At 35.1% G+C, this 57671-nt stretch carries 55 protein-coding genes and 1 other annotated feature (1 of these 56 running past the window's edge); of the genes, 5 read left to right on the forward strand and 50 right to left on the reverse strand.

Translation table 11 applies throughout. The features are described 5' to 3' along the window. Positions 1–232 precede the first annotated feature (232 nt). The gene (locus tag ACTQ5K_RS04850; protein WP_235248021.1) at positions 233–1174 is read left to right on the forward strand and encodes a 4-hydroxy-3-methylbut-2-enyl diphosphate reductase; all 942 of its coding nucleotides are present in this window, start codon (positions 233–235) and stop codon (positions 1172–1174) included. A gap of 332 nt (positions 1175–1506) precedes the next feature. Here the strand turns inward: ACTQ5K_RS04850 and ACTQ5K_RS04855 are convergent, their stop codons facing one another. The 25 genes from ACTQ5K_RS04855 to rpsU form a co-directional block, all read right to left on the reverse strand. Then, positions 1507–2622, reverse strand: coding sequence for a Nif3-like dinuclear metal center hexameric protein (locus tag ACTQ5K_RS04855; protein WP_235248019.1), 1116 nt, complete (start codon positions 2620–2622; stop codon positions 1507–1509). Beyond that, positions 2609–3331, reverse strand: coding sequence for a tRNA (adenine(22)-N(1))-methyltransferase (locus ACTQ5K_RS04860; RefSeq protein ID WP_235248017.1), 723 nt, complete (start codon positions 3329–3331; stop codon positions 2609–2611). Before ACTQ5K_RS04860 ends, ACTQ5K_RS04855 begins: the two co-directional genes overlap by 14 nt. 26 nt (positions 3332–3357) lie before the next feature. Further along, the gene (locus ACTQ5K_RS04865) at positions 3358–3882 is read right to left on the reverse strand and encodes a hypothetical protein (protein ID WP_235248015.1); all 525 of its coding nucleotides are present in this window, start codon (positions 3880–3882) and stop codon (positions 3358–3360) included. A gap of 170 nt (positions 3883–4052) precedes the next feature. After that, positions 4053–5177 carry an RNA polymerase sigma factor RpoD gene (rpoD, locus tag ACTQ5K_RS04870; RefSeq protein WP_016202990.1) on the reverse strand — a complete coding sequence of 375 codons (1125 nt, stop codon included), beginning with the start codon at positions 5175–5177 and terminating at the stop codon, positions 4053–4055. A gap of 38 nt (positions 5178–5215) precedes the next feature. Next, a complete protein-coding gene (dnaG, locus tag ACTQ5K_RS04875) occupies positions 5216–7030 on the reverse strand; it encodes a DNA primase (protein ID WP_251627506.1) in 1815 nt (604 codons plus the stop codon). 39 nt (positions 7031–7069) lie between these two features. Further along, on the reverse strand, positions 7070–7531 hold the full coding sequence (locus ACTQ5K_RS04880; RefSeq protein ID WP_031536615.1) for a YaiI/YqxD family protein: 462 nt from the start codon (positions 7529–7531) through the stop codon (positions 7070–7072). A gap of 493 nt (positions 7532–8024) precedes the next feature. Further along, positions 8025–8855, reverse strand: coding sequence for a pyruvate, water dikinase regulatory protein (locus tag ACTQ5K_RS04885; RefSeq protein WP_031536614.1), 831 nt, complete (start codon positions 8853–8855; stop codon positions 8025–8027). Further along, positions 8848–9498: a helix-turn-helix transcriptional regulator gene (locus ACTQ5K_RS04890; protein WP_035416268.1), complete on the reverse strand. Its 651-nt coding sequence runs from the start codon at positions 9496–9498 to the stop codon at positions 8848–8850. The genes ACTQ5K_RS04885 and ACTQ5K_RS04890 overlap by 8 nt, the downstream gene beginning before the upstream one ends. A gap of 213 nt (positions 9499–9711) precedes the next feature. Then, on the reverse strand, positions 9712–11778 hold the full coding sequence (gene glyS, locus ACTQ5K_RS04895; RefSeq protein ID WP_031536612.1) for a glycine--tRNA ligase subunit beta: 2067 nt from the start codon (positions 11776–11778) through the stop codon (positions 9712–9714). Beyond that, on the reverse strand, positions 11771–12661 hold the full coding sequence (glyQ, locus tag ACTQ5K_RS04900) for a glycine--tRNA ligase subunit alpha (protein WP_031536611.1): 891 nt from the start codon (positions 12659–12661) through the stop codon (positions 11771–11773). Before glyQ ends, glyS begins: the two co-directional genes overlap by 8 nt. Before the next feature lie 113 nt (positions 12662–12774). Next, positions 12775–12949, reverse strand: a binding site (T-box leader). A gap of 74 nt (positions 12950–13023) precedes the next feature. Next, on the reverse strand, positions 13024–13779 hold the full coding sequence (recO, locus tag ACTQ5K_RS04905; RefSeq protein WP_251627503.1) for a DNA repair protein RecO: 756 nt from the start codon (positions 13777–13779) through the stop codon (positions 13024–13026). Between the two features lie 33 nt (positions 13780–13812). Further along, positions 13813–13956, reverse strand: a complete 144-nt coding sequence (locus tag ACTQ5K_RS04910) for a YqzL family protein (RefSeq protein ID WP_065429142.1) — start codon at positions 13954–13956, stop codon at positions 13813–13815. Between the two features lie 191 nt (positions 13957–14147). Continuing rightward, positions 14148–15062: a GTPase Era gene (era, locus tag ACTQ5K_RS04915; RefSeq protein ID WP_031536609.1), complete on the reverse strand. Its 915-nt coding sequence runs from the start codon at positions 15060–15062 to the stop codon at positions 14148–14150. After that, entirely contained in the window at positions 15052–15453 is a 402-nt protein-coding gene (gene cdd / locus ACTQ5K_RS04920; RefSeq protein ID WP_031536608.1) for a cytidine deaminase, read from the reverse strand. The genes era and cdd overlap by 11 nt, the downstream gene beginning before the upstream one ends. A 507-nt stretch (positions 15454–15960) precedes the next feature. Next, on the reverse strand, positions 15961–16359 hold the full coding sequence (locus ACTQ5K_RS04925) for a diacylglycerol kinase family protein (protein WP_031536607.1): 399 nt from the start codon (positions 16357–16359) through the stop codon (positions 15961–15963). Further along, positions 16337–16807 carry an rRNA maturation RNase YbeY gene (gene ybeY, locus ACTQ5K_RS04930; RefSeq protein WP_031536606.1) on the reverse strand — a complete coding sequence of 157 codons (471 nt, stop codon included), beginning with the start codon at positions 16805–16807 and terminating at the stop codon, positions 16337–16339. The genes ACTQ5K_RS04925 and ybeY overlap by 23 nt, the downstream gene beginning before the upstream one ends. A gap of 12 nt (positions 16808–16819) precedes the next feature. Next, positions 16820–18991 carry an HD family phosphohydrolase gene (locus ACTQ5K_RS04935; protein ID WP_235247998.1) on the reverse strand — a complete coding sequence of 724 codons (2172 nt, stop codon included), beginning with the start codon at positions 18989–18991 and terminating at the stop codon, positions 16820–16822. Positions 18992–19293: 302 nt separating this feature from the next. Then, positions 19294–20259: a PhoH family protein gene (locus ACTQ5K_RS04940; protein WP_031536604.1), complete on the reverse strand. Its 966-nt coding sequence runs from the start codon at positions 20257–20259 to the stop codon at positions 19294–19296. Further along, positions 20256–21449, reverse strand: a complete 1194-nt coding sequence (gene yqfD / locus ACTQ5K_RS04945) for a sporulation protein YqfD (protein ID WP_441993765.1) — start codon at positions 21447–21449, stop codon at positions 20256–20258. Before yqfD ends, ACTQ5K_RS04940 begins: the two co-directional genes overlap by 4 nt. A gap of 14 nt (positions 21450–21463) precedes the next feature. After that, positions 21464–21748 carry a sporulation protein YqfC gene (gene yqfC / locus ACTQ5K_RS04950; protein WP_016202973.1) on the reverse strand — a complete coding sequence of 95 codons (285 nt, stop codon included), beginning with the start codon at positions 21746–21748 and terminating at the stop codon, positions 21464–21466. Between the two features lie 225 nt (positions 21749–21973). Then, positions 21974–22426: a hypothetical protein gene (locus ACTQ5K_RS04955; RefSeq protein ID WP_441993766.1), complete on the reverse strand. Its 453-nt coding sequence runs from the start codon at positions 22424–22426 to the stop codon at positions 21974–21976. A gap of 24 nt (positions 22427–22450) precedes the next feature. Beyond that, positions 22451–23452: a flotillin-like protein FloA gene (gene floA, locus ACTQ5K_RS04960; RefSeq protein WP_441993767.1), complete on the reverse strand. Its 1002-nt coding sequence runs from the start codon at positions 23450–23452 to the stop codon at positions 22451–22453. Further along, positions 23452–24792, reverse strand: a complete 1341-nt coding sequence (locus ACTQ5K_RS04965) for an NfeD family protein (RefSeq protein ID WP_031536600.1) — start codon at positions 24790–24792, stop codon at positions 23452–23454. Before ACTQ5K_RS04965 ends, floA begins: the two co-directional genes overlap by 1 nt. Before the next feature lie 380 nt (positions 24793–25172). Next, positions 25173–25616 (reverse strand): GatB/YqeY domain-containing protein, encoded by a 444-nt coding sequence (locus ACTQ5K_RS04970; RefSeq protein WP_235247986.1) that lies wholly within the window; start codon positions 25614–25616, stop codon positions 25173–25175. Between the two features lie 17 nt (positions 25617–25633). Then, positions 25634–25807 (reverse strand): 30S ribosomal protein S21, encoded by a 174-nt coding sequence (gene rpsU / locus ACTQ5K_RS04975; RefSeq protein ID WP_003152957.1) that lies wholly within the window; start codon positions 25805–25807, stop codon positions 25634–25636. A gap of 343 nt (positions 25808–26150) precedes the next feature. Here rpsU and ACTQ5K_RS04980 point away from each other — a divergent pair, with 343 nt between their 5' ends. Then, entirely contained in the window at positions 26151–27068 is a 918-nt protein-coding gene (locus ACTQ5K_RS04980; protein WP_441993768.1) for a Na/Pi symporter, read from the forward strand. 395 nt (positions 27069–27463) lie between these two features. On the opposite strand, the gene ACTQ5K_RS04985 is transcribed toward ACTQ5K_RS04980, so the two are convergent. Together ACTQ5K_RS04985 and ACTQ5K_RS04990 are read right to left on the reverse strand one after the other, a co-directional pair. Further along, positions 27464–29245 carry an ABC transporter ATP-binding protein gene (locus ACTQ5K_RS04985; protein ID WP_441130464.1) on the reverse strand — a complete coding sequence of 594 codons (1782 nt, stop codon included), beginning with the start codon at positions 29243–29245 and terminating at the stop codon, positions 27464–27466. Further along, positions 29235–30995: an ABC transporter ATP-binding protein gene (locus ACTQ5K_RS04990; protein ID WP_441130462.1), complete on the reverse strand. Its 1761-nt coding sequence runs from the start codon at positions 30993–30995 to the stop codon at positions 29235–29237. Before ACTQ5K_RS04990 ends, ACTQ5K_RS04985 begins: the two co-directional genes overlap by 11 nt. 447 nt (positions 30996–31442) lie before the next feature. Here ACTQ5K_RS04990 and ACTQ5K_RS04995 point away from each other — a divergent pair, with 447 nt between their 5' ends. Next, positions 31443–32228 carry an AraC family transcriptional regulator gene (locus ACTQ5K_RS04995; RefSeq protein ID WP_441130460.1) on the forward strand — a complete coding sequence of 262 codons (786 nt, stop codon included), beginning with the start codon at positions 31443–31445 and terminating at the stop codon, positions 32226–32228. Between the two features lie 80 nt (positions 32229–32308). Here the strand turns inward: ACTQ5K_RS04995 and deoC are convergent, their stop codons facing one another. The 12 genes from deoC to gpr all read right to left on the reverse strand — a co-directional run bounded on the left by deoC (position 32309) and on the right by gpr (position 46336). Next, positions 32309–32974: a deoxyribose-phosphate aldolase gene (gene deoC / locus ACTQ5K_RS05000; RefSeq protein ID WP_441130458.1), complete on the reverse strand. Its 666-nt coding sequence runs from the start codon at positions 32972–32974 to the stop codon at positions 32309–32311. Positions 32975–33102: 128 nt separating this feature from the next. After that, positions 33103–34455 (reverse strand): tRNA (N(6)-L-threonylcarbamoyladenosine(37)-C(2))-methylthiotransferase MtaB, encoded by a 1353-nt coding sequence (mtaB, locus tag ACTQ5K_RS05005; RefSeq protein ID WP_441130457.1) that lies wholly within the window; start codon positions 34453–34455, stop codon positions 33103–33105. A gap of 5 nt (positions 34456–34460) precedes the next feature. After that, complete coding sequence (locus ACTQ5K_RS05010) at positions 34461–35204, reverse strand: 16S rRNA (uracil(1498)-N(3))-methyltransferase (protein WP_031536591.1); 744 nt, start codon at positions 35202–35204, stop codon at positions 34461–34463. A 124-nt stretch (positions 35205–35328) separates the two neighbouring features. Continuing rightward, the gene (gene prmA / locus ACTQ5K_RS05015) at positions 35329–36276 is read right to left on the reverse strand and encodes a 50S ribosomal protein L11 methyltransferase (protein WP_031536590.1); all 948 of its coding nucleotides are present in this window, start codon (positions 36274–36276) and stop codon (positions 35329–35331) included. Positions 36277–36296: 20 nt separating this feature from the next. Continuing rightward, positions 36297–37424: a molecular chaperone DnaJ gene (gene dnaJ / locus ACTQ5K_RS05020; protein ID WP_031536589.1), complete on the reverse strand. Its 1128-nt coding sequence runs from the start codon at positions 37422–37424 to the stop codon at positions 36297–36299. Between the two features lie 180 nt (positions 37425–37604). Then, positions 37605–39434, reverse strand: coding sequence for a molecular chaperone DnaK (gene dnaK / locus ACTQ5K_RS05025; protein WP_031536588.1), 1830 nt, complete (start codon positions 39432–39434; stop codon positions 37605–37607). 35 nt (positions 39435–39469) lie between these two features. Continuing rightward, positions 39470–40066 carry a nucleotide exchange factor GrpE gene (gene grpE, locus ACTQ5K_RS05030; RefSeq protein WP_031536587.1) on the reverse strand — a complete coding sequence of 199 codons (597 nt, stop codon included), beginning with the start codon at positions 40064–40066 and terminating at the stop codon, positions 39470–39472. 120 nt (positions 40067–40186) lie between these two features. Then, positions 40187–41215 (reverse strand): heat-inducible transcriptional repressor HrcA, encoded by a 1029-nt coding sequence (hrcA, locus tag ACTQ5K_RS05035; protein WP_031536586.1) that lies wholly within the window; start codon positions 41213–41215, stop codon positions 40187–40189. A gap of 203 nt (positions 41216–41418) precedes the next feature. After that, positions 41419–42558: a radical SAM family heme chaperone HemW gene (hemW, locus tag ACTQ5K_RS05040; RefSeq protein ID WP_031536585.1), complete on the reverse strand. Its 1140-nt coding sequence runs from the start codon at positions 42556–42558 to the stop codon at positions 41419–41421. A gap of 196 nt (positions 42559–42754) precedes the next feature. After that, on the reverse strand, positions 42755–44590 hold the full coding sequence (lepA, locus tag ACTQ5K_RS05045) for a translation elongation factor 4 (RefSeq protein WP_031536584.1): 1836 nt from the start codon (positions 44588–44590) through the stop codon (positions 42755–42757). Between the two features lie 102 nt (positions 44591–44692). Next, a complete protein-coding gene (locus ACTQ5K_RS05050) occupies positions 44693–45040 on the reverse strand; it encodes a YqxA family protein (RefSeq protein ID WP_349204329.1) in 348 nt (115 codons plus the stop codon). A gap of 174 nt (positions 45041–45214) precedes the next feature. Next, positions 45215–46336, reverse strand: coding sequence for a GPR endopeptidase (gpr, locus tag ACTQ5K_RS05055; RefSeq protein ID WP_031536582.1), 1122 nt, complete (start codon positions 46334–46336; stop codon positions 45215–45217). 207 nt (positions 46337–46543) lie between these two features. Between gpr and rpsT the strand changes: the two genes are divergently transcribed. Further along, the gene (rpsT, locus tag ACTQ5K_RS05060) at positions 46544–46810 is read left to right on the forward strand and encodes a 30S ribosomal protein S20 (RefSeq protein WP_031536581.1); all 267 of its coding nucleotides are present in this window, start codon (positions 46544–46546) and stop codon (positions 46808–46810) included. A 149-nt stretch (positions 46811–46959) separates the two neighbouring features. Here rpsT and holA read toward each other — a convergent pair whose 3' ends face one another. From holA to ACTQ5K_RS05080, 4 genes are all read right to left on the reverse strand, one after another. Further along, positions 46960–47982: a DNA polymerase III subunit delta gene (gene holA / locus ACTQ5K_RS05065; RefSeq protein WP_031536580.1), complete on the reverse strand. Its 1023-nt coding sequence runs from the start codon at positions 47980–47982 to the stop codon at positions 46960–46962. A 632-nt stretch (positions 47983–48614) separates the two neighbouring features. After that, positions 48615–50945 carry a DNA internalization-related competence protein ComEC/Rec2 gene (locus ACTQ5K_RS05070; protein ID WP_235247948.1) on the reverse strand — a complete coding sequence of 777 codons (2331 nt, stop codon included), beginning with the start codon at positions 50943–50945 and terminating at the stop codon, positions 48615–48617. Between the two features lie 46 nt (positions 50946–50991). Next, a complete protein-coding gene (locus ACTQ5K_RS05075) occupies positions 50992–51570 on the reverse strand; it encodes a ComE operon protein 2 (RefSeq protein WP_251627497.1) in 579 nt (192 codons plus the stop codon). Between the two features lie 152 nt (positions 51571–51722). Further along, a complete protein-coding gene (locus ACTQ5K_RS05080; RefSeq protein WP_031536577.1) occupies positions 51723–52361 on the reverse strand; it encodes a helix-hairpin-helix domain-containing protein in 639 nt (212 codons plus the stop codon). Between the two features lie 88 nt (positions 52362–52449). Here ACTQ5K_RS05080 and comER point away from each other — a divergent pair, with 88 nt between their 5' ends. Beyond that, on the forward strand, positions 52450–53283 hold the full coding sequence (gene comER, locus ACTQ5K_RS05085) for a late competence protein ComER (RefSeq protein ID WP_031536575.1): 834 nt from the start codon (positions 52450–52452) through the stop codon (positions 53281–53283). Between the two features lie 159 nt (positions 53284–53442). Here comER and ACTQ5K_RS05090 read toward each other — a convergent pair whose 3' ends face one another. The 7 genes in view from ACTQ5K_RS05090 to yqeH are tightly spaced (at most 36 nt apart) and all read right to left on the reverse strand, a layout consistent with a single transcriptional unit that may run on beyond the window. Then, positions 53443–54189: a class I SAM-dependent methyltransferase gene (locus ACTQ5K_RS05090; RefSeq protein WP_031536574.1), complete on the reverse strand. Its 747-nt coding sequence runs from the start codon at positions 54187–54189 to the stop codon at positions 53443–53445. After that, positions 54186–54542 (reverse strand): ribosome silencing factor, encoded by a 357-nt coding sequence (gene rsfS / locus ACTQ5K_RS05095; protein ID WP_031536573.1) that lies wholly within the window; start codon positions 54540–54542, stop codon positions 54186–54188. The genes ACTQ5K_RS05090 and rsfS overlap by 4 nt, the downstream gene beginning before the upstream one ends. 4 nt (positions 54543–54546) lie before the next feature. Further along, positions 54547–55113 carry a bis(5'-nucleosyl)-tetraphosphatase (symmetrical) YqeK gene (gene yqeK, locus ACTQ5K_RS05100; protein WP_031536572.1) on the reverse strand — a complete coding sequence of 189 codons (567 nt, stop codon included), beginning with the start codon at positions 55111–55113 and terminating at the stop codon, positions 54547–54549. Next, complete coding sequence (locus ACTQ5K_RS05105) at positions 55103–55672, reverse strand: nicotinate-nucleotide adenylyltransferase (RefSeq protein WP_251627496.1); 570 nt, start codon at positions 55670–55672, stop codon at positions 55103–55105. Before ACTQ5K_RS05105 ends, yqeK begins: the two co-directional genes overlap by 11 nt. A gap of 22 nt (positions 55673–55694) precedes the next feature. Next, positions 55695–55988, reverse strand: coding sequence for a ribosome assembly RNA-binding protein YhbY (gene yhbY / locus ACTQ5K_RS05110; protein ID WP_016202941.1), 294 nt, complete (start codon positions 55986–55988; stop codon positions 55695–55697). Beyond that, positions 55982–56821: a shikimate dehydrogenase gene (gene aroE, locus ACTQ5K_RS05115; RefSeq protein WP_031536570.1), complete on the reverse strand. Its 840-nt coding sequence runs from the start codon at positions 56819–56821 to the stop codon at positions 55982–55984. Before aroE ends, yhbY begins: the two co-directional genes overlap by 7 nt. Before the next feature lie 36 nt (positions 56822–56857). Continuing rightward, positions 56858–57671, reverse strand: partial view of a ribosome biogenesis GTPase YqeH gene (gene yqeH, locus ACTQ5K_RS05120; RefSeq protein WP_251627495.1) — the 3' portion only. 290 nt of this gene lie beyond the right edge of the window; only the last 814 of its 1104 coding nucleotides appear in the window; its start codon lies off the right edge, out of view; the stop codon is at positions 56858–56860.

A 57671-nucleotide genomic window follows, 5' to 3' on the forward strand; every position in this document is an offset into this window, starting at 1 on the left:
TCATAGGGAAGACCTCTTTTCTAGGATTGGTTGTGGTGACTTAATTCTACCAAGAGAAGGTCTTCCTTTTTACATGGAAATTTTCATTTACACAAAATATTTTATACTCTCTTATACTTTGTAAACAGCTCTTATGTTTTATATAATAAACATGTTATATTATTGGTGGAAATAATCGTACCTATTACTTAATATATTGTTAGTAGAAGTATCTTGCAGGAGGAATCGGAGAATGAAAGTCATAAAAATCGCACCTCGAGGTTATTGCTACGGTGTTGTTGATGCAATGGTAATTGCCAGAAATGCTGCTTTAGATAAAACACTGCCTCGTCCCATCTATATTCTTGGAATGATTGTTCACAATAAACATGTTACAGATGCATTTGAAGAAGAAGGCATTATCACATTAGATGGAAAAAATCGAAAAGAAATATTGGAAAAAGTAAACTCGGGTACAGTAATTTTTACTGCACATGGTGTATCACCAGAGGTACGTAAAATAGCGGAAGATAAGGGATTAGTTACATTGGATGCAACTTGTCCAGATGTAACTAAAACCCATGATTTAATTAGAGAAAAGGAAAAAGAAGGTTACTATATTATTTATATAGGAAAAAAAGGTCATCCTGAGCCAGAGGGAGCCGTTGGTGTGGCTCCACATGCTGTCTCATTAGTAGAAACGCAGGATGATATTAGCAGATTAGAGATTAATAGGGAGAAAATTCTTGTTACAAACCAGACAACGATGAGTCAATGGGATGTAGCTGATTTAATGGAAAGCATTAAAGATAAATTTCCACATGCTGAATTTCATAAAGAAATCTGCCTAGCTACACAAGTAAGACAAGAAGCAGTTGCTAAACAAGCTGGAGAAGCAGACGTATTAATTGTTGTAGGAGATCCCAAAAGCAATAACTCCAATCGTTTAGCCCAAGTTTCTGAAGAAATTGCCGATACAAAGTCATATCGTATATCAGACATTTCGGAACTAAAGCTTGAGTGGCTAAAAGATGCAAACAGTGTTGCCGTTACAGCAGGAGCATCGACACCAACCCCGATTACGAAAGAGGTTATTAATTTTCTAGATCAATATGATCCTGCAGATGAAAGCACATGGCAATTGGAAAAGAAAGTTCCTTTAAATAAAATCTTGCCAAAAGTAAAGGTGAAATAATATTGAAACAAGCGTTCACTATAAAGTGGGACGCTTGTTTTTCTAATTTTTGCTATTATTCCTTTGGTTGATGAACGCCATTTTTCTCTTCTTAATTACTGCTTTTGGTTTTCATTCCCTTGATGATGTCCACTTTTCTCATCCAAGCTTCTGCTTTTGGTTTTCATTTACTAGATAAACACAACTCTTCCCACAACATATTTCTTTGACTAAGTGTGTGAGCTTTTTCGGTTATTAAATTTTAAATTCATAATCATTCATTTTCCAATTGAACAAAGAAAGCAGACAAACTCCATTAAAGTTTGCCTGCTTTTATATCTCTAAAATCTTCCTTATATAAAAGTAAACGGATCTGTATGAATAACGGAAGGAAAAATCTCCACCTCATAGCCTTTGTCTTTACACATTTCCGTTAAAACCTTTGCCACTCCTGCCTTCATCACTTTTTCTACATTGTGTCCTGGATCAATAATATTTAATCCTAAAGCGTCAGCATCATGAGCAATATGATAATACATATCTCCTGTAATATAAACATCGGCGCCTTTCCTTAAAGCATGGGAATAATATTTATTACCGTCTCCGCCTAGGACTGCCACTTTTTTGACCTTCGCATCTAAATTTCCGACTACGCGTACCCGGTCAACTTCAAGAACTTCTTTGACATGATTAGCAAATTCTAATAATGTCATCTCATTCACTTTACCTATTCTACCTAAGCCTAATTGCTCCCCTTCTATTTGTAAATCATAGATATCATAAGCAACCTCTTCATAGGGATGGGCTTTAATCATCGCTTTTACTATATTCTTTTCTTTGGAAGCTAAGTAAACTGATTCTATTTTTGCTTCTTCTACATGCTCTAATTTATTTACCTTGCCAATGTATGGGTCTGCTCCTTCTAACGGTTGAAATTCACCAATACCGTCCGTCGAAAAAATACAATGACTATAATTTCCGAGTGTACCAGCACCTGCATCACCTATAGCTTTTTTCACCTGTTCAGCATAATTTTTAGGTACATAAACAGCTAATTTCTTTAATTTATCCTCATAGGTTGGAACTAATACTTCAGCATCTTGTAATCCTAAAGCCTCACTTAAAAGGTCATTTACCCCACCTTTTGCGACATCAAGATTTGTATGAGCAGCATAGACTGTAATATCATGTCTAATTAATTTATGCATTAATCTTCCAGATGGATTATCCATCGTTATTTTAGATAAAGAACGAAAAATGGGTGGATGATGAGCAATTATTAAATCCACTCCTTTTGAAATTGCTTCCTCCACTACCTCATCAAGAACATCCAATGCTACCATAACACGCTTAACAGGTCTGCTTAGATCTCCTACTTGTAACCCTATTTTATCGCCTTCCATTGCATATGCTTTAGGGGAGAATTGTTCAAACAATGAAATTATTTCATAACCATTAATTGTCTTCATTCGTTATCACCTCATCCACTAATTTAATCTTCCTCTCTAGCTCTTTACTTTTTTGCGTATTTTCTTCTGATTCAGGTGCAGACTTCAAATTTGTAAGTATTCTCTGCCAATTTTTTTTCTCATGTGTCCATTTTTTAACGAAGGCAGCATTTTTTTCTTTCATTAAAAATGGTCCAAATAATAATGCTTTCTCTTTATTTAATTCATACAATGGGCGGGAATCCCCTTTTTCAGCTACCAAAACCTCGTATATTTTTCCATCTTCCTCCAAAATTTCTTCATCTATTAAAATCCAATCATTTTTCAATAGCCACTCTCGAATGGAAGATGCACTAACATTAGGCTGTAAGATCAGTCTTTGAACAGAATCTTTTAGTTTATTCTTGCCGTTCTCTAAAATTGTTGCGATTAATGTTCCACCCATGCCAGCAATCGTTACACAATCCACTTCATTTGGTTCGATTACTTCTAAGCCATTTCCTTTTCTTACAGAAATATTTGAAGACAATCCTTCCTGTTTTACTTGTTTAACAGCAGATTGGTAAGGACCATCAACCACTTCTCCTGCAATGACAAAACGAACATTATTTCTTTTCACCATATAGCATGGCAAATACGCATGATCAGATCCAATATCTGCAAATTTTGCATTTTTAGGTATGTATTTTGCAACGGTTTCTAATCGTTTGGATAATTTATCTGTATTCATTACTAACACCACATTTCAAATTCTAGTTAAAGCAAATACTTTGATACAAGAAGTATCACCAGGAGAAAGGTCCCAATAAATGCGGAAATCGTAAAATATAATAATTTATATTTCTTTCCACATAAATACCAAAATAAGCAATTAAGGAATAAAATGATATATAAAAATATTATTTCATTAGAAAAAAATTTCAAACCAAAAACTACACTACACAAAAGAATGATAATTGCTGCAACAGTGGCTGGTATATCTACATTCCACTCATTTTTATTATACAAAAAAATACCGACAAAACAAAAAATCAGAAAAATTAGTGAAATAGCCATTTGCAAAATGAAAGACAATTCAGTAAAATATAATAAAAATATAGTTATTGGAATGAAAGAAAAGTATAAAAGGGAAAAAATGAATAAGATGCTTTTGCCTTCTTTCTTTACCTGACTTTCTTCCACACCATTTCCTTCTGTATACAATGTGAGTAAATAATCACAATAATGTTCTGGAAGCATTTTATTTTCTTTCCAATAAGCTATTTCCTTTACAATAATCATTTTTCTCTGGTCTTGCATCTTTAGCATCACTTCCTTTTATTTAAGTAATAACTAAGTGAAAAAAGCGCATTAACATTTCTAAAACTGAAAAAAAAGAAATAGCCACTTCATACAGGAAGTAAACTATTTCTTTATGGAATCATATTGAAGATTACTAAGCCGTAAGCTACTTACTCTAAGAAATCTTTCAATCGTTTGCTTCTGCTTGGATGTCTTAACTTTCTTAAAGCTTTTGCTTCAATTTGACGAATTCTTTCACGTGTTACACCAAATACTTTTCCTACTTCTTCAAGTGTACGTGTACGGCCATCGTCAAGCCCAAAGCGCAATCTTAAAACATTTTCTTCTCTATCTGTTAATGTATCTAATACGTCTTCTAATTGCTCTTTAAGTAATTCATAGGCAGCATGCTCTGAAGGAGAAGTAGCATCTTGGTCCTCAATAAAATCGCCTAAATGAGAATCATCTTCTTCACCAATCGGTGTTTCTAAAGAAACAGGCTCTTGCGCTATTTTTAAAATTTCTCTTACTTTGTCTGGTGATAAATCCATGTCTTCTCCAATTTCTTCAGGAGTTGGTTCGCGGCCAAGATCCTGTAGTAATTGACGTTGCACACGAATTAATTTATTTATGGTTTCAACCATATGAACAGGTATACGAATTGTTCTCGCTTGGTCCGCAATTGCACGAGTTATTGCTTGACGAATCCACCATGTTGCGTACGTACTAAATTTAAATCCCTTTTCATAATCAAACTTTTCAACAGCTTTAATTAAACCCATATTTCCTTCTTGGATTAAATCAAGGAACTGCATTCCACGTCCAACATAACGTTTAGCAATACTTACAACTAAGCGCAAGTTAGCTTCTGCAAGACGGCGTTTCGCTTCTTCATCGCCTTGTAATATACGTTTTGCTAAATTAATTTCTTCTTCTGCTGAAAGTAAATCTACTCTTCCAATTTCTTTTAAATACATACGAACTGGATCATTAATTTTTACACCTGGGGGAACACTTAGGTCATTTAAATCGAATTCTTCCTCCCCTTTTGCAAGCTCTTGGACATTCGGTGCTTCTTCTTCACCATCACCGATTAATTCGACTCCCTGATCACCTAAAAATTCATAAAACTCATCCATTTGGTGAGAATCTAATTCAAAACTGGATAACTTCTCAGCAATATCATCATATGCGAGCACACCCGTTTTTTTACCTACTTCTGTTAATTGTTCCTTTACCTGATCAAGGGTTAATTCCGTTTCAATCTCTTTTGAACGGGCAGACTTCTCAGCCATATGTCCCCCTCCTTCCAAAAAATCAAGACAATAATATACTATTTTAACGTTTTTTCTAATAAAAGGACTTCCATGCCAATTTGAGCAGCTTTTATATAGTCATTTTGACGTTCTGCATCTTTCAGCATTTGCTTCTTTTCCTTTATTTCAAGCAATTTCTCATAATTAATGATTTGTTTCATATAATCACTAATTTCTACTTCACTTACCTCTTCATTCACTTCCATCATTTCGATTTCAGCTACGATCCGTTGTAAGTCTGGATCGTCAATAAAATTCATAAATGAACTTGTATCGTTACCAAAACCCTTTTCATAATAAGCAAGAAGATAAGTAAAGATCGCTTGGTGTTCATCAATATTAAATGCTTTTCCCTGTAAAGAGTCTTGCACTTTGTAGGCAATATCCTCACTTTTAAACATATGTGCAAGCAGTCTTTTTTCCGCAGTATGATATGCTGGTAATAATCCAGTTGCCCGTTTTTTAACCGTGTATTGTTTGACAGGAACTACACTTTTTTCAACAGCATTTTCATTTGGAACTGATTGTTCCATCTGCATCTCTTGCTGCTTTAATGCCTCTAAAGAGAGAGAAAACTCATCTGCTATCTGTCGTAAATAAAGGTCTTTTTCTACCGCCTTCTCCAGTTTAGCAATTTCTCCTATTACTTCTTCTATATAAGCGAGTTTATCTCCTTCATTTTGAAGATTTTTCCCTCTTCGATAGTAAAGCATTTTAAATCCCATGAAAGGTATGCTTCCATGAAGTATTTCCTGTTGCAATTTATCTTCCCCAAATTTGTTCACATAATCATCTGGGTCCATTCCATCTGGTAACATCACTACTTTTACAACACAATTAGCCTTTGTAAGAAGCTGTCCTGCACGAAAGGCTGCTTCTATCCCAGCTGAATCAGAATCATAACAAATCGTTACATTTCGTGCGTTTCTTTTTAGAATTGTGATATGCTCCTCCGTTAAGGAGGTCCCCATTGTCGCAACACTGTTTTCAACTCCCGCTCTTGTTGCAGCTATAACATCTGCAAATCCTTCGAAAAGAACGGTATGTTGAAGCTTTCGTATTATAGGCCTTGCTTTATGAAAATTGTAAAGTGTATTGCTTTTATTAAAAATTGGAGTTTCTGGACTGTTAAGGTATTTGGGATTATTATCCCCTAAAGCACGTCCAGAAAACGCAATTGTGTTACCATTTCGATCATAGATAGGGAATATTATTCGATCGCGAAAACGATCAAAATATTTCTCATCCCTTTCACTTTTTACAATCAAACCAGCTTTTTCTAATAGCGAAACATCAAATTTACGTTTCCCTAAAAACTTCACAGCTAAATCCCAGGAATTAAGTGTATAGCCTATTTGGAACTTTTCAATGATAGGTAAAGTAAAGCCCCTATTAGACAAATATTCTAATGCATGCTGACCATCCTTTGTGTTTACGAGCAAATGATGGTAGAATTTAGATAATAAATCATGTGCATCAATCATTTGCTGTAAATTTTCTGGAATGGCTGGTTTTCTTTCCAGCTCAGACACTTCGATACCTAATTCAATATTCGCACGGTCAGCTAAACTTGATGCAACTTCTACAAAAGAAGAGCCTTCTAAGTCCATAAGGAAAGTAAATACATTTCCACCTGCATGACAGCCGAAGCAATGGAATATCTGTTTATCTGGCGATACAGTAAAAGAAGGTGTTTTTTCGCCGTGAAAAGGACAAAGACCGATAAAATTGCGCCCTTGTCTTGTAAGGGATACATGTTCTCCAATGATTTCAACAATGTCAGTAGCCTGTTTGATTTCATTGAGTTTATCTTCAGGAATGCGCGCCACCATTATCTACACATCTCCCTACTTATTGCCTACTTTAAAGAATTATTCGACGTAACCAATCGATTCTCCTTCAACTTTCGACAAAATCCTTATAAAATTTCTTCTGAATTTTTGGCGATCCTCTTCTGTATAAGGTTTTGGCCCTTTCCCATATACCCCTTTTCGTCTTGCCTTAGCAGATAAATATCGCATATCAAGTGCAGTATTTATAGTTTTCTCCTCAAATATTACGCCCCTAGGGGAGAGGACAGTAACTTGCTTTAACAATAACGTAGAGGCAAGGCCAATATCTTGAGTGACGACAATATCCTGTTTTTTGGTAGCATTCATAATAAATAAATCTACAGCTTCTTTATCGCTATCCACATACTTCCACTTTTGTTCGTCATTTTCTTTCATCATATGTGCATAGGATGCAACGAATAGCAATTCATAATGATAATAAGAAGCTATTTCGACAATATCTTCTTTTACAGGACAGGAATCAGCATCAACATATACCATATGTTTCCCTAATGTACTATTAATTCTACATCACTCCACATATTCCTTCTTCCTAAATAATTTTTTCACGAAAGAAGTAATGTCGAAAATTTTTTTATCCCTTTCCTTGACTTCTCACAATAAATAGTTTATTCGTAAAAAGCCAAGTCTAAACCTAAAACATGATACTTTTTTATCACAATTTTTTATTATAGTATAAATTCACTTGAAATTCCATCTTTTTTTATCTATAATTATTCCTTTTATGCCATACTAGAACCAAAATACATACAAAAAATAAATTAAGATAGGTCATTAAATTAATTTTATTAAATAGAAATTATCTTTGCTAATTTATTTTATGAACACAACCATTTTTAGAAACGGCCATTTAAATAGGACGAGAAATAGTTCACTTGAAAATTATTGAAACACAAGTTTTTCATAATTAAAAACTTGATTCTCCACTATGAGAATCAAGCTTTTACCAATTAATCTCACTAATATCAAGCAGTTATCTGTCTGTGCTATACTTAGATCTATAATACAAACTGTGAATAATATTTGCTGTTTCTTCCACTGCTTTATTTGTAACATCAATAACTGGACAGCCAAGTCGATTCACAATGTCCTCAAAATAAGTTAGCTCTTCTTTTATTCTTTCAATTTGCGCATAACTCGCTTTGTCACTTAATCCAAGAGAAATAAGGCGCTCTTTTCTAATATTGTTTAATTTTGTCGGACTTATTTTTAAACCAAAACATTTACTCGCCGGTACTTCAAATAACTCTTTTGGCGGGTCTACCTCTGGCACAATCGGTACATTTGCTACTTTGACTCTTTTATGGGCTAAAAATTGGGAAAGTGGTGTTTTAGAAGTCCTCGAAACACCAATTAATATGATATCAGCCTTCTCTAAACCTCTCGGATCCCTGCCATCATCATATTTCACAGCAAATTCTATTGCCTCCACTTTTTTAAAATAGTCTTCATCTAATTTCCGAACAAGTCCTGGTTCATAAAGTGGAGTCTTTCCCCATAACACTTGAAACTGATCAATAATTGGTCCAATTATATCGCATGCATATACTCCTTCTTGCCGAGCTAGCTCACTCATATAATTACGGATTTCTGGTTTAACAAGTGTATAGGCAATCATTCCATGCTCTTCTTTTGCTTGCATTACTACTTCATGAATGTTTGATTTATCCTCTACAAAAGGAAATCTTTTTATAAGCACATTAACATTGTGGCCGGAAAATTGGCTGATTGCTGCTTTTGTTACAAGTTCAGCTGTTTCACCAACCGAATCAGATACAACATATATAATTTGTCTTTCAGTCATTTTGTTCCTCCACAATTCCATCACGATTATTAGACAAGTCTACAAACGCTCTAGTAATATTAGTTTTCGAAACTCTTCCTATTACAAGAAGACCATTCTCCGTTTTTTCTACAACTGGGAGTGCATCAATTTCTCGATTCATTAATTTACAGCCAACATCTACTAATATTTCCTCTTCAAAACAATACGTGACATTCGGCATCCTTGTCATAATAATCGCAACTGGCAACGAATTTAACTCTTGTTTACCAATACTTGCTCGCAATAGATCTTTACGAGAAACAACTCCTGTTAATGTGGAGTTCTCATCAACGACAAAAATGGTTCCAACATCTTCTGTAAACATAATTACGATTGCATCATATACAGAGGAATTTTCATGAACCACAACTGGATGTGAATAATAATCCTTCACTAATATATTGCGTATATTATCGATTACTTGTCTTTCCGAGTTTTTTCCCGTATAGAAGTATCCTACTCGAGGTCTGGCATCTAAAAAGCCCGCCATTGTCAATATCGCTAAATCAGGTCGAAGGGTTGCCCTTGTCAAGTTTAATTTATCTGCAATATGCTCACCTGTAATTGGGCCACTCTCTTTTACTATTTCAATTATTCTTTCTTGCCGTTTGTTCAGTTCGATCTCCTATTCACCACCTTCATTTAGGTAACGATATCTACTAACTATTATATACGAAATAGGCGGAATCAAAAGAAAAAGAATCCAAAGTTATCTATTTTATCTATAATATTTAAAACATTTGCTCGTTCTTTTCCTTATCACGCCATTAAATTCTTACAAAACGAAACTAGGTAGGGGTGGCCCTGCCTAGCTCTTTTTAAAACAATTTAATTCTTACTTTACAATTATTTCGTTTACACTTGCAAATCCTTTAATATAGGAAGCTATTTCCACCATCAGATTTAATCGATTTTCTTTCACTTTTTCTTCATCAGCCATAACCATAGTATGATCAAAGTATGCTGAAATAGCATCTTTTAAGGAGAATAATAAATCAAAATATTCTTCTTCATTTACCTCTGAATTTATTTTTTCCATTACATCTTGAAAACGATTATAAAGTTCATGTTCATATTCGTTTTCAAATAAACTTGGATCAACCGGGGAAATTGTTGTTACCTTATTAGAAATATTGATGATTCTGCTTAGGGCTTCAATTCCTTCTTTAAAATCGGCAGCTCCCTTGCGAAGCTCAAGAACGCTTGCTTTTCTTAACACACTTGCTGCTCCACCAATTTTTTCTGCTAATATGGCATCAATCATATCATAACGAATGCCTTTTTCTTGTAAAATATGCTTCACACGCAATTTAAAGAATGAAAGAACGGAATCAACTAGTTCTTCACCAGCTACTTTTAAAGAATGTGACATTGCATTTATGGTGAGATCGACTAAGCTCTCAATGGATATACTCCAGTTTTTATCAATGAGCGTCTGCACAATTCCTGTTGCCTGTCTTCTTAAAGCGTAAGGGTCTTGTGATCCTGTCGGAACCATGCCAATACTAAAGAATGAGACAATCGTATCTAGTTTTTCAGCAAGTGCCAGGACTGCCCCTACATTACTCTTAGCTGTTTCATCCTCCGCATGGCGCGGCATATAATGTTCGTTTATCGCAGCAGCTACTACTTTTTTCTCTCCCTTTTGCAAAGCATACCGTTCTCCCATTAATCCTTGCAGTTCTGGGAATTCATAAACCATATTGGTAACAAGGTCAAACTTTGCAATTTGTGCTGCTCTATCAACATCCTGTTGTTCTTCTTTTGTTAAATTTAGCTTTTCAGATAAGGAAGCGGCAATTGCTCGCACTCGAGCAACTTTTTCTGCTAAAGTGCCGATTTCCTCGTGATAAACAATCGTTTCCAACTTTTTAAGAAGATCATCAATTACTAGTTTTTGATCTTCTTTATAGAAGAATGCTGCATCAGCAAGTCTTGCTCTAAGAACTTTCTCATTTCCTTTTGCAACTTTTTCTAAATGTTGATGATCACCGTTACGAACAGTGACAAAGTATGGCAACAGCTTTCCTTCCTTTGATTTCACTGGGAAATAGCGTTGGTGTTCCTTCATACTAGTGATTAATACCTCTGTAGGCAATTCTAAAAACGACTCTTCAAAAGTACCAAATAATGTAGTTGGATATTCAACTAAATTGGTTACTTCATCTAATAAATCTGCATCGATTGGAATCACCCAATTATTTTCTTCCTCTAATTTTTTAATTTGAGAAACAATAGCCTCTTTACGTTCGTCAGCATTAACCATTACATACTGAGCTAACATTTTTTTCTCATAATCAGATGGATTGTTGAAAACAATTTCTCCACCAAGGAAGCGATGACCGAGAGATTTATTGGAAGTTTCTACATTGGCGATAGAAAAAGGTATTACTTCCTCGCCGAATAATGCGATTAGCCATTTTATTGGGCGTATGTAACGTAAGTCATTATTTGCCCAACGCATATTTTTTGGAAAAGTTAAGCTTAAAATCAATTCTTTTAATTCAGGCAATAACATACTCGTTTGTTGTCCTTTTATGAACTTTTTAACGTGAGCATACTCTACACCATTTATTTCTTTAAAATATATATCTTCTACTGTTAAACCTTGTCCTCTAGTAAAACCAGCAGCTGCCTTAGACCATTCTCCGTTATCACTTTGCGCAATTCGTTTGGCAGGACCTTTTGCTTCTTCTTCCCTATCTTGCTGTGATTCATCTAAACCAGCAACAACTAGTGCCAATCTACGAGGAGAAGAAAATGCATAAACAGAAGTATAGCCTAATTGCTTTTCACTAAGCCATGACTCCATTTTTCCCTTCAATGCCTCTATGCTAGCAGGGATGAAGCGAGCGGGCATTTCTTCTAAACCAATTTCCAATAACAAGTCTCTTTTATTCATGACTTTCTCCCTCCTTGCTTTTTAAAATTGGGAATCCTAATTTTTCTCTTTCTTCGTAGAATGTTTTGGCAATCTTACGTGCTAAATTTCTACATCTTCCAATATATCCCGTTCTTTCCGTAACAGAAATAGCCCCTTTAGCATCCAATAGATTGAAAACATGAGAGCATTTTAATACATAATCATAAGCAGGATGTACTAGACCCTCGTCCATTTGTCTATGTGCTTCTTTTTCATAAATGGAAAATAAATTAAATAGCATTTCTGTATCAGATGTTTCAAATGTGTATTTACTATGTTCAAATTCTGGTTGATAAAAAATATCTTTGATTGTAAACCCATCTGTCCACTCTAAATCAAAAACATTCTCTTTATCCTGAATGTATGATGCCAATCGTTCAATCCCGTATGTTATCTCAACAGATACTGGCTTACATTCAATACCGCCAACTTGTTGAAAATAAGTAAATTGTGTGATTTCCATGCCATCAAGCCATACTTCCCATCCGAGACCAGCACAGCCTAGAGAAGGATTCTCCCAGTTATCCTCTACAAAACGGATATCATGCTCAAGTGGATTAATGCCTAGTGCCTTTAAAGAATCTAAGTATAGTTCTTGAATATTATCTGGCGATGGCTTCATGATAACTTGAAATTGATGATGCTGATATAGGCGATTGGGATTTTCACCATATCTTCCATCAGCAGGTCTTCTCGATGGCTCTACATAAGCCACATTCCAAGGCTCAGGACCTATCGCTCTTAAAAAAGTGTAAGGACTCATTGTTCCTGCACCTTTTTCCACATCATATGCCTGCATCAAAATACAACCATAATCTGACCAATGTTTCTGCAATGTTAAAATCATGTTTTGAATATTCATTGCTTAAATACACCTCCGAAATTGATAAATCATTATTTAGCATAGAAACTTTAGCCGAGACCTTTTAAATTTAGAAACACAAAAAAACTCTCGTCTCTATGCCAAATTTTTGACATAGGGACGAGAGTTAACCCGCGGTTCCACCCTATTTGCTGTATACATACAGCCACTTTCATACGCAGTTGCTCCAAGAACGCCTTCCTTAATACTCATGCACTTGGCTTTCACTATCCCAAGCTCGCTTTTCATGAGGAGAAATAAGTACTACTTTCTTTTCAACGCAACACTCTTATTTACATGAATAATAGCGAAATTTTTTTTGATTGTCAACCTTGCAACCAATTGGAATCAAAATTTAGTTATTATGTAAAAGCATCTCCCAAATTTTTCATGGATTGGATAAACTTTTTAGATTTCAAATATAACCCTGAATATTCTTCATAATAAGCATCAATAATCATACTAAGTTCTTTCTTTGTCGTATCTTTTACTGAAATACTTCCTAGTCGAGATATATCCATATAATAAAAAATCCGGAGAAGCTTCACAGTAGCCTGAGAAATTTTATAATGATATAGATCTTTTTCCAAGCATTGATGGCAGACCAATCCTCCTTCTCGTATGGAAAAAGAAAAATGGCCTTCTGTTGCTCCACAAAAAACACAACGATCTAATGTTGGATATAACCCCAAACCGTTTAACATTTTTAATTCATAAATGTTCACTAGAATTTCCGGGTCAAATTCTTCATTCATATAATTCAAAGTTTGAAATAATAATTCGAAATGAAAAGGATTTGGCTTTTTTTCATCTGTACATTTGTCAGTAAGCTCTACTATGTAGCTTGCATATGCGGTAAGAAAAATATCCTCTTTTAATCCACGCATGCTAGAAATAATATCGCCCTGCTGCAAAAGACCTAATCCACTACTACGCTGAACGAGAAAATAGCCATAGACAAAAGGTTGGGTTACAGCAGAAAGTCTGCTGTTTGGCTTTTTTGCACCTCTTGCCATAACCCCAACCTTTCCCCATTCTCTTGTAAAGAGAGTAACAATTTTATTTGATTCACCGTAGTCAATTGATCTAATAACAATTCCTTCACACTTTTCCAGCATCACCATTCACCATCCCTTACTATAAGGACAGCGCTATGAGATGGGATAATCAAGTTCTGCTAGTTCCTCTTCTTGCATTCCTGGTATTTCATGATTAGTCTTTTCTAATTCTTTAAAGAGTAGATAAGTATCAATGTTACCTGTTTTGGAAAAAACTTTCCAGGTAAAGTCTAACATGTAAAACCCCACCTTTCGATTTTAACTAGCTGTTTATAACTTTAATCTTATCATAGCCTGTCTTTATAAAATCATGAGACGAAAATATTGTTAATTGATCGCATGTATAATTTTTTAATACCTATGAATTCAAACCATGACGGTTTTTGCAGGTCGAGTAAAATATATCTATTCGCTAAAAAAACAACTAATTAATATTCGTCTTCTCTAAAGCCGAAGTCACGGAGCTGTGTCATTTTATTACGCCAATCTTTTTGCACCTTTACCCATAACTCTAAGTAAACCTTATTTCCGAGAAGATTTTCGATATCTGTTCTCGCTCTTTTTCCAATCTCTTTCAGCATGCTTCCTTGTTTACCAATAATAATCCCTTTTTGAGAATCACGCTCAACGATGATTGTTGCCATTACATTAATAACATCGTTTGGTTTTCTCTCCATTTTCTCAATGACGACTGCAAGGGAGTGAGGAATTTCCTCTCTTGTTAAATGAAGTGCTTTTTCTCTTATTAATTCTGAAACAATAAAGCGTTCTGGATGATCGGTTACTTGATCAGCCGGATAAAACTGTGGTCCTTCTGGCAAATATTTTTTTATTTGCGTTAATAATGTTTCCACATTATTTCCCTCTAAAGCAGAGATAGGAATAATCTCTTTAAATGGATATTTTTCTTTATATGATTCAATAATCGAAAATAATTGATCTGGATGAATTGTATCAATTTTATTAATCACTAAAAATATCGGCGTCTTAACTGTCTGGAATTTTTCAAGAATAAATTCTTCGCCTTTTCCAAATCCTTCTTCCGCATTAACCATGAAGAGGATTAGATCCACTTCTTTCAACGTATTTTGGGCTACCTTCATCATAAAATCACCAAGTCGATGCTTTGGCTTATGAATTCCAGGTGTATCAATAAATATGAGCTGGGAATCATCTGTTGTTAATACACCTTGAACTTTATTTCTCGTCGTTTGTGGCTTGTCGCTCATTATGGCAATCTTTTGGCCAATTACGCGATTTAAAAACGTAGATTTTCCTACATTTGGTCTTCCGATAATGGATATAAATCCTGATTTATGCTCTGATTGGTTATTAATGTTCATGTAAATCCTCCGGTGAAAATGCTCCTGGCAATAATTCTGCCACAGTTAATGTTTGTATGTCGCCTTTTAAATTTGTCAATACTACTTCCATGTCTTTAGGACACAGCTCAGAAATTACTTGTCTGCAAGCCCCACAAGGAGAAACAGGTCCCTCTGTATCAGCAATAACGACAAGCTTCTTAAAGCTAGTATCACCTTCTGATACCGCTTTAAACAAGGCTGTTCTTTCCGCACAGTTTGTCATACTATAGGCTGCATTTTCAATATTACAACCATGATAAACGGTTCCATTTTCGGAAAGAAGCGCCGCACCTACCTTGAATTTCGAGTAGGGAACGTATGCTTTCTCACGAGCAAGCTTAGCTTCTTCTATTAGAAGTTCTTTTTTCATGTAAACCCCTCTTTTCCTTTGCAGTTTTTTATTTCCATTTTGCAGTTAACATTTGGGTGTATAAATAGACGCTTAAATGGCGGCGAGTTGTCAATTGTCTCGACTCACTTACCATTTTTTTTAGTAAAGCTTTATCTTAAAATAATATCTTACATTTAGTTATCCCTTTGTAAGAAGGAATATATTAGCCTTCAAATTATTTTAAAGAAAAGTATCAACGTTTACAAACTTTCGTATCAATTGACCCTATTTACTATGTACTGTCTTAAAATTATATACTAATTTGTATTTACAATAAAGGGGCAGAAGTAAGGAGTTTGTCGCTTATTGTTTGTTTTGGCTAGATGGCCAAGTATTAGAATTTTACTGCCTGTATTTGTCTATAGCAATATCTTTATTAAAAGCCTAAAACAAAAAGGCTATCAAAAAAACTAGACCAAAAGCCAAATGCATTCTTTAGCTATTTTTCGTCTAGTTTTACTAGATAACCACTCTGTTTTTATTTTTTTAGCCGCCCGTAATAGCTTCCACTATTTTTGGAATAAAAATGATTCCACCGACTATAACAGAAAGAATCGCTGCTACAAATACAGCACCTGCAGCTATATCCTTAGCCTCTTTTGCCAATGGATGGTATTTATCGGTAACAAGATCTACCACGCGTTCAATGGCTGTATTTATTAGTTCTAAACTTATTACTAAGCCAATACAAAAAGCAATAAACAGCCACTCTTGTTTTGAGAGATCATTTATAATCCCTAATACAATGACAAAAATCGAAATAACCAAATGAATCTTTACATTTCTTTCTTGTTTAATAGCGGTTAATATTCCTGATATAGCTAAGCGAAAGGAGGATAATTGACTGTTTTTGCGAATTCTTTTATCTTTGTAATCCGAATTCATCTAAAATATCCTTTTGAAGAGTAAACATTACTTCTTCTTCTTCCTTTGTCATATGGTCATATCCCAATAAATGCAAAAATCCATGAACAGATAAAAATCCAAGTTCTCGCATATAAGAATGACCATATTCTTTTGCCTGCTCCTCCGCTTTATCAATGGAAATGACAATATCTCCTAACATTCTAGGAAGTCCTTCGCCAACTAATGGTGTCTCCCCTTCTCCTAATTCCTCAAGTGCAAAAGAAATAACATCTGTTGGTTGGTCTTTTTCTCTATATTCCTTATTTATTTCTTGAATTTGATCATTATGGACAAAAGTGATTGACAACTCAATCTCTCCCTGCAGATTTTGTTTTTTCGCTGCAAATTGAAGAAGTTCATGAATTTTGGTTATTTCACTTTCCTTTATTTTTTCCGTTTCATCAATAAAATCAATCTCTAAATTCATATTCTACTTCCTTTACTTTTTCATTTCAGGATATTCGATTCGTGAATGAAAAATCCCTTTTAGTGTTTCGCTCAATGTATTTCGAACAATATCTAATTCCTTCAATGTTAAATCACATTCGTCTAATTGTCCATCTTGCAAACGGTCAGAGATAATGTTTTTAATTAAAGAATCAATTTGGTCTGTTGTAGGAGCATTCATGCTTCTAACTGCGGCTTCCACACTATCTGCAATCCCAATAATGGCTACTTCTCTTGTCTGTGCCTTTGGGCCAGGGTAACGGTAATCACTTTCATTTACCTCTCCACCCTTTTCTTTTGCTTTAAAATAAAAATATTTTAATAACGAAGTTCCATGATGCTGTTCCGCAATATCGACTATTTCCTTCGGAAGCTTGTATTTTCTTAACAATTCAGCGCCATCTGTGGCATGGGCAATGATAATATTTTTACTTGCCTGTGGTGGAATACGATCATGGGGATTTCCCATATTCATTTGATTTTCAATAAAGAAGTGTGGTCTTTTTGTTTTACCTATATCATGATAATAACAGCCCACCCTCGCTAGTAAACCATTAGCTCCAATTGCTTCACAGGCAGATTCCGCTAAATTAGCAACCATAACACTGTGATGATAGGTGCCAGGCGCTTCTGTTAAAATTTTACGTAAAAGCGGATGATTTGGATTTGATAGCTCAATTAACTTGATTGTAGAAAGAACACCGAATCCTGTTTCAAGGAAAGGAAGAAATCCAATCGTTAAAACAGCGGAACTTATCCCTGAAATTATTGCCAGCAATATAAAAACACCATATTCCTTTGCACCATAATGACCATTTTGCAAATACAATATCGCTAATATGGTAACAATATTGATGAAAGAAATAAAGAATCCTGCATAAAGAATATTGGTACGTTGATTTCTTTTGTTTAGAAAGAGTATTCCTGCTAAACCACTTGCGATAATGTAAATACCCATGCCTACATTAAAAGTTCCAGCGACCCCTTCATTAAACATAATCATTCCACATATCGCAAGGATAATCGTTACCAAAATGGCTGATTTTTCTTCCATTAATATTTTTATTAGCATAACCGCCATCGCCGCCGGAAAAATATACCCGATTTCCGTATATTCAAACTGCTGAAATACACTTATTGTTTTCATCAGTACGATGGTTACACTTAATATGATAAAGAACATTAAATAGAATAGAATATTTTTCTCCGTTTCCTTTGTTGTTCTTTTAAATATATAAAAATATAACAACGAAAGTATTGCTAAAATAATGATACATAGACCGATAAATGGTTGAATCGAATTATCACTATCTAACAAACCAACAAGTTCAAGCTGTCTTTGAATTTCTCTGCTGATCAATTGTCCCTCTTCCACCAAAACCTGCCCTTGAAGGACCCTTATCGACTCTACATTATCCACTGCTTGTTGACGCATTTCCTCTGTTGCTGTCGGATCATAGAACTCATTTTGAATGATTGCAAACCTACCTAGATCAATACTTGCGCTCTTCAAATCAGATGTCAAACCATCATTGACTTTTAAAATATCCTCTACTCTTTTTTTAGCATTTTCTACTTCATCTGACGGAATCTTTCCGTTCATCACTGTATGTATTGCTGTAACTGTAATATCTTTTGCTATTTCTAATTGATCTTCTGAATAAGGAATAAGGGATTTTAAAGATCGATCCATAATTTCGTTCGTTACTTCATTTGTTAGCTTTCCTTTTAGCAACTCGAGCTTTTCATCAACAGTTGGTTCTTTTATTGACTCCTTATCTTTATCGTCTTCTTCCGCTTTTTTTCGTTTTTCTTCTAATTCTTTCTCTACTTCATTATTTACTTCTGTAACAGAATCAAATATGGAAGATATTAAATCGACACGATTTTGTGCAATTTCCTTATTTACAACATATACATCCTGTACCTGGTTTTTCGCTTCTTCTTTCTTTTTCTCCGTACTTTCCTTATCTTCTACCGTTATTGGTGAACGAATCGTTTGATCTGCTACAGAAAAAAGCTGCACATTTAATTTTTCTGGCTTTACGTTTCCATAGAGGGTAAAGAATAAAATGACACCAATAAGAACAAAAAGAGTTATTTTAAAAAAAGTGATATTCATTAGTTTGATTAAATTATTACTTATTCTCTGCCAAATGTTCATATTTACCTCCTATCGTTAAAAAATAGGTTGATTTGCTTTCATATTCTCATCTTGAACCTATTTCTTCATCCTTAACCTATCTAGTTGTAACTTCTTACTATGCAGTTGGTTTGAGGCTTAACCTGCACTTTCTATATAGATAAGTAAAGCCGCTATCGCATTAGAAAAAAACTTATGATATGTAAAATGATAACAGTTTTTTCGATTGTTTTCACCCTTTTTCGAAATAATTCATGTTTCTTAAAACTTAAACAAATAAAAAAAGAACAATCCCCTAAGTAATGAGATTGCCCCTTTGAATGTTAATTTTCCTGCTTTCCATATGCATTGATAATTTTTCCAACTAGCGGATGTCTTACAACATCGCTCTCTTCTAATTGTACTAAACCTATTCCGTTCACTTTTTGCAAAATTTGTTCTGCAACCACTAAACCTGATTTGACACCTTTTGGCAAATCTATTTGTGTTTTATCACCAGTAATCACCATCTTGGAACCAAATCCAAGTCTTGTTAGAAACATTTTCATTTGTGCATTGGTTGTATTCTGGGCTTCATCCAATATAACAAATGCATCATCCAATGTTCTACCACGCATATATGCGAGTGGGGCTACTTCAATCGTGTTTCGTTCAATTAAACGTGTTGTATGCTCCATACCAAGGACATCGTGCAGTGCATCATATAACGGACGTAAATACGGATCCACTTTTTCTTTAAGATCTCCCGGCAAGAACCCTAAGCTTTCGCCAGCCTCAACAGCAGGTCTGGTTAATATGATTCTATTCACTTTACCGCTCTTTAAAGCATTTACTGCCATTACAACGGCTAAATACGTCTTCCCAGTACCTGCAGGACCAATACCAAACACTAAATCATTTCGTCTAATAGATCGGATATACTCACTTTGACCAATCGTTTTTACTCTAATGGATTTTCCTTTAACCGTTTTGGCTATTTCTTCATCGTATAATGACCCGAAGTATTCGAGTGTCCCTTTCTTTGCCAAAGAAATCGCATATATCACGTCTCGTTGACTAATTGACACACCCTTTCGGATGACTTGTAAAAGTTTCTCAACAATTTCTCCAACAAGCTCTATCGAATCAGGACTTTCAGAAGAAACAAGCAGCGTTTCTCCTCTTGTTACGATGTTACAATCTAATTCTTTTTCAAGTACTTGCAGATTGCTATCTCCATTACCAAGTAAAGCAATAGCTTCGTTTGGATCTTTCAATTTAACATTCATCGTTTTTAAATCTTCTGTCATTCTGTATCTCCTTGAGTTAGAGGTTGTGCTTTCGCAATGTTTTCTATTGTTGTAAAAGCTATATTTAGTTTTACTTTACCATTCTTTATATCGCGTTGTAAAATTTTTTCTTCCTTAATTTTCCCATCTTCACCAATTCGTTTCAATATATCCTTCCTCGCATCTTCCTTTCCTTTCTTTACAGCTTCTTTCTCACTATATCCTCTTTTTACGATTTCCTTTTCTCGATACGTTTTATCGACAACCTTAATTGGTAACTCCCATTTAAAAAACTTAACGTTCGTTTCATTCTCCTCTTTTTCATACTCCTTATACTCCATTTTCCCAAAACCCCATATTGGGATATTCCACTTACCAAGCTTTATATAAAATTTTTGCTTTTCTTCTCCATTAAATACTTGGAACGTTGTTTCTAAAGGAACTGTTACTTCTGTCGTATACCATACTTCGCCCCATACTTTCCCTTTAGCAGAAACATTTTTGGTATGATCTTCCTTTCCTATTGTGCCAGCAACTAATAATTGTCCTTTTCTTACCACTTCATTAAGTGTATATTGTTTCGTACCAGATTCCACAAAATCTGTTACGATTGTCGCTTTTTTCGTTGCCACTAAGTTTTGTGGTCCCACTTCTTCTTTTTTCTCGGGTTCATTTTTTTCCACAACTTGGAAATGATAAGTTGTCCCTTTTAGCTCCACACCAATCCATGTAATTGCATCAATATTATTCGTTAATTCCGCTTGGATTTCATCTAATTCTTTTGCAAAAAATTGAGACTTCCCAATTTTAATATCCATCTTATCAAGCTGCTTACGTATCTGATATTCTGTTGCTGGATTCGCTCCTTTAATTTCGATTCCCCAAACCATATTTGATAAGGCAATAACTAATCCAAGAAAGAGGAAAATCCCAATAACAAACCCACTGTTCTTCCACAATCTTTTATATAGAAATGGAGCTCCAGCTCTGCGCTGAAACTCTATTTTTACTCCGCTTCCTCTCACTAAATGACGAAGTCGGTGAACTTTTTTCAAACTAATTTGAAAAGTTACAGCATGCGGTCCATGTTTCTTTACGTTCCAGACAGAAATATCATTTTTTAATAGCCTATTTAAAAAGCGTTCCAATCCTTTGCCATTAGCTTTCACTGTAATTATCCCTGTTATATATTCTATCCAATGATTTTTCATATTTTCCTCCCAAATCATTCATTTATGTATAAAACTTGATCAATTTTTCCTTCTAATAATATTTCTTCTGGTAATATTGTTTTAATAACAAATCCTTTTCCTTTAATAAGGAGTTGACCTTGTTTTAGAAGCAGACGCAATTCTTTATCTGAAAAGGTTATTAATCCACGGTGGTTCTCTACATAAATATGTATTTGTCCAATCATTGTGATTCTAGGTAAGTCCATCATGACATCTTGAGGAAGTTCTAAATTTTTAATCATCCAGTTCCGCAAGTTGTGTCCCCACTTTTTAGCCATAAAAAAAGAACCCCCCTTTCCTCTCTTTTATGAGATTCTCTAGGTAGACGGTACACTTTCTTACACTTACTATCATCATATTCAGGGAGATTTACATTATGCTAAGAAAAGCAGAGATACCTCTACGCTTTTTTAGAGGATAATTTCATCTCATCTATTTATTAAACTAAAAAAGAGTTATTACCACGCAGAAAAAAGACTGCATGGTAATAACTCTTCATTTTTTTAGACCCTATTCTTCCCTTTACGGTGCATGGATGCTCTATGCGGGTTTCTTGCTCTAGGAGCACTTAGAACTTCAGAAAACACTACCGCTTGAATAACATTATCCTTCGTAAACAGCCCTTCAGCATCAGCACTGTCTTCCTTTTTTGGGAGAGGTGATTGAACCCCTCTACTCCTTTGCTTTTCCATCATCTTAATCTTCTTCTGTAAGCTTGCATTTTCTCGATGTAGCCTTTCTAACTCAGAAAGGGGATTCTCTTTCTCCACTGCTTTCTCCACTGCTTTTTTCGCCTTTTCAGGGACCCTCAGAACGGTTGATTCTCTGTTCCTTTCCGTCTTTACAGGCTTAGGTATCTGTGGACTTTTTGGCTTAGGAGCCTGTTTTTTACTATTATCAAATAAAGAAGAGAAGAGAAAAGCTGCAACCGCTATGATTATTCCGATAAATTCCAAATTTTCTCCCTCCCTTTTTTAAAGTTACTCATTATCATCTTTATTTTTTTGATTATCTGACAATTTGCCAATGGAGCCTCTCATTTCCGTATCAGCAGTAATATTTTGTAAATTCATATAATCCATTACGCCGATATTTCCTGAACGCAATGCATCAGACATAGCCATTGGTACTTCTGCTTCTGCCTCCACAACCTTCGCACGCATTTCTTGTACTTTTGCTTTCATCTCTTGTTCTTGGGCAACAGCCATCGCTCTGCGCTCTTCCGCTTTTGCTTGCGCGATTTTCTTATCTGCTTCTGCTTGCTCTGTTTGTAATTCAGCTCCGATGTTTTTGCCGATATCCACATCCGCAATATCAATCGACAGAATTTCAAAGGCAGTCCCGGCATCTAGGCCTTTTGATAAAACAGTTTGAGAAATCATATCTGGATTTTCCAGAACTTTTTTATGATTACTTGAAGAACCGATCGTAGAAACAATACCTTCGCCAACTCTGGCTACAATTGTTTCTTCACCAGCTCCCCCTACTAGTCTTTCAATATTAGCACGAACTGTAATTCTTGCTTTTGCTTTTACCTCAATACCATCCATCGCTACACCAGCAATAAATGGTGTTTCAATTACTTTTGGATTAACACTCATTTGAACAGCTTCTAATACATCACGTCCTGCCAAATCAATAGCAGCACATCGTTCAAATGATAGTTCAATGTTCGCTCGATGTGCAGCGATTAATGCATTTACAACTCTATCTACATTCCCGCCAGCAAGATAGTGGCTTTCTAATTGATTAATCGTTACATTTAAGCCAGCTTTATGTGCTTTAATCAACGGATTAACAACTCGACTAGGAATAACCCTTCTTAAACGCATCCCTATTAACGTGAAAATGCTAATTCTCACTCCTGCTGCTAAAGCAGAAATCCATAGCATTACAGGCACAAATGTTAATAGCACCCCTAACAAAATAATTGCTAATACTACTACAATAATCCAAAAAATTTCAAATCCGCCTACTAACATTACTCATCCTCCTTAAGTATATCTATCGGTAGTATTTCTCTAACTACAATTCTTGAACCTTCTGCTTTTACAATTTTTACTTTCTTCTCTTTATCAATAAAACTTCCCTCACTTACTACATCGATTCTTTCATCGTCAACAAGGACCACTCCAGCAGGACGTAATGCAGTTAGGGTCGTACCTATTTTTCCAATCAATTCCTTGCGATTTTGATTGGAAACATACCCACTTTCCGTGTTGGTTGAGTCGGTTAATATAATTTTTCTAAAGAATTTCATTTTTCTACCAAACACCTTTACTAATAAGATAGACGCAATAATGGAAACTCCTATTGCGATTAAAAGACTTATCCCGATTACTGCAATATCTCCACTCGCAAGAAACATACTTGCAATTACAGCAATAATCCCTATCGCTCCTGCTATTCCTCCAACAACAAAGAATTCCAGTATTATCAAGAGTATACCTATAACAAAGAGAATAAGACTTTCATATCCAGCAAGGCCTGCAACTAGATGCCCATAGAAAAATAATAACAATGCAGAAAGCCCCGCAATTCCGGGTAAGCCAAAACCAGGTGAATATAACTCAATTATTAACCCTAGACTCCCAATTGACAATAAAATAGGAATAATAATTGGATTTGTTACAAATCTTGCAATTTTATCTGCAAAGCTTTCATCTACTCTTTCTACCTTCGCATTCTGTAAACCAAGTTCTTCAAGTAGTTTATCTAAATTATCGACTGTACCATCCGAATAGTTTACCTCTTCTGCTTCTGTTGAAGTTAAGGTTAAAAAGGTCCCTTCTTCTTTCATTCCAGGAATGGCTATAGATTTATCAGCCATCGCCATTGCATAAATTGGATCTCTTCCTTTCTTCTCTGCTGCTCCCTTCATTGCGGATATCCAGTAAGATTGCGCTTTTTCATCTGCTGCATTTCCTTGTCCGTCAATAACGCCAGACGATCCTATCCTGCTTCCCTCCACCATATAGATTTTATCGGTATTTAATGCAATATAGGAACCTGCTGAAATAGCATCTTGATTAATATAGGTTATGGTTTTAACATCCGTTTCAGAAATTCTTTTTCCTATTTCAATAGCAGCCGAAACATCTCCGCCAGGTGTATTCATATCAAAAATAATCGCACTAGCTTGATTTTCTTCAGCTTCCGTTATGGCTCGATCTATAAACTCACTTAAACCTTTTTCAACAGTGTTTTTAATCGGCACAACATACACGACTTCTTCGTTATTCGCACTGATTACACTAGGTATTATTGATAGTAAAAAGATAAAAAGAAGAGAAAGCAATAATCGTTTCTTATGTCTTCTCAGAATTCTCCCTCCTTCCCCAAACGTTTTAGTATTTAAAACACTATGGCTATGTATACGTTTCATTTTAAAAAAAGTTTCATTTTAATTTATATTTTTTTAAAGACTATCTTCATTATATGTTTTTTAGTTTAAGATAAAACAGTAATCTTCTAAAATTACTTCAACATTAAAAGAAAGCACTTCGTTCAAATAAATAAAAGGGGGTTTTTTCTTTGTCCTCCACTGAGTTAGATGAACTACTTTGCCTTAAGGGCTTTTGACACACCCATCTTCCGAGAATGTTCATCAGATTACAATTGATTCTTATTCTACTGAGAGCAGGGAAAGTAGATGTAAAAAGGCTGCAGACATAGTCTGCAGCCTTTAAAACATAAACTTATTTATGAAAGGTGTTGTTGTACAAGTTTATTTACTAGTGAACCGTCTGCTTTTCCTTTTACCTTAGGCATTAAAGCAGCCATCACTTTTCCCATTTCTTTCTTTGAAGAAGCACCTGTTTCATCAATTGCTTGTTTCACAATTTCAGATAGTTCCTCTTCTGAAAGTTGTTCAGGCATATATATTTCAACATGTTTTAACTCCGCACGTATTTTGTCAACAAGATCTTCACGACCTGCTTTCTCAAACTCATGGAGGGAGTCTTTGCGTTGTTTTACTTCGCGAGAAAGGACAGATAACTCGTCTTCTTCAGAAAGATCTCTACCAAGCTTAATGCTTTCATTCTGAATGGCAGCCTTAATCATTCGAATCACAACTAGTTTATCTTTTTCTTTGTTTTTCATCGCTTGCTTCATATCATTGTTTAAACGTTCGAGAAGACTCAATTTTGCTACACCCTCTCTTAGAACTTACGTTTTCTTGCTGCTTCTGATTTTTTCTTACGTTTCACACTTGGTTTCTCGTAGAATTCGCGCTTTCTAGCTTCCTGCAAAGTACCAGTTTTTGATACTGAACGTTTGAAGCGACGAAGAGCATCTTCAAGCGATTCGTTTTTACGAACGACGGTTTTAGACATTCTCTTTCCCTCCCTCCGAACACAACACACTAACATCAACATGGTTTCCATGTACCTTGACATTATAATATATCAAAGTGACAAGGTCAACCGTATTTGACCTAGTTAGACAAATTGTTTTAAAAAAAAACGTAAAAAAGGGTGTTTTATACAATAATCAGCCCTTTTCTCCCTCCATTCCTTTCTCGTCCTTTATTTTTCCCTCTATATATCATTATAAACATATGTCATGACAAGAACTTATATAAGTAACTTATGCTACCTTCTCCATCATTTATTTAGCCGCAGATGACATGTCCACAGCCTTTTCTTCATATAGTTTTCATAGAGGAGGAAATATATAATGATTTATCTTATACTGTTTATTGTTCTTATCCTATTATTTATTTTTGGGATGACCCTTTTACGGACAGGTTTATTTAATTTATCTTCCAAATCTCTTAAAGGCTTGCTCGAAAAATTAACAGATAAACCTTGGAAAGGGTTAATTATCTCGATATTAATTACAGCATTACTCCAAAGCAGTGCTGCCGTAATGGTGCTTACGATTGGGCTGATTTCCGCCAGAGTTTTATCCTTTCCTCAATCCATTGGCATTATTTTAGGAACCAATATTGGGACCACATTAACAACTGAATTCATCACTTTCGACATCAATGATTATTTACTTCCGCTTGCTATCATCGGTGTCCTATTTATGATTATTAACAAATCCCAGTTAAGAAGTATTGGATTCATATTATTCGGAATTTCTACCGTATTTACAACGATGCGTGGATTTAAATATTTTGCAGGGATGATTGAAAACCATCCCTTTTTAAACACTTTTTTTCTTCAATTAGCTGATCAACCTATTATCGCTCTTTTAGTTGGCATTGGCGTTACTGCCTTGATTCAATCAAGCACAGCAACAATTGGGATTATGATGGGTTTTTTAGAGGCCGGCATGCTTCCAATAGAAATTGCTATAGCCATTATGCTTGGCTCTAATATCGGCACATGTATTACTTCTTATTTAGCATCAATTGGAACAGAAAAAAGCTCAAAGCTATGTGCATATGCTCATATTTGGCTAAATATAGGAGGAGTTATTCTATTCTATCCTTTCATTGACATATTAGCAGCTACCGTTAAAAATATGACTGCTGACATCGATGTTCAACTTGCCCATGCAAGCCTTTTATTTAATGTCCTATCTTCCCTACTTGTTCTACCCTTTGCCGAGCGTTTTGGCAAATTAATAATGCGTATACATAGCTGAAGTTTTGCTTATTTTCTTGATAATAGAGGAGGCTTAGACAAAACTAAATTGTCTATCTGTAAATAATCAATCGGCGAAACCAATTCATTCCATTGCGATACGTCGCGCGATGAACGAGGCATTTTGACTTAACTAATGGAGGGTACTGAAACAGCAATTTAACCATAATTATTGGTAGCCCACTTTTAAATTGGGTATTTTCATATGTTTTCCGAGGAGATAGCACTCCTTTGGAAAGCGAAGTGTATTTTAGGCTGTTGATATTACTATCCCAACTTTACTGAAACAGCCTTTTATAAACTGATTAAAAACCCGACCCCCAACCATACGAAACGCTTGTATGGTTGGGGGTCGGGTTTATCTATGACCGAAATACTTATGTCCCAGTCTCTTTTTCACATAACTTTAAGTAAATCATATTGTGATTGATATAAATGATAATATAATCCTTTTAAAGCCATTAGCTCGTCATGGGTACCTTTTTCCGCAATTCTTCCTCCATCTATATAGAATATTTGACTGCTATTTTTAATGGTCGATAATCGATGAGCGATAATAAAAGAAGTTCTTCCCTTTAGTAATTCCGTTATCCCTTCTTGTAGAAGCTCCTCAGTTTTGGTATCAATACTACTAGTCGCTTCATCTAAGATCAATATTTTGGGATTTGCTAAAAGTGCCCTTGCAAAGGATATTAATTGTCTTTGTCCTGCTGATAAAGTACTGCCTCGTTCTTCAACAACCGTATGATATCCATCCTTTAGATCTTTAATGAAGTCATCTGCCCTGACAATTTTAGACGCTGTGATTATTTCATCTTCTGTTGCATCCAATTTTCCATAACGAATATTATCAAGGATTGTTCCTGAAAATACAAAAGTGTCTTGAAGCATTACCCCCATTTGAGAACGCAGTGATTTCAATGTGACATCTCGTACATCGATATCATCAATTTTTACGCTTCCTTCATTAACATCATAGAACCTGCTAAGTAAATTTATAATGGTTGACTTTCCTGCACCAGTTGGTCCTACTAAAGCAATGCTTTCTCCCGCATTAATATGGAAACTGACATCGTTTAGAATGTTTTTCCCTTCTTCATAACGGAAAGATACATGATCAAATGTTACGTTTCCTTTAATAGTCGGCATTTGAATGGCTTTAGGATTATCTTTAATATCTGGCTCTACATCTAACGTTTCAAAAATTCGTTCTAAATAAGCAGATGCTGTAATAAGCGCATTATAAAAGTTCCCCATATTAATTACTGGATTCCAAAAGTTATTTACATAGCCAATAAAAGCAACAAGTGTACCTGTACTAACATCCACCCCAATCTGACGGATTCCTACGAAGTAAATTAAACTTGTTGTCAACACAGAGATGTTTTGTACACCTGGCCAGAGTAGAAACTGAATGGAAACAGCCTTCATCCAAGAGGTTCGGGTTTCATTGCTCACTTCATCAAATATTTCATAATTCTCATCTTCTCTTGCAAATGATTGTGTAATCTTAATCCCTGCAATACTTTCATGAATATATGCATTCATGTTGGATTGTTTGTTACTTAACACTTGATATGCTTTTCTTTGCATATTTTTAATAACCCATACCAATATTCCTAAAATAGGGAGCAGAGCTAAACTGTATAATGTTAATTTAGCATCAATCGCAAACATAAAAATCAAAGTAATAATAACACTGATAATATCTGAGATTAGATTAATTAATCCGTTGCTTAATAAATCACTAAGTGTATTAATATAGTTAACTACTCTTATTAATATTTTTCCATGTGGACGATTATCAAAATAAGAAAAAGGTAACTTTTGCAAATGCTGAAAAATATCCAAACGCATATCCTTTAAAATATTTTGACCGATACGTGTAATCCATTGAATTCTATAACGCATACATATTCCAATAACGATAAGGGATAACAAAAATAGTATACTAAGTCCAATTAATAGCGGAATATTTTTATCTGGGATAATTTCATCGATTGCTATTTTCGTAAAAAATGGACCGAGCATCCCTGCAACATTGGCAGTTAATATGATCAGCAATGTAATAAACAATGCCTTTTTATAAGGTTTAATATATGCACCGATACGTTTATAGTGACTCCAGTTAAATTCGGTTTCTAATTCTTCATCAACATTAAATTTATTACGGGCCAATGGTTGCTCCCCCTTCTTCCTGCTCAACTAGTCCTAGCTGCCTTTTATAAACATCGTAATACAGCCCTTTTTTCGCTACAAGCTCCATATGCGTACCCTGCTCTTTCACTTCCCCTTTGTCGAGAACTAAAATAAAATCCGCATCTCTTACAGAAGAAATTCGGTGTGCAATAATGAAGGTTGTTTTATCTTCGGTTAGCTGATTTAATTCCTTTTGGATTTTACTTTCTGTTTCCATATCTACCGCAGAGGTTGTATCGTCCAAGATTAAGATGGATGGATCTTTTGCTAATGCTCTTGCTAAGGAAATCCTTTGCTTTTGTCCGCCTGATAGACCAACTCCACGCTCTCCCACAATGGTATTGTAGCCCTCGGGCATTCTGACGATAAAATTATGAGCATCTGCTATAGCAGCAACTCGCTGTATCTGTTCTATATTCAAAAATGGCTTTCCAAAAGAAATGTTTTCTTCAATTGTATTTGAGAATAAGAAGATATCTTGCATAACCATGGAAATCTGATCACGGAGCTTTCGTACAGGCCATTCTTTTGCATTTACGTGATCAATTAATACTTCCCCTTCAGTCGGATCATAGAATCTGGCAATCAAGTTAACTAGTGTAGATTTACCTGACCCTGTTTCCCCTAATATTCCAACCGTTTGTCCTGGTCGGACTGCAAAGGACACATTTTTTAATATTTGCGTTTCTGGATCATCAGAAAACGCAAAGGAGACATTTTTAAACGTTACGTAGCCGGAAATTTTCTTCGTTTGCTTTCTTTCTTCCACTCTAATCTGTGGTTCTGTTTTTAATAAATTTCTTATTTTTACACAAGATGCATTAAAACGCTGTACATCATTTATTAACCATCCGCTCATTCGCATTGGCATATTTAATAACCACATGAATCCATTAAAAGCAACTAAATCCCCAATTGTCATGCTTCCTTGAATAACAAATAATCCGCCTAGCAATAATGTGATAACAGCGAGCATACCTGCAAAGCCATCTAACCATGGTAAGTATTTTTTTGACACATTGGCAGAATCCAGATTACGCTTTTGATAATCATTATTGAAATGATTGAACTTTTCAATTTCGTATTCTTCCCGCGAAAATGCTTTGACTACTCTGTTCCCACTAATATTTTCTTCTACCATTGAATTCAGCCTTGAAAAACTTTCTCTAATTTCTAAAAATACTGGGTGTGCTGCCCTGGACATTTTTTGTGTAAAAATAAAAATAATTGGCGTGACTGCAACTAATCCTAAAGTTAATTTCCAATCAATATTCATCATTACGATAATAGCTACAACAAACCAAACGACACATTCGGCTATGTTATAGCATACCCATGAAACGAAATGACGTATGGCGTCCATATCCCCCGTCATTCTCGCCATAATATCTCCCACTCTATTATGATTAAAGAAATCAAAATCAAGCTCTTGAAGCTTCTTATACATGTCTTGCCTGATATCAAACTGTGCATCCTGACCAACTTTTTCATATAATAATTGGTATATGTAACGGGTAACGGTTCTAATAAGTGTTGCTCCTACCATCGCTAACAGAATTGGAACTAAAAGTTGTACTTGATTATTCTCAATGACTTCATCAATTAGCCTTCCACTTAATATAGGAATAATCACTACAAAAAAGGAATTTGCCAATAAAATCAATGTTGCGGTAATTACTTTTTTCTTATTCTTCTTTACATAACTCCAAATCCATTGATAATTATTCAATAGGAATCTACACTCTTTCTTTTTTAATTTGTTTACTTCAAAAATGATATTTGCAAAACCATCTTAATATTCGTATAAAACGAAATTCACTACGTAAAATCAATAATATCTCTCAAAACAAATATAAGGGGGTATACAAAACTTGAATTCGTTTTCATGTCTTTCTCATCTCTCCCATCTTTTTATAGCATTGCTGAGTCCATTGTTATGCATAGGCTATTTATCTTTCATCTCCTTTTTGCCATTTTGTTAGCTAACAAATCCTCATACGCCATTTGAATAAAAAATGTGCAGTCTCATTATTAGTATAGTAAGACTACTTATAGGGCAATAAGAAATAAAGATTCCTTTCTTATTACAGATTAATTTTAGTCATCACTGATTGACGTAACTAGTACTTAAATTGTATAATTATGGACAAAATTTGACTTGAAAGGAGCATATTGAATGTTATATTATCAATCTAATTATTTTGGACAAAATGGAGATTTTGATCGTATTTCGGCAACCAATCCCAATATCCTTCCACATTTTCATCGAAGTATGGAGCTTGTAATGGTCGATGAAGGGACACTGAATCTTACAATCCAAAATAAAACCTATACCCTTCACAGAGGAGAAAGCGCTTTCGTTCTTTCGAATCAAATACATAGTATGCAAAGTAAAAATAAAAACCATGCCTGGATTTATGTCTTTTCTCCAGAGTTTGTTAATCAATTTTTTCAATTAAGCAAAAATAAAGATTTAATCGAACCTATATTCCGCTTACAGCCCGGTATTAGTGAGATGATTAAGGAGATATTAATGACTAATAAAAGCTCGATGATAGCCAAAAAAGGTGTCCTTTATTTGATTTGTGCTGAATTGTTAAATCAAACAACCTTTAAAGAGGAAGCAAGAAGAGATGAATATTTATTACATGATTTACTGAATTATATCCAAAATCATTTTACCGAGGAGCTTTCATTAAAAGATTTATCACAAAAATTTGGCTATGACTATTCCTACCTATCTAGATTTTTCACAAAGATACTGAAAGTTCCGTTCGTTGATTTTCTTAATGGACATCGTGTCACATTGGCATCTCAATTATTAAAAACTACGGATAGCAAAATTACAGAAATTGCCGATATAGTCGGATATCGAAATATTCGTAGCTTTAATCGTAATTTCGAAAAACTTATGAATACAACTCCGAGTAATTATCGAAAAATTTATTTGGAAAATTATTAGTATTACATGCCGTTTGAATGAAAAAAACCTTAGAGAAAACAATTCTACGTTTTCTCTAAGGTTTTTTAAAAAAAGGAATATTAATAATCACTGGTGCTCGTTAAACCATTAACGATTGCAACACCAGAGCTTGCTCCAATTCTAGTTGCTCCAGCTTCAATCATTTTCGCTGTATCTTCGCTACTGCGTACCCCTCCAGATGCCTTTACACCTACACTCGGTCCGACAGTTTTTCTCATTAATGCAATGTCCTCAACTGTTGCTCCACCTGTGGAGAAACCAGTAGATGTTTTAACAAAATCAGCGCCAGCTTCTACTGCTAGTTTACAAGCAATCTCTTTTTCCTCATTAGTTAATAAGCTTGTTTCAATAATAACTTTTGATAACGCCTTGCCTTTTGCAGCATCCACTACTGCTTTTATATCTTCTTTTACTAAATCATAATTTTTATCCTTTAATGCACCAATATTAATAACCATGTCTACTTCTGTAGCACCATTTTTAATGGCATCCTCTGTTTCAAATGCTTTTGTTGCAGAAGTGGTTGCACCTAAAGGGAAACCGATCACTGTACATACTTTTACTTCTGTTCCATCAAGTAATTCACTAGCAACTTTCACCCATGTTGGATTAACACAAACGGAAGCAAATGTATATTGCTTTGCTTCTTCACAAAGAGTAACAATTTGTTCTTTCGTTGCGTCAGCTTTCAATAAAGTGTGATCAATCATTTTAGCAATGTTCATTATGATTCTCCTTTGATATATGTACTCTTGAAAAATATATATTCAAGCTCCTTAGAATACTAATTCAAAAGAGCTTGAGTAACTTATTATATATTAAATGTAAATCAACAAAATAGGAAATGCTATGGTTAAGATACTATCGCAGCCTGATCTTCCATTTCCTCTAATATGCGGACAAATTGCCCTTCATTTACAGGATAACCAGCTTTTATTATTTTTACTTTAACAATTTTCCCTATCATTTCTTCTGTAGCAGGGAACACAACTTTTAAATAGTTATCTGTATAGCCAACAAAGAGTTTTCCATTGCTATCCTCTTTGTATACTTCTTCCGGAATGACTTCTACTACTTCCCCTTCATAGTTAGACGCATATTCTTTTGCAAGTTGATCAGAAAGAGAAATCAATCGATGAACACGTTCATTTTTTACTTCTTCGTCAATTTGGTTGTCCATACGTGCGGCAGGAGTTCCAGTTCTCTTAGAATATGGGAACACATGTAATTCAGAAAATTTATGGTCTTTTATAAAATTATATGTTTCCATAAACTCTTCTTCTGTTTCGCCTGGGAAGCCAACGATAACATCAGATGTGATAGCAAGTCCTGGTAGAGCTTCTTTTAATTTTGTAATTCTTTCTGCAAAAAATTCCATCGTATATTTTCTTCTCATTCTTTTTAAAACAGTGTCAGAACCTGATTGAATAGGAATATGAAGATGGTTTACGACAATTTTGGATTTATCCAATACTTCAATAACTTCATCTGTTATTTGACTAGCTTCAATGGAAGAAATACGTAGTCTTTTCAAGCCCTTTACTTCTGCTTCTAAGTCTCGAAGTAAGTTTGCAAGATTATAATCCTTCATATCTGATCCATATCCACCTGTATGAATCCCTGTTAAGACAATCTCTTTATAGCCTGCATCCACTAATTGTTGTGCTTGTTTAATGACATCTTGTGGATCCCGAGAACGCATTAAACCTCTTGCCCATGGAATAATACAAAATGTACAAAAATTATTACAGCCTTCTTGAATTTTTAATGAAGCTCTTGTTCTATCTGTAAAAGCAGGTACATCCATTTCCTCATATACGCGGTTTTTCATAATATTTCCAACCGCATTAATTGGTTGTCTTTCTTCTTTGTACTGTGCAATATACTCTAGCATTTTTACGCGATCCTGTGTACCCACTACAATATCAACACCAGGAATAGCCATAATTTCTGCTGGTGACGTTTGTGCATAACAACCTGTAACACAAATAACTGCGTCAGGATTTTTCCGCACTGCACGACGAATAACTTGTCGGCTCTTCTTATCGCCTGTATTTGTAACTGTACATGTGTTAATAACATATACATCAGACATATTTTCATATTCTACACGTTCATAGCCCTGTTGTTTAAACAACTGCCAGATCGCTTCTGTTTCATAATGGTTTACTTTACATCCTAATGTGTGAAAAGCAACTGTTGGCATTTTTATCACTCCATCAATTCAAAATGATAAGATACAGCAGACAACAGATACAATGGAGCTGTCTCTGTTCTTAATATTCTTGGACCAAGTCCACATAATTCAAAACCATGATCTTTTAATAACGTAACTTCTGCTTCTGTTAGACCACCTTCTGGTCCAAATACAGCAAGGATTGATTGTCCCTTTGCCATTGACTTAAGTTTCTTCGTTAATATAGACGATTCGCCTTGTCTTGCCTTTTCTTCGTATGCTACTAACTTTACATGAAAGCCTTCTGAAAGTTTAATCAATTCTTTTATATCAATTGGGGTATTTACTTTAGGAATCATCGTCCGATGAGATTGTTCTGCTGCTTCTTTCGCAATCTTATTCCAGCGAACAAGCTTTTTCCCACCTTTTTTCTCATCCCACTTAACGACAGAGCGAGCTGCTATAAAAGGGATAAACTTAAAAGCACCTAATTCTGTCCCTTTTTGAATAATCCATTCTAGCTTATCCCCTTTTGGCATTCCGCTCACAATGGAAACAGAAACAGGAAGCTCTATTTCTCCTTCTAACCATTGTACCACCTTTGCCGTCACTTCGTTTTCGGAAATATTTGCTATCTTACAACGTGCTACCTGTTGATTATCATTTACACAGTATATTTCATCTTCCATATTCATTCGCATAACACGAACGATATGATGATAATCATCTTCTTGGATAATAAATGTATCTTCTTCATTTTTAGCAAAATAACGCTGCAATCGAAATACCTACTTTCCTTTACCCAATAGATAAGGAAGAATCGTAAAACGAAACTTCCTTTTTCCTTTAGTCTATACGCTTACCCTTTTTTAGCTTTAACCGTAAAAAGATATAAGTTTATAGTTACTCACTCATTCTTTTTTGAGCAGTAATACTAACCCAATCTTCCATTTGAACCGTTTCTATTATTTCTAGTCCAGATGCAATAATAGCATCCTTTACTTCTTCTTTTTTCTGAAGAATTATACCAGAAGCAATAAAGTAGCCGTCTTTATGAAGTAAACGGTACACATCATCTGTAAAACGCACAATAACCTCTGCCAATATATTTGCAACAATCACATCTGCCTGTTCATTTATTCCACTCAATAAATTATTTTGACAGACCGTTGTCGTTTCATGAACCTTGTTTAATTTAATATTTAGTTTTGCAGAACGCACCGCAACTTCATCCAAATCTAGGGCAAGCACAGATTTAGCTCCTAACATTGCCGCAGCAATGCTTAATACACCAGAACCAGTCCCAACATCAATAACTATATCCTCTTTTTTAACTATTCTTTCCAAAGCTTGGATACATAATACAGTTGTTGGGTGGGTACCTGTACCGAAAGCCATGCCTGGATCTAATTCAATTATTAATTCATCCGTATGAACAGGTGTATAATTCTCCCATGTTGGTACAATGGTAAATTTCTCTGATATTTTTACAGGATGATAATATTTTTTCCAAGCAGTAGCCCATTCTTCTTCATTAACTTCCATGATGGAAACTTTGTTTAAACCAATATCAATATTAAATAGTACTAAATTATTGATGTTTTCTTTAATTGCCTCTACTGTTTCTCCAAGAAAACTATTGATTGGTAAATATGCTTTAACTAGGACGCCTTCTTCAGGATAATCATCAGGATTTAGTTGGTAGATTTCGCCGAATTGGTCTTCTCTTTCTTTAATTAATTCAAAGGGATCTTCAATCACTACCCCACTAGCACCTGCTTCATGCAAAATATTTGAAATAGGTTCAATCGCTTCATTTGTCGTATGAATTGTGATTTCTGACCATTTCATCTCTACCAACTCCTTTTTGATTATTCACCTTTAAACGCTTTTTTTACTTTAGAGAAAAAGCTGTCCTCTTCTTCTCCTTGAGGGGAAACTCCAGATACATCAGCAAATTCTTGTAATAGTTGCTTTTGCTTATCTGATAACTTTGTAGGTGTGACTAAACGAATGATAACATGCTGGTCACCTTGGCCATATCCACGTACATTCGGAATACCTTTGCCTTTAAGTCGGAATTTCGTTCCAGTTTGTGTCCCTGCAGGCACTTTTAGCTTCACTTTTCCATGGATGGTTGGTACTTCCACTTCATCTCCAAGCGCAGCCTGAACAAACGTGATTGGCATTTCACAATATACATCTTCTCCATCACGTTCGAAGAACTCATGTCTTCTTATGTGGAATACGACATATAAATCTCCTGCTGGTCCCCCGTTTGTGCCAGGTTCTCCTTGGCCTGTGACTCTTAATTGCTGACCATCATCAATACCGGCTGGAATTTTAACACTGATTTTGCGGCGTTTTTTCACTTTACCTGTTCCGCCACAAGTAGAACATTTATGTTTAATCTCTTTACCAGTTCCATTACAGTAATTACATGTTCTTCTATTCACAATACGACCGAATGGTGTGTTTTGCTCCACATTCAGTTGACCTGTACCGCTACAATGCTTACATGTAACTGGCTTAGTGCCTGGCTTTGCTCCTGTTCCATTACATGTTTCACAATTTTCTTCTCTTGGTATTTCAATTTCAGTTTCTTTACCAAATGCCGCTTCTTCAAACGAAAGGGTCATCGTATACTGTAAATCAGCTCCTTGACGCGGTGCATTTGGATCTCTTCTTCTGGATCCTCCACCACCACCAAAGAAAGTGCTGAAAATATCTTCAAAACCGCCAAAGCCACCGAAATCTGAGCCGCCACCAAAGCCTTGGTTAGGATCTGTATGTCCAAATTGATCATAATGAGCTCGTTTTTGGTCATCACTTAGTACTTCATAGGCCTCTTTCACTTCTTTAAACTTTTCATCTGCATCTTGTTCTTTATTAATATCCGGATGATACTTTTTTGAAAGCTTTCGATAAGCCTTTTTTATTTCATCCTTAGAAGCTCCTTTGCTAACTCCAAGGACTTCATAGTAATCTCGTTTGTCCATAATTGATTACCACTCCCCGATTCTTTTCACATAGATGCTATTGTATCATTTTGCATTTCCAAAGTACAATAGTTTCTTCCTAACTTTCTTAAATATCGCCAAAAAACATCTAAAAGAAAAGCCAAAGTCAAGATAACCTGACTTTGACTTTTTTTCTAATTATATATTGTTTTCATTCGTTTATTTATCGTCTTTTACTTCTTCAAATTCTGCATCGACTACGTTGTCATCTTTATCAGATGCTCCGCCCTCTGCTCCTTGTGCAGCTTGTGCAGCTTGAGCAGCCTCTTCATATAATTTCATAGAAAGAGCTTGAACGATTTCTTGAAGAGCTTCTTTTTTCGCACGAATATCTTCTAATTCGTTTTTCTCAATAGCAGCTTTTAAAGCGTCTTTTGCCTCATTCGCTTTGGCAACTTCGCTTTCGTCCACTTTTCCTTCTAAATCTTTCAATGTTTTTTCAGTAGTGAATACTAATTGATCTGCTTCATTACGTAGTTCCACTTCTTCTTTACGCTTTTTATCTGCTTCAGCATTTTCTTCTGCTTCTCTTACCATTTTGTCGATTTCTTCATCTGACAAGCCTGTAGAAGATTTAATTGTAATAGTTTGTTCTTTGTTTGTGCCAAGATCTTTCGCACGAACATTTACAATACCGTTTTTATCGATATCAAATGATACTTCAATTTGCGGAATTCCACGTGGTGCTGGTGGAATATCAGCTAATTGGAAACGGCCTAATGTTTTATTATCTGCAGCCATTGGGCGCTCCCCTTGAAGCACGTGGATATCAACAGCTGTTTGGTTATCTGCAGCAGTTGAGAATACTTGGGACTTAGACGTTGGGATTGTTGTATTACGATCGATTAGCTTCGTAAATACTCCACCCATAGTTTCGATACCTAATGAAAGTGGTGTGACATCTAAAAGAACAACATCTTTAACATCACCAGTAATTACTCCACCTTGGATAGCTGCACCCATTGCAACTACTTCATCAGGGTTTACCCCTTTATGTGGCTCTTTGCCGATTTCTTTTTTGATTGCTTCTTGAACTGCAGGGATACGTGTTGAACCACCTACAAGGATAACTTTATCAATTTCAGAAGCGTTAAGATTAGCATCTTTAAGTGCTTGACGAGTTGGTCCCATTGTACGTTCTACTAATGAAGCAGAAATTTCTTCGAATTTAGCACGAGATAAAGTTACTTCTAAGTGAAGTGGCCCAGCTTCTCCAGCTGTGATAAATGGTAAAGAAATTTGTGTAGAAGCTACACCAGAAAGATCTTTTTTCGCTTTCTCTGCTGCGTCTTTCAAACGTTGTAAAGCCATTTTATCTTTGCTTAGATCAATGCCATTTTCTTTTTTGAATTGTTCTACTAAATAATCGATAATAACTTGGTCAAAGTCATCTCCACCAAGACGATTGTCACCAGCAGTTGACTTAACTTCAAATACGCCATCGCCAAGCTCAAGGATAGATACGTCAAAAGTACCTCCCCCAAGGTCATAAACTAAAATAGTTTGGTCTTCCTCTGTTTTATCAAGACCATAAGCTAAAGCAGCAGCAGTTGGTTCGTTGATAATACGCTCAACTTCTAATCCAGCAATTTTACCAGCATCTTTTGTTGCTTGACGTTCTGCATCATTGAAGTAAGCAGGTACTGTAATAACAGCCTTTGTTACTTTCTCTCCAAGATACTCTTCTGCATAACCTTTTAAGTATTGAAGAATAATAGCAGAAACTTCTTGAGGAGAGTAGTTCTTGCCTTCAACTTCCACTTTATAATCTGTACCCATATGACGTTTAATTGACATAATCGTGTTTGGGTTTGTGATAGATTGACGTTTTGCAACTTCCCCTACTTGACGTTCTCCATTTTTGAATGCTACTACAGAAGGAGATGTTCTATTACCTTCTGGATTTGGGATAACTTTTGGTTCTCCACCTTCAAGTACAGCAACACAAGAGTTTGTTGTACCTAAATCAATTCCAATAATTTTACTCATGGAAATTTCCCTCCTATTATTTTAATATGTAATGCTTATTGACTTACTTTAACCATTGCAGGACGAATCACTCTGTCTTTTAACTTATACCCTTTTTGAAACTCTTCTACCACGATATTAGATTCCGTTCCCTCTACTTCCTCTTGCATAACTGCTTGATGAAGGTGGGGATCAAATTCTGTTCCAACCGCTTCAATAGCTTCTACACCTTCTTTTTTAAGAGCCTCAATAATTCCACGATAAACCATCTCCACACCAGTATATAAACTCTGTGTTTGTTCATCAACGGCTTCAATTTTCAATGCTCTTTCCAAATTATCGATGCTTGGTAATAAGTCCATTACTAGACTTTGTGCTCTATATGTTTGAGCCGCTTCCATGTCAAGCCTTGATCTGCGACGTGAATTATCAAAATCAGCCTGCAGGCGAAGATAGCGATTAGTTTCTTCTTCTAACTTAGCTTCTAGCACAGCAATTTTTTCATTTGCTGCCTTTAGTTCTTCCTCAACTGCATTTTCCTCATTGGAAGGAGTTGCTTCAGCCTCTTCAAATACTTCTTCAACAGTTTCTTCTACTTGGACATTTTCTTGTTGTTCCATCTCTGCACTATTTGTTGTTTTTTCATCTGCCAACTTGTTCACCTCCCTTAAAGGAATAATTATTCAAATGAAACCCGTACAGATTGGCAGAGTTGCCAATAAGTTAATAGGTTAGTTAATCCTAATTTCTACACTTTAAATATTCCACAGTAGTTATTTTTGATACAAATTAGTAAGTACTTTTGTCAGGTCATTCGATAAAATATTTAATAAGCTAACAACTCTTGAATATTCCATTCTTGTAGGACCAAGAATGGCGATTGATCCAATTTGCTCATTCCCTATACTGTAAGAAGCAGAGATAATACTGCAGTTTTCCATAGCGATATTATTATTTTCTCTACCAATTTTAATGCTTATATCAGAGGAATTATTGCGAATAAGCTCTGGGATTCCATCCTCTTTTTCAATCATATTCAACAAATTTCTTATCTTAGCAATATCATGAAATTCTGGTTGACTTAAAATATTGGTTTTTCCGCCAAAAAACAATTTTTCATGTGTTTCAATTTTTACCGTTTCTGAAAGTGAGTTGATTAAATACTCATAATTGCTAATATGCTGTTTCAACAAGGAAGCAACTTCTTTATAAATCTTGTTATGAAGCTTATCAATAGATACGCCCGTTAAACGTTCATTCAAGATATTTACCAGCTTCTCAATTTCACCAGCATGGATAGATTCAGGTAAATGAAACATTCTGTTTTCTACATGTCCTGAGTCTGTCACAATAATGGCAATGGCCGTATTCGTATTTAAAGGAACAATTTGAATTTTCTTCAATTTGTTTTCCTTAACGGCAGGCCCAAGGACAATAGTAGTATAATTTGTTAAATCAGACAATATTTTTGCGGATTTTTGTACAATATTTTCTAATTCGTATATTTTTTCTGCAAAAAGTGAGTTAATTCTCAAAATTTCTGAACGCTTTAATTTCTGTGGCGATAAAAGATGATCAACATAAAAACGATATCCCTTTTCTGAAGGTACTCGACCAGAAGAAGAGTGCGTTTTTTCGATAAACCCGGATTCTTCTAAATCTGCCATTTCATTACGAATGGTAGCGGAGCTAAACGTAATATTTTCTTTCTTTGATAAACTCCGTGAACCCACAGGTTGTGCTGTTGAAATAAAATCATCAATAATCACCTGTAATATTAATAATTGACGATCAGTTAACACATTAATCACCTCTGTTAGCACTCTTTGTTAGCGAGTGCTAAATCTATATATAAAGTAGCAAAAACAAAGGGGCTGTGTCAATAATTTGCTTCTGATTTCTACAAGAAATTTTTCCCTTTTCCCTTCCAACTAATCACAACAGAAGAAAAGTTTTCTTTCTTAGCCTTTAAAATGTTTAAAAGAAGCGAATACTTCTCCTGTTATTAGAGAACTCCAATAAACGATTGAAACACTTCATTACCTAAGAATCTTCCTTTATCGGTCAATTTCAAATATTCGCCCTGAATTTTGATTAGTCCTCGATCCAATAGCCCCTTTATTTCTTTCTCAAAAAGTTGTAAGACAGTATTATTATATTTTTTTTCAAAGGATGTTAAACTTACCCCTTGGTTTTTTCTTAATCCGAGAAATAATTCTTCCTCCATTTGTTCAACAAGGGATACCTTCTGTTCATGCATAATAGGAAATTCCCCTTGTTCTAATGGCTGCATATATTTTTTCAAAGGACCATAATTAGAGTAGCGGTTTCCAGCAATATACCCATGTGAGCCAGCTCCAAACCCAAAGTATTGCTCATTATTCCAGTAGGTTAGATTATGTCTACTTTTAAACCCAGGCTTGGCAAAATTACTAATTTCATATTGCTGAAAACCATGACTTGTCATCTCTTCCATTAACACCCCATACATGCTTGCTTCCACATCTTCACCAGGTGTTGGTAGTTTACCCTTTCTCATCAGGTTATAAAAAACGGTTTTTGGCTCTATAATAAGAGAGTAGCCTGAATAATGCTGGATATCCAATGAAAATGCAGTCTTTAATGTATCTTTGAAATCTTCCAGTGTTTGCCCTGGCAAACTATAAATTAAATCCACACTAATATTGTTAAATCCAATCTTTTTGGCAGCCTCAATGGATGAAAAAACGTCTTCCGCCTTATGTGTTCTGCCAATCCTTTGTAGTAGCTCATTATTAAAAGACTGAACACCAAAGCTTAGACGATTGACACCCCCTTCATAAAGAGCTTTTAATTTATCTTCTGTTAAATCACCAGGATTCGCTTCAAAAGTATATTCGATCCCCTGATGCTGCTGTAGTTCTGTATTAATGATTCCACAAAGTCTTTCTAGCTGCGAGGCAGATAAGCTTGTCGGTGTACCTCCCCCAACAAAAATGGTAGAAAGCGTTTGTTCCCCATACTTATCAATGGTTAACTTTATTTCTTTCTCCAATGAATCTAAGTATTCATCTACCGGCTGTCCTTTTAAAAATACTTTATTAAAATCACAGTAGTGACAAATATGCTCACAAAATGGAATATGAATATATGCTGCTTGTATCAATTTTTCACAACCTTTAATTTAATCAACTCTATTACTAAACAGGGAGACCACAATCCCTGTTTCATTGGTAAAATAAGAAAAGAGGTTGATGCTATCTTTAGCACCTACCCCCTTTACTTATAGCAGTCAATGCACTTAATAGCAAGTTTCCTGCACTAGCTGTCATCCATGCTACTTTCGGCTCATCAACTGTATTTTATTTTTTTGTATTATTATCATCCATCCGTAACACGGCCATAAATGCTTCTTGCGGTACTTCAACGGAACCAACTTGCTTCATTCGTTTTTTCCCTTCCTTTTGCTTCTCTAACAATTTACGTTTACGAGAAATATCGCCACCGTAACATTTAGCCAATACGTTTTTCCGCATCGCTTTAATGGTAGAACGGGCAACTATCTTTTGACCAATTGCCGCTTGGATCGGAACCTCAAACTGCTGGCGTGGAATAAGTTCCTTTAATTTCTCTACAATTACTTTCCCTCTTTCATAGGCAAAATCTTTATGAACAATAAAACTGAGGGCATCCACTTGTTCTGCATTTAATAAAATATCCATCTTCACAAGTGTAGAAGTTTTGTATCCAATCAACTCATAATCAAAGGATGCATAACCTCTTGTGTTTGATTTCAATTGGTCAAAGAAATCATACACAATTTCCGACAATGGGATTTCATACGTAATTTTGACACGAGTTTCATCCATATATTGCATATCAATGAATACACCACGTTTTAGTTGACATAATTCCATGATCGCACCGACATATTCATTAGGAGCCATCATTGTTGCTTTAACAAAAGGTTCTTCAATGCGTTCGATTTTTTGAGGATCTGGCATTGCCGACGGATTGTCTACCTTGATTTCAGTTCCATCTGTCAAAATAACATCGTAGATAACACTTGGTGCTGTTGTAATCAAGTCAATTTTAAATTCTCGCTCAATCCGTTCTTGGATAATCTCCATATGAAGAAGGCCAAGGAAACCACAACGGAAACCAAATCCTAATGCTTGAGATGTCTCTGGCTCAAATTGCAACGCAGAATCATTTAGTTCCAATTTTTCTAATGCTTCCCGTAAATCATTAAATTTCGCACTGTCTATTGGATACAACCCACAATAAACCATTGGATTTAACTTACGGTATCCTGGTAATGCTTCTGTTGCGCCATTCTTTGCATTAGTTATGGTATCCCCTACTCGAGTATCCCCAACATTTTTAATTGCCGCTGTTAAGAAACCTACATCCCCAACAGATAAGTGATCTGTAGGAGTAGCTTTCGGTGTAAATACTCCCACCTCAATAACTTCAAATTCTTTGCCTGTTGCCATCATTTTAATTTTGTCACCAGGTTTTACCGTACCATCAACAACACGGATATACGTCACAACCCCACGATATGCATCATATAGGCTGTCAAAAATAAGTGCTTTTAATGGCGCTTCTGGATCCCCTTCAGGAGCAGGAACTTTCTCAACAACTTGTTCTAGTATTTCCTCTATCCCTATTCCAGCTTTGGCAGAAGCTAGTACAGCCTCAGAAGCATCTAATCCAATTACCTCTTCAATTTCATTTCTAACCCTTTCAGGATCAGCACTTGGAAGGTCAATTTTATTAATAACCGGAACAATTTCCAAATCATTATCAATTGCTAAATAAACATTTGCTAATGTTTGTGCTTCAATTCCTTGTGCAGCATCAACTACTAGTACTGCTCCTTCACATGCAGCCAAACTACGTGATACTTCATATGTAAAATCCACGTGACCTGGTGTATCAATTAAATGAAGTGTATAGATTTCTCCATCATTTGCCTTATATTTAAGCTGGACTGAGTTTAATTTAATCGTGATTCCACGTTCTCTTTCTAAATCCATTGAATCTAATAGCTGATCTTTCATCTCACGTGCAGTGAGTGCGTTTGTTTTTTCTAATATTCTATCAGCTAGGGTGGATTTCCCATGATCTATATGTGCAATAATAGAAAAATTTCTAATTTTTGATTGTCTTTTTAGCATCTCTTCTCTGTTCATTTAGTTCACTCCTACAATAATCGCGCATGTACACTATTTTTGATTATAGCAGTGTGAAGAATAAGATTCAACGAAAAGTAAAATGAATTACTAAACAGTTTTCTAGTTTTCTTTTTCTTCAATTATATCTCCAACCAGACTTACGCCTTTTTCTGCCAATGAAGAAATGGTATCAGCTACTCCTTTACCGATACTTGACAATAAATTAAAAGCCCTCATTTCTTCTAATTGCTGTTTCTTTTGTTCTAAATCATGACTTGTAACGTTTTGTCCTAGGACGGAAGCCTCTACATTTCCATCCTCATTTTTTACGGAGACTGCACTTTGAAGCCCTTGATCATTATAGCCTCTCATTTTGTGAATCCCGCTATTTGCTTGCTGCATTCCGAATAAGACACATATAAACATTAACAAAACGATTCCGACAGCACCTAATGTATATAGTTTCAACTTGATCAATCTCCTTTAATCTAATTATCAAGTCTGCAATTCTCCATATATTAAAAAGAAAGGGAGCATCCCTAGAGATACATCCTTTCGTTCCATGGAAAAATAGCAATCATTTCCTAGCAACTCTATTAAAATGTATGAAAATACTAGGAAAGATAGAACTATTATTGTCAACTAGTGAGTATTATAACCAACATTTTCTTGATTAATGGCTGAATGAAGGGCAGCATTTAATCCATTTGCAAGTAAGTTAGCCATATCCTCAATAAAGACATCCACTTCTTTTGGCGTAACCATTAAATTATGACCTATTGGCGATAGCACTTCATAAATTAACTTTCTCTTTTCCTCTTCAGGCAATGTACCAATAATACCGAGAAAAGTCTTCCGATGCTGTTCTTCTGGCAAATCCTCCTCCGTTAATTTTCTTTTTTCTCCAAAGCTTAATCCTGCCGGTGCTAACGCTCTTGATGGCCTATTCCCTTCTTTTAGTTCTTTTCCAAAATGCTTCAAGATGTAATCTATCGTATCGCTCGTAATAGATACAGCATCCACCACCGTCGGTACTCCTATTGCAATCACTGGTCTTCCTAGTGTTTCTTCACTCAGTTCCTTCCGTTTATTTCCTACGCCAGACCCTGGATGGATCCCTGTATCTGAAACTTGGATAGTAGAATTTACACGGTCTATTGAACGTGATGCGAGTGCATCAATTACGATAACAAAATCAGGATTCGTTTTCTCTACTACTCCTTTAATGATATCGCTCGTTTCAATTCCAGTAAGACCCATTACTCCTGGGGCTAAACTTGATACTGGCCGATATCCCTCTTCCACGCTTTCTGGCTGCAATTCGTATAAATGCCTCGTTACAAGTATATTTTCACAAACCTGAGGTCCTAACGCATCTGGGGTAACATTCCAGTTCCCTAGCCCAACTACTAAGCAGGATGCATTTTCTTTAATATTGCTCTGCTTTAAAAATTGCGAAAACTCACTTGCAAAAACTTTCTCTACTTTCTCTTGCAATTTCGTATCCTGCTGTCTTATTCCTAATACTTCTATTGTTAAATATTTACCTTGTTTTTTCCCTATTATTTCTTCGCCCTTTTCTGTTACTTCCACATAGGACATTTTAATGCCATTTTCCTCTTTTTCCTTGATGATAACCCCTTCAAGCTGTGATTGATCCTGTTCATTTTGAACAAGCCCTTGTTTATGTAAAGCTAAATCCTTTGCCTCAATAGCTAAATCAGTCCGTATAGAATACATGCTTAAATCTAGTTTTTCCTCCATCGTTATCCCCTTCCAATTAAATTAATATAAGAGTATTATTAGCATTGCCTTTCTCCCCAAAAAAATTCATATTGTCCAAATTAGAAGGAAGTCTTGCATTATTAGTCCTCGTTTGATAAAATATCACTTGTTCTTTAAGTTTTTTAGGAATGTATATATCGAGTTTAAATAATGAACTTGATGCTTCTTTTTAGGAGGTGAACGTAAATGCCAAATATTAAATCTGCTATTAAACGTGTAAAAACTAGTGAAGCTCGTAATGCTCAAAACACTACAGTTAAATCTGCAATGCGTACTGCTGTTAAAAAGACTGAAGCTGCTATTGCTCTTAATGATACAACTGCTGCAAATGAAAGTTTTGTAGAAGCTGCTAGTAAATTAGACAAAGCTGCTGCTAAAGGTCTTATTCATAAAAATGCTGCTGCTCGTAAAAAATCTCGTTTAGCGAAAAGAAAAAATGCTTCAAACGCATAATGAGTAAAAAAAGACTATCAATTAGATAGTCTTTTTTATGTCTTTTTATTTATTCAGCTATAATATTAACCCCGTAAATCAAAATATAAACAAAAACAGTAAGAGGGGTTTTTCATCCTACTGTTTTTGTCACTATAAATTCCGCTCTCCTACATTCCATGTCCTAATTGAAATAAAATCATTTCTATCACCATATTTTTTGGCATGGATCCTGTTTTTAACTGATAATCGCCTTCTGCAAATAGTTGGATGCATTTTGTTAATTCCTCTTCTGTAAAACGCTGAGCTTGTCCTGCGGCTAGTTTCACTCGGAATGGATGGACTTTTAAAACAGAGGCAATTTGCTGTTGCCCATATCCTTTTTGAGCTAGTGCTTTTACTTGATAGATTAAGCGAAATTGATTTGCTATAATCGAAAGTATTTTTAATGGCTCTTCATTTTGCTTTAATAAATCATAATAAATCCGTAAGGCTTCATCCATTTTTTTAGAGATTACTTTATCGACAAGGCTAAAGATATTTTGCTCCAATGATTTCGCCACTAATTCCTCGACAATTTCCTTCGTTATTAATTTTGAATCTTGTACATATAAAGCCATTTTATCAATCTCAGATGTTAAAAGGGATAAATTTGTTCCCGCAAGACTTAGGATCATATCCAATCCATCTTCATTTATTTCAACCTGATTATATGCTGCACGCTGCTTGAGCCATTTCTTCAATTCTTGCTCATTTAATTTTTTGGCTTCCAAAATAGACGCTGCTGTTTTTAACTGTTTTGTTATTTTTTTCCGTTCATCTAACTTTTCGTAACTAGCGATAAATATCATTGTAGTAAACGGTGAAGGCTGTTTCAAATATTCCTCCAATTTCTTTACATTATGCTCTACCTTTGACTTTGTTTTTTCAGCCGTAAGGAAGAATGGATTATTTAAAACAATCACTTTTCTATCGCCAAAAAAAGGAATTGTTTCTGCATCCTCTATCGCTAATTCTACCGGAGTTTCCTCCAAATCATATGTAGATAAATTAAAATCCTCATCTTCCTCATTTAATAAAGATTGCAACAATAAATATTTCGTTTCGTTTATTAGAAAAGACTCTAGTCCGTATAATAAATAGACAAAAGAAAAATCTTTGCGTTTAATTTTTTTCCATAATTCTTCGATCATTTCTTCTCCCCATTCCCTAAATAACTCTTTAGCATAAACCATTACTAAACCATTATTATATACGAAACTCCTATTTGTTGTCCTCTTTTTCAAAAATTAGCTCATTTATTAACAGAAAGAAGGTCCTCGAGAAAACTCCTCTCTTGCTTAAGAAATTTCTTCAAAAAAGCTTGCTTGCTTTTCCAAAGCGTACTAGTAGCAAAAAAAGGGAATCAGAGAAACCTTCCTTCAATCTATAATGAACGTTACATATCAAGGCCTAGGATACTTCATATGTAACGGTGCACTTGTATTATTACTAGTGTGCTCGAATGGCTTTAATCTATTTGTGTCAAGTCTTGACAGCTTAGGAAATGCAAAACAAGTCATTTTTTATAAGTATTTTTTGTTCACAGGTAAGAAAGTAGAAACGTTCTAAAGTCCATTTGCTATCTAGCATATGCTGGCTAACAAATTTCAGGTCTCCTTTTGCGTAAGCAGACACAAAAAAGCTATCGCACTTTGTGTTTCCTTAATCTAGTCGCAGCGCTTAGGTGTTTTGGCGATGTGCAAAGAGCTTAAGCATATCTTACAGTGGGATAGGTATTAGAGTGACATTGTTTATTGATTTAGCCATTCTCATTTGCTATATTCTATGGAATTTGCAATTGAAACGTTCCACCTTTTTCGGAAAAATAAAAAGAAATTCCCCCATTTTCATCTGTTCTAAATACTTTGACTTTACTTTCTTTTAAAGTAGAAAGCACTTCTTGACTTGGATGGTTATAACTATTATTTTCCCCAACTGATATAATAGCAATTTTCGGTTTAAGCTGCTCAATAAATTCACTAGTAGAAGAAGTTTTGCTTCCATGATGGCCCACCTTTAAAATATCTATATCCTTTAAAAGCGGATAGTTAAGCATTAACGCTTCTTCTCCTTCCTTTTCTAGATCACCTGTAAATAACCATGTTCTATTGGCAACCTTTGCATAAATTACAATCGAACCATTATTCTTCGTTAAATCCTCTGTCTCAAAAGGAGCTAAAACTAAAAAAGCATCCTTCCCAGTAGTCCATTTTTTCCCTGCTTGAATAAAGTGAATCGGAATTTTTTTCTGCTTTGCTAACGATAATAGTCTTTCTTTTTCTATCGAAGATTCTTCCGTTACATTTGGATACATTATTTCTTTTACATTTAATTGCTCTATTACAGCTGTACTTCCTCCAATATGGTCTAAATCACCGTGTGTCAATATTAGTTTATCAATCGTAGATATCCCTTTACTTTTCAAAAAAGGAACTACTGTTTTTGCACCTACTTCAAAAGGATCTTTTCGTTTTTGCCATTCCTCCATAGGAAAAGTTACCGTCCCACCAGTATCAATTAAATAAGTCCCCTTATTATATGGCAATTGAATGAGAATACTGTCACCTTGGCCTACATCAATAAAAGTAATTTCGCCTTTTGCTGAATAAACATTGTCAATGTATTGAAAACTAATAATCAATATAGGGATAATATAGAGCCAATTCCTCGATTTCTTTGGCATAATTTCATACAAAAAAAAGAAAATCGGTAAACTGACAATATAAGCGCCAAGCAAAACAGAAGATGGTCTTCCGAGAACAAGCGTACTAAAAGGATAGCTAGCAAGCTTTAATACCAGTTTATCTGAAAACATTAACATAAGATCCAAAGGAAAAGAAAAAAAGGATAATATTTGTGGAAATAGAAAAGAGAGAATATAAAGGCTAATTAAATACGGCAAAACAATAATTGTATAAAAGGGGATATAAATAAGATTCGCTACTAAAGATAGAGTAGGAATTTCATAAAAATAATACAATATAACAGGAATTACTGCATATTCGGAAATAAAAGTAGTAAAGAAATACATTTTGACGGTTGAGGTATGATAAGACCTAATTAGAGTGGAAGAAAGGATGAGGAAAAAACAAACAATAAAGGATAACAAAAAACCAATATTAAAAAGATTCCGTGGGTCGATAATTAAGCATAAACAAAAGACTACACTGATTATATCAATCATCGGCAAGCCAGAAAAAATTCGAAATTTATTTTTGGCCAATAGTACCATGGAGGTCAAAACAGCTCTAACTACCGATGGACTTATTCCTGTCAATACAGCATAAACGGGCAAGAGTAGTAAAAGAATTGTGCTAGCCCTTTCTTTCGTAATTCCAGCTCGGATCATCACAAAATAAAGTATCCCTATTAATACGACAACATGGGAGCCAGAAATAGCTAGTAGATGGATAATTCCTAAACGCTGATACGCAATTTGGAGGTTTTCGTCCATCATTCCTCGTTCGCCAAAAATAAGCGCTTCTGCAATAGGTACGGTTGTTTCTGAAAAATGTTCAGCAATCCAGATAGTCCCTTTTTCTCTCAGCTGCTTTAATGAAAAGAGGAGATTACTTTCTTCCTTACAGTTTGTTAAATTTAAATCCTGTGTTGCAAGTAACCAATAAATTGAATCATTTTTAAGAAACTGTCTATAATCAAACCCATTCTCGTTTCTTTGCGAAGCGGGAAGCGATAATGACCCCTGTAGCATACAAGTTTTCCCAATCACTCGCTCACTTTCTAAAAAATTTTTTTCTTTTTCTGTATTCATTTTGTAGGAAACGATTAATTTTTCTTTCGTTTGTTTATCACGCCCAACGGTCCTCCACCTATCCCCGTCTATATCAGCTGACTCTAGGAAAGTAATGATAAAAGAAGAATCATCTTCGCTTATCTCCGAGTGGTTTCCTATATTGTCATAACTACCCCTCACAAGAAAAAGGAGAAAGAAACAAATGAGAAAACCACTTAATCCTAATGTGATTTTTTTAGCCAAATAAAGCCATAGGATAAAAAGAATATATAATAGATAAAAAAATAATGTTTGAGAAAAAGAGCATAAAATACCAAAAAATGCCGAAATGGCGAAGAATAGAAATCTAGTTTGAAACATAAATCGCTCCTATCTACTGCTGTAGATCGGAAAAGGAAAAGAATTATCAAATAGACGTCTTTGCTGTAGGGATAATAGAAAATAATTCTTCTGCTCTTTTTTCCAACGTTTCCACATTAACAGTATCCGTATTATTTTCCTTTAATTGCTTAACAAGTGCTTCCACTAAAGCCTTTTTCTCTTCTTTTTTATCAAAATCATTTCTCTCCACTTGTACTGTTGCAATATTAGCCTGTTCAAACAGCTCAAGTGCATACGGATGATTTTTATAATCTATTGCATAATACACTGTCTTAATCCCTGCTTGTACAATCGCCTTGCAGCATTGGAGACAAGGAAAATGAGTGACATATATATCTGCCCCATCTGTATGAACACCAAATTTTGCACATTGTAAAATCGCATTCATCTCTGCATGAATGGTTCGTACACAATGATTATCAATGACATAGCAACCTTCGTCTATACAATGAACTCCACCAGCTATGCTACCATTATATCCACCAGCAATAATACGCTTATCTCGTACGATAGTCGCTCCAACTGCTAATCTTGTACATGTGCTTCTTAATGCTAATAATTCACTTTGTGCCATAAAATACTCATCCCATGAAATTCTATCCAATTCCCATTCACTCCCATTAATTATCAAAGTTATGCAATGCAATAATCTAATTCTTCATTTAGTTTATCGAGAAGTATGTTGTGAGTCAATTATGAAAAGGAAGCTAAGCCATGGACATAACTCACCTAAATTTTCTGTAAAACATTTGTCTTTCACTTTATGGTAATGAATGCTTCTAATTTCTCATATGTTTTCTCGCCAATTCCACTTATGTTTTTGATATCCTCTTTTGTAGAGAAACCTCCATTTTGTTCACGATATTCAATGATTGCAGCTGCTTTGGAAGGTCCCACCCCTGGCAATTCAGTTAATTCTGTTTCACTAGCCTTATTTATATTTATTAATTCCTCATCTGAGGATAAGCTCGTCTGGTTTCCAGATTCGCTAATAATAGAATCTTCTTCCCCTATATATGGAACATAGATAATCATCTCATCTGTCACCTTCATCGCTAAATTCACCCCATTTTTTTCTCCTTTATCCAACATCCCTCCTGCTTTTTTTATGATATCATTCACTCGGTCTCCTTCCGTTGCTTCATAAACTCCCGGGTTTTTAACTGCGCCTTTTACATCTACAATCAGCAATTTATCTTGTAATCCCTCTTCCACACTATTACCATCTATCGCTGTTTCCTCCACACTGCTACCTGCAAATAAATCATCTTGCTGAATATAGTCTTCTTCCTCATTAGGTTGCATAAGGATAGGAGAATAATGATAAAGCACAAGAAAGAGTAAACAACCTAAAACAATAAAAATGAATTTTCTATTTTTTCGAAGCCAGTCCATGATAACTAATCATCCTTTCAGGTATATTTTTTATCTTTGCTTCATATCGTTATATGAGAAACCGCTCATTATAGGGGGGGAAGGAAAAATGAAAATTGGAATGATTGGTACAGGTAATATGGGGAAAATATTAATAGAAGCGATGATTGATGGAAATGCTATTTCCCCCGAAGACGTATTTATTTTTAATCGAACACTTTCCAAAGCATTAGAAATTAAGGAAAATTATCCAAACATAAATATATGCTCTAATGCTATTGAAATAGCAAAAGAAGCAGATCTTATTTTTTTATGTGTAAAGCCTCATGATATGTATGGTGTCTCTAAAAACATTTCTCCTGTTTTAACAAAGGATAAATGTGTCGTTTCCATTACAAGTCCAATTAGCCCTGACCAGCTTGAAACTTTCTTTAATTGCTCTGTTGCGCGGATAATTCCAAGCATAACAAATAGAGCATTAGCAGGCGTATCTTTGTTCTCTTTTGGAAGGAATTGTACAGAAGCTTGGAAAAATCAGCTGGAGAATTTCTATAAAAAGTTTTCGACTCCGTTAGAAATTGAAGATAATATTACGAGGGTAGCCTCTGATATAGTAAGTTGCGGACCAGCATTTTTTTGTTATCTTACTAGGAAGTTTATCGAAGGTGCGGTGGATGAAACGGAAATTGATTTAGAAACAGCAACTAAATTAGCTAGTGAAATGCTTATTGGGTTGGGAGAATTATTAAAGAAAGGTTATTATACTTTACCTACCTTACAGGAAAAAGTAAGTGTAAAGGGTGGTATCACTGGCGAAGGAATAAACGTATTAGAACGTCAACTAGGAGATACTTTTAACCAGTTATTTCAGGCAACACATGCAAAATATGAGGATGATCAGCTATCCCTTAAAAATCTTGTTTCAGGGCATAAAAATAGTTAATGCTAATAAAACATTCTATAAGACTAACGTAAATTCCTTCTTTCCATTTAAATTTTTTTATCCGCCTTTAAGATTTTCCAATCGGACATAAGAAAATGGAAATGATCCCTCTATGGAACATTTCCATTTTCTAATAATTATTTCAACTTAGATACTCTCTCACTTTTTCTTACAATAAAAGAAAATTCTTTCTGCATGATCCTCTATTGGACCATCAGAAAAATCTGCTTCTACTTTTAGAATAGCAAAACCAGTTTGCTCAAGCCATTCTCTATACTGTTCAACCGAATAGGTTCGTTGAAGATGGAGTTCATCGTAGCGAAAATACATATCTGTTTTTTCGTCAAGTTGAAAAAAGCTTAAATCATGCTCAACACTATTTGGATAGTCACCTTCGTAGCACTGCCAAATAAGGCTTACGTCCTCATCGTTGACAGCATAGGTTTGATTAATAAATAAATGATTCATTTTATACAAAGAATGAACATCGAATATAAATAGACCTCTTTCATCCAAATGTTCATAAACACTGTTAAATGTATTAACCACTTCTTCTTCTGTTTGTAAATAATTGATGGAATCACAGCATATACAAACAAGATCAAAAACAGGTAAACCTTCTAACTGAGACATATCTTGTTCAAGATAAAAAATCGATTCTCCTGCTTCCATCGTTTTTGCCTGGGCAACACTCAGCATATCCTCTGATAAATCAACACCAGTTACTTGAAAACCAGCCTGTGATAATCTAATCGCTAATTCGCCTGTTCCACATGCTAAATCTAGAAGGTTTGCTCCATCAACTTTATAATCGCTTGCTGCTTTTTTTATAAGCTCAATCCACTTATCGTATGGAACATCATTCATCAGTCGATCATAAAGATAGGCAAACTGCTCATAACTCATTGACTAATCACGCTTTCAATGTTTTCAACTGGCGCGTCTCCCCAAAGGCGTTCTAAATTATAATAAGTTCTTTCATCCCGGTGGAAAACATGAACGATAATATCACCTAAGTCAACTAAAATCCACTTTGCTTCATTATACCCTTCAAATCGTTTAACCGTGATGCCAAGCTCGCTAGCTTTATCTTTAATTTCATTTGCAATTGCTTGTACTTGCTTGTCTGAATTACCATGACAAATAACAAAATAATCTGCGACTAGAGAAATACCTTTCATATTTAGTGCAACAATATTTTCTGCTCTTTTCGCATCTGCTGCTTTTACTGCCGTCCATAATAACGTACGTTCATCCATTCAATCAACCTCCATGTTTTATACAATAACTATTATATGTTTCAAAACTCAAAGGAAATACTGCTCTATTATTCCGGATGAGAAACATGATCGTGTTTTTTACTGCTTGTAAAAATGCACGTTCAAAATCCAGTTCTGCTAATTCTCTTACTTCATCAACACCAGGAAAAGCTCTGCCTGGTTCCATATAATCAGCCAAGTATACTATTTTTTCTAGCATACTCATTTCTGGTCTCCCCGAAGTATGGTATCTAATAGCATCTAGTATTTCCCTATCGTTAATTCCTACTTCTTTCTCTACTAGAAAAGCGCCAACTGGAGCATGCCAAAGTTCAGAATGAAACAATAAAAGATTAGGATCCATATTTTGCTCTAGGATGATCTGTTTCATTTCATCCTTCTGTCGGAATTTAGCGTAATCATGAAAAATCGCTGCCATTTCTGCCTTTTCGACATTTCCGCCATATTTAGTCGCTAACTTAATAGCTGTTTCCATTACACCAATTGTGTGAATATAACGTTTTTCCGTTATCTGCTCTTTCACTATTTGTAATGCTTCCTCACGCTTCATATAATCGATTCTCCTCAATATATCTCTTTACTTCATCTCTTACTAAAAATGAAATGGTTTCTCCAGCTTTAACCCTTTCACGAATTAAGCTAGAGGAAATATTAATATCAGGAACCTTTACATACTGAACAGGATAATCTGTTTCAAGTTCATATTTAGGACGGTTCACACTAATGAATTGTACCATTTTCATAAGCTCTTGAATTTTATACCATTTAGGCAGATATTCTACCATATCTGCTCCAATTATAAAATAGAAATCAATATCTGGATAAGCTTCTTCTAATAGCTTCATTGTATCGAAGGTATATGATTTTCCTTCTCTATCCATTTCAATTGTTTGGATTCGAAAAGAAGTGTGTGCCTCTATCGATAACTGTACCATGTCCACTCGATGAGCATTCGTTACGTCCCCTGATTTCATTTTATGTGGAGGTTCTTGGTTTGGCATAAACCATATTTCATCTAATTTTTTTGCATGTAGCACTTCATTCGCAATGATTAGATGACCAATATGAGGGGGATCAAACGTTCCTCCTAATATCCCTACTTTTTTCAAAAATATCGCCTCTTCTGCGGAATTAAGATGGTAAATTAATCGTTTTATTTTCTTTAGACTCTTTATATAACACGATTGTATTGCCAATAATTTGAACTAGCTCACTTTTCGTGCCATTCACTAATTCACTTGCAACGGTATCTTTATCTTCATCGCAATTTTGTAAAATGCTTATTTTCAATAATTCTCTTACTTCTAATGCTTCACTTATTTGCTTAATCATATTATCATTTACGCCACCTTTTCCTACTTGGAATATAGGACTTAAATGGTGTGCCTTTGCTCGTAAAAATCTTTTCTGCTTACCTCTTAACATGTTAATCCTCCTAATTGTGTCAAAACATTTTGCCTCATTCTAGTTGTATCTGGAAATACCCCTTGCCATTTTTCAAAAGCTAGGGCTCCTTGATATACAAACATATCAATCCCGTTTTGAGTTATTGCGCCTTTGGCTTTGGCATCCTTTAATATTTTTGTTTCCAATGGATTATAGATTATATCACTTACAAACGCACCCTCCATCACATTGCTCATTTGAATGGGAGAAGCATCTATTTTTGGTGACATTCCGATAGAAGTTGTTTGTATAATAAGACCATATTCTCCAAGCGTTTTTTCCGCTAGCGCAATTTCCATTATATTTGTTTTTACTGGATAAGGACATGCCTCTTTTAAGGCTTTTGCCTTTGAAATGGTACGATTGCAAATATCGACTTGTTCTACTCCATAATGAGCAAGAGTAAAATAAATACCCCTTGCAGCCCCACCACTTCCAATAATTAAGGTTCTTCGCTGTTTTATATCAGGAAGCTGCTTTAAAAGACCTTTTAGATATCCTTCTCCATCTGTATTATACCCAATCCATCGACCATTTTCACAAACTACAGTATTTACAGCACCAATAGCTTTACTCAACGGATCCAGTTCATCCAAAAAGGGAATAATAGCTTGTTTATGTGGTACTGTAACATTAAAGCCTGCCATGTTCATGTCCCTTAATTCACTTAAACCACTTTGCAGGAAATCCTTTTTTATATGTATCTTTTTCATCTCAGCATCTAATCCATAAAACTGAAAAAGATCATTGTGCATAATAGGTGACATGGAATGTTCGATTGGATCGCCAATTACTGCAAAATTCTTCCTCATACCGCTCTCCCTTTTCCCTTATGACATTTCTAATCCTTATATCAATGATTTACGAAGCATGGCATGAACCCCTTTTGGAACGTAAACAGATACTTGAATATTTGGTTCATTAACTGTAATCCAGCCTAAGCCCGAAAATACAATATCCGTCTTTGGCTCTTTTATGGAGAAATCGTGTCTTACTAATTCGGGAAATTCATCCATCTGTTCTCTGTTTGGAGGAGTTAATAACTCACCAGCATGCTTTTTATATAATTCATCTGCATTCTCCAATTTTGTTCGATGAATCATTATCTCGTTAGAAAAATAACAAACAAAGCTATTACGATCCCCTTTAACAAAATCAAATCGAGCTAGTCCACCAAAGTAAAGTGTTTGTCTGTCGTTTAATTGAAATATTCTCGCTTTGATTTCCTTCTTTGGAGTTATAACTTTTAAATCCTTTTTGTCAACAAAATGGGCCATTTGATGATGATTGATGATTCCCGGAGTATCCACTAAAAATTTCCCATCTGATAAAGGTATCTCAATGATATCTAGTGTTGTACCTGGAAAATGGGAAGTAGTGATTACATTTTCTTCTCCTGAAACCTCTTTAAGAATTCGATTAATAAATGTTGATTTCCCTACGTTTGTACAGCCAACTACGTAAACATTTTTTCCATTACGGTGATAATCAATTGCTTCTAAGACTTCCTTTACATTCTTCCCTCTTTCAGCACTAACAAGATACACATCTTCAGGTCTTAATCCTAAATCTTTCGCTTCTTTTTTCATCCAATTAATGACTTTCTGCTGTTTCACTGATTTAGGTAGAAGATCGACTTTATTTCCAATTAATAAAACCTTA

The organism is Niallia sp. Sow4_A1 (assembly GCF_052116745.1).
GTDB classification, from domain to species: Bacteria; Bacillota; Bacilli; order Bacillales; family Cytobacillaceae; genus Niallia; species Niallia hominis.

What these genes read in the sequence shown, in the direction of transcription:
- ACTQ5K_RS04850 (WP_235248021.1), top strand. Translation starts at nt 233, where the DNA reads ATGAAAGTCATAAAAATCGCACCTCGAGGTTATTGCTACGGTGTTGTT.
- ACTQ5K_RS04855 (WP_235248019.1), bottom strand. Translation starts at nt 2,622, where the DNA reads ATGAAGACAATTAATGGTTATGAAATAATTTCATTGTTTGAACAATTC.
- ACTQ5K_RS04860 (WP_235248017.1), bottom strand. Translation starts at nt 3,331, where the DNA reads ATGAATACAGATAAATTATCCAAACGATTAGAAACCGTTGCAAAATAC.
- ACTQ5K_RS04865 (WP_235248015.1), bottom strand. Translation starts at nt 3,882, where the DNA reads ATGATTATTGTAAAGGAAATAGCTTATTGGAAAGAAAATAAAATGCTT.
- rpoD (WP_016202990.1), bottom strand. Translation starts at nt 5,177, where the DNA reads ATGGCTGAGAAGTCTGCCCGTTCAAAAGAGATTGAAACGGAATTAACC.
- dnaG (WP_251627506.1), bottom strand. Translation starts at nt 7,030, where the DNA reads ATGGTGGCGCGCATTCCTGAAGATAAACTCAATGAAATCAAACAGGCT.
- ACTQ5K_RS04880 (WP_031536615.1), bottom strand. Translation starts at nt 7,531, where the DNA reads ATGGTATATGTTGATGCTGATTCCTGTCCTGTAAAAGAAGATATTGTC.
- ACTQ5K_RS04885 (WP_031536614.1), bottom strand. Translation starts at nt 8,855, where the DNA reads ATGACTGAAAGACAAATTATATATGTTGTATCTGATTCGGTTGGTGAA.
- glyS (WP_031536612.1), bottom strand. Translation starts at nt 11,778, where the DNA reads ATGAATAAAAGAGACTTGTTATTGGAAATTGGTTTAGAAGAAATGCCC.
- glyQ (WP_031536611.1), bottom strand. Translation starts at nt 12,661, where the DNA reads ATGAATATTCAAAACATGATTTTAACATTGCAGAAACATTGGTCAGAT.
- recO (WP_251627503.1), bottom strand. Translation starts at nt 13,779, where the DNA reads ATGCTGGAAAAGTGTGAAGGAATTGTTATTAGATCAATTGACTACGGT.
- ACTQ5K_RS04910 (WP_065429142.1), bottom strand. Translation starts at nt 13,956, where the DNA reads ATGTTAGACTTTACCTGGAAAGTTTTTTCCAAAACAGGTAACATTGAT.
- era (WP_031536609.1), bottom strand. Translation starts at nt 15,062, where the DNA reads ATGAACATTAATAACCAATCAGAGCATAAATCAGGATTTATATCCATT.
- cdd (WP_031536608.1), bottom strand. Translation starts at nt 15,453, where the DNA reads ATGAAAAAAGAACTTCTAATAGAAGAAGCTAAGCTTGCTCGTGAGAAA.
- ACTQ5K_RS04925 (WP_031536607.1), bottom strand. Translation starts at nt 16,359, where the DNA reads ATGAATTCGGATTACAAAGATAAAAGAATTCGCAAAAACAGTCAATTA.
- ybeY (WP_031536606.1), bottom strand. Translation starts at nt 16,807, where the DNA reads ATGAATTTAGAGATTGATTTTATTGATGAAACGGAAAAAATAAAGGAA.
- ACTQ5K_RS04935 (WP_235247998.1), bottom strand. Translation starts at nt 18,991, where the DNA reads ATGAACATTTGGCAGAGAATAAGTAATAATTTAATCAAACTAATGAAT.
- ACTQ5K_RS04940 (WP_031536604.1), bottom strand. Translation starts at nt 20,259, where the DNA reads ATGACAGAAGATTTAAAAACGATGAATGTTAAATTGAAAGATCCAAAC.
- yqfD (WP_441993765.1), bottom strand. Translation starts at nt 21,449, where the DNA reads ATGAAAAATCATTGGATAGAATATATAACAGGGATAATTACAGTGAAA.
- yqfC (WP_016202973.1), bottom strand. Translation starts at nt 21,748, where the DNA reads ATGGCTAAAAAGTGGGGACACAACTTGCGGAACTGGATGATTAAAAAT.
- floA (WP_441993767.1), bottom strand. Translation starts at nt 23,452, where the DNA reads ATGTTAGTAGGCGGATTTGAAATTTTTTGGATTATTGTAGTAGTATTA.
- rpsU (WP_003152957.1), bottom strand. Translation starts at nt 25,807, where the DNA reads ATGTCTAAAACCGTCGTTCGTAAAAACGAATCGCTTGAAGATGCTCTT.
- ACTQ5K_RS04980 (WP_441993768.1), top strand. Translation starts at nt 26,151, where the DNA reads ATGATTTATCTTATACTGTTTATTGTTCTTATCCTATTATTTATTTTT.
- ACTQ5K_RS04995 (WP_441130460.1), top strand. Translation starts at nt 31,443, where the DNA reads ATGTTATATTATCAATCTAATTATTTTGGACAAAATGGAGATTTTGAT.
- deoC (WP_441130458.1), bottom strand. Translation starts at nt 32,974, where the DNA reads ATGAACATTGCTAAAATGATTGATCACACTTTATTGAAAGCTGACGCA.
- mtaB (WP_441130457.1), bottom strand. Translation starts at nt 34,455, where the DNA reads ATGCCAACAGTTGCTTTTCACACATTAGGATGTAAAGTAAACCATTAT.
- prmA (WP_031536590.1), bottom strand. Translation starts at nt 36,276, where the DNA reads ATGAAATGGTCAGAAATCACAATTCATACGACAAATGAAGCGATTGAA.
- dnaJ (WP_031536589.1), bottom strand. Translation starts at nt 37,424, where the DNA reads ATGGACAAACGAGATTACTATGAAGTCCTTGGAGTTAGCAAAGGAGCT.
- dnaK (WP_031536588.1), bottom strand. Translation starts at nt 39,434, where the DNA reads ATGAGTAAAATTATTGGAATTGATTTAGGTACAACAAACTCTTGTGTT.
- lepA (WP_031536584.1), bottom strand. Translation starts at nt 44,590, where the DNA reads ATGAACAGAGAAGAGATGCTAAAAAGACAATCAAAAATTAGAAATTTT.
- gpr (WP_031536582.1), bottom strand. Translation starts at nt 46,336, where the DNA reads ATGGAGGAAAAACTAGATTTAAGCATGTATTCTATACGGACTGATTTA.
- rpsT (WP_031536581.1), top strand. Translation starts at nt 46,544, where the DNA reads ATGCCAAATATTAAATCTGCTATTAAACGTGTAAAAACTAGTGAAGCT.
- holA (WP_031536580.1), bottom strand. Translation starts at nt 47,982, where the DNA reads ATGATCGAAGAATTATGGAAAAAAATTAAACGCAAAGATTTTTCTTTT.
- ACTQ5K_RS05070 (WP_235247948.1), bottom strand. Translation starts at nt 50,945, where the DNA reads ATGTTTCAAACTAGATTTCTATTCTTCGCCATTTCGGCATTTTTTGGT.
- ACTQ5K_RS05080 (WP_031536577.1), bottom strand. Translation starts at nt 52,361, where the DNA reads ATGGACTGGCTTCGAAAAAATAGAAAATTCATTTTTATTGTTTTAGGT.
- comER (WP_031536575.1), top strand. Translation starts at nt 52,450, where the DNA reads ATGAAAATTGGAATGATTGGTACAGGTAATATGGGGAAAATATTAATA.
- ACTQ5K_RS05090 (WP_031536574.1), bottom strand. Translation starts at nt 54,189, where the DNA reads ATGAGTTATGAGCAGTTTGCCTATCTTTATGATCGACTGATGAATGAT.
- rsfS (WP_031536573.1), bottom strand. Translation starts at nt 54,542, where the DNA reads ATGGATGAACGTACGTTATTATGGACGGCAGTAAAAGCAGCAGATGCG.
- yqeK (WP_031536572.1), bottom strand. Translation starts at nt 55,113, where the DNA reads ATGAAGCGTGAGGAAGCATTACAAATAGTGAAAGAGCAGATAACGGAA.
- yhbY (WP_016202941.1), bottom strand. Translation starts at nt 55,988, where the DNA reads ATGTTAAGAGGTAAGCAGAAAAGATTTTTACGAGCAAAGGCACACCAT.
- aroE (WP_031536570.1), bottom strand. Translation starts at nt 56,821, where the DNA reads ATGAGGAAGAATTTTGCAGTAATTGGCGATCCAATCGAACATTCCATG.